Origin of the sequence: Streptomyces sp. NPDC005722, assembly GCF_040630935.1 — a bacterium.
In the GTDB taxonomy this organism is placed as follows: Bacteria; Actinomycetota; Actinomycetes; order Streptomycetales; family Streptomycetaceae; genus Actinacidiphila.
Map to the genome: position 1 here is coordinate 1 of NZ_JBEXYN010000004.1, position 57,671 is coordinate 57,671.

Here is a 57,671-nt window from a genome sequence, read left to right on the forward strand (position 1 = left end):
AACACCGGCACCTCGGCCGCCAAGGAGGCCGGGAACATGGTGGACCTGGACTCCGACCCCACCAAGCTGATCGAGATCGTGGAGATCGGCAAGCAGCTGCTCATCACCCGCGGCGCGCTGACCACCTTCTCCATCGCCAACGACGTCGCGAAGTACTTCGCGATCATCCCCGCGATGTTCGCGGTCGTGTACCCGGGCCTGGACAGGCTCAACATCATGCAGCTGTCCTCGCCGCAGTCGGCGATCCTGTCCGCGGTCGTCTTCAACGCGCTGATCATCGTCGCCCTGGTGCCGCTCGCGCTGCGCGGCGTGCGCTACCGGCCGACCGGCGCGGGCCGGATGCTCCGCCGCAACCTCGGGATCTACGGACTCGGCGGTCTGGTCGCCCCGTTCCTCGGCATCAAGCTGATCGACATGCTCATCTCCCTGATCCCCGGCATCCACTGACGCGAGGCGTGCACAACCATGAACACTCCCGTACGCAACTCGGCCCGGCTGCTCTGGAGCGCCCTGCGCGCGCTGCTGGTGCTGACCGTCGTCCTCGGCGTCGCCTACCCGCTCGCGGTGTGGGGGGTGGCCCAGACGGCCTTCCACGACCAGGCCAACGGGTCGGAGGTGAAGGCCGGCGGCAAGGTCGTCGGCTCCGCGCTGATCGGCCAGAACTTCACCACCGGCAGGGACTTCGCACCCGACCCCAAGTGGTTCCAGCCGCGTCCCTCGGCCGCGGACGCGGGCGCGGGCGCGGGGCCGTACGACCCGACGTACACCGGGGCCTCCAACCTCGCGGTCACCGGCAAGCCCCTCACCGACCTGGTGAAGGAGCGCAAGAAGGAGGTCGCCGCCTTCAACGGCGTCCCGCAGTCGGCGGTCCCCGCGGACGCGGTCACGGCCTCCGGCTCCGGCCTGGACCCGGACATCTCCCCGGCGTACGCGGACATCCAGACCGCACGTGTCGCCAAGGCCAACGGGCTGAGCACCGCCCGCGTCGCCCGGCTGGTGGCGGAGCACACGGACGGACGGCAGTTCGGCATCCTCGGCGAGCCGACCGTCAACGTCCTGGAACTCAACATCGCCCTGAAGCAGTTGGCCGGCTGACCCGCCGCCGCCCCGCCCCCATCCGGCACCACGCTTGCCGGACGGGGGTTCAGCGCGCCCGGGGGTCAGCGCCGTGGTGGCGGCCAGTGACCGAGCGGCAGGGCGCCGCGGGACAGGACGGTCCTGATCGCGAACGTGCTGCGCGCGTCGGTCACCCGGGGGATCGCCAGGATCTGGTCGAGCAGCACCTGCTCGTACGCGCCGAGGTCGGGGACGACGGCCTCGACCATGAAGTCGGCCTCGCCGGAGGTGACATGGCAGGCCACCACGGCGGGGATGGCGATCAGGGCCTCCTCGACCTCGCGTGAGGTCCGCCGGGAGTGCTGCTCCGCCTTCAGCGCGACGAACACGGTCAGGCCGAGGCCCAGCCGCTGCTGGTCCAGCTCCGCGCGGTAGCCGGCGATGAGGCCGGCCTCCTCCAGCGCCTTCGTGCGCCGGAGAGAGGCGGAGGGGGACAGGCTCACCGCCTCGGCGAGGTCCACATTGGGGGTGCGGCCGGACCGCTGGAGATGCTCCAGGATGGCCCGGTCGACGCGGTCGTACATGGGTGACGGCATGGAATGCAGCCTAGGACGCCATCGGCGGCACAGCGTTGCGTGGAGCGGCCTTCCGGCGACGTACTTCGGCAGCGCGTGCGGCGCCGGTCGGGCGATTCTGCCGTCATGGATACGCATGTCCCCCCGGTGCGGCCCGAGCGGGTCGCACCGCCCGCCGCCGGGCCGTCGCAGGCCCTTGCGCCGGCACCGTCACTGTCGCCGTCACTGTCGCCGTCGCGGGCGACGGCGCACTACATCGGCGCCCTGTTCGGCCCGAGCCTTCTCCTGCTGCCCGGGCTGGCCGTCCGTGACGGGGGGCCGGCCTCGGTGCTGGCCTGGGGCGCGCTGCTGGTGCTCTCCGCGCTCATCGCCGTGGTCTTCAGCGGGCTGGGAACGCGGTTCGGGTCCAGCGCGGGCGTGACCGGTTACGCGGCCGCCGGTCTGGGCCGCAGGGCGGGGCGGGCCACCGGCTGGTGCTTCTTCGCCGGAGTGGTCGCCGGCGTCCCGGTGGTGTGCCTGATCGGCGGACAGTACCTGGCGGCCGTAGCGGGCGTGCCGCGGCACGGCACGGCTGCCGCCGCCGGTCTCCTCGTCCTGGTCCTCGTCATGCGCCTGGCCGGAGCGCGTACCGGGTCGCGGCTGCAGTCGATGCTGGTGGCCCTGCTGCTCGTGCTGCTGGCGGTCGCCGTACTGGGCACGCTGGGCTCTGCCCGGGCCGCCGCATGGCATCCGTTCGCGCCGAACGGGGTCCACGGGGTGTTCACCGCCGCCGGACACCTGATGCTGGCGTTCGTGGGGTGGGAGGCGGCGGCCCCGCTGACCGCCCGGCTGCCCGACGCCCGGCGGCAGCTCCCGCGGGTGATCACGGCGGCGTTCCTGGTCACCGCGGTCGGCTACCTGGCGCTGGCCGTCACCACCATCGCCGTCCTCGGCCCCGCCGCCGGAAGCACCACGCCGCTGGCGGACCTGCTGCGCGTGGCCGTCGGGCCCTGGGGCGCGTACCTGGCCGCGGCGACCGCCGTCCTGCTCACCCTCGGCGTCACCAACGCCTATCTCCAGGGCGCCGCCGCCACCGCCGACCACCTGCTCCGCGTCCCCGGCGCGCCCGCCCGCGGGGACCGGCAGCTGCCGCTGACGGTGGGGGTCGCGGCCTTCGGCGCCCTGCTGCTCGGGCTGTCCGCGCTGAGCGTCGTGGACCTGTCCGCCCTGGTGGCCCTGCCCACCGCGTTGTTCCTGCTGGTGTACCTCGCCTGCACCGTCGCCGCGACCCGGGCCCTGCGCGGCCTGCCGCGCGCGGCCGCGGCCGTGGCCTCCGCCGTCGTGGTGGCCCTTCTCGTCGCCGCCGGGCCCGTCACGGTCGTGGCCCTGGCGGTCGCGGTCGCGGCGGTCGCCTGCCCGGCACCGGGACGGCGACCGCTCGCGGATTCCGGCCGCGGGTGATTTCGGGGCCCGTCCCGGTCCGCCCGCGGCCCGGTGCGGCGTCAGGAACGCGTCAAGTACGGGGCGTCGGCCGTCAGGAGGCCGCCAACGCGGGCGGGACCCCGCCCCCGCCGGGGAGAGGGTGAGAACACGGAGGGAGGCCGGCGGAGGCCGCTCGACGGTGCGGAGGGGCCTGTGGAATGGCACACGCCGTCACCGCTCAGGAGCGGCGGCAGGTGCCACCCGGTCCGGAACCCGACGGCGGTGGGGATTCCGGGTCGGGGAGACGGCACCGTGTTCCGCGTCGGCCTCCCGTCCGTGGGGGGAGCGCCGGGCCGGCCGCGTCGCACGTTGACGGCGTCGCTGCGCGGCCGCCCCGGCAGCGTGCCCGCCCGGCTGCGCTGCGTGCGACGGCGCTCACCGCGTGCGCGGCCCTGGCGGGGCTCTCCTCGCGGGCGGCGTGTGGGCGGAGACCTCCTGGTCGGCGATCCGCACCCACTCCACGCCACAGGTCACCGGTGCCACGGGCCTGTACTTCGCGCTCAACGACATGGACGCCCACGACCCCGCCCTCGCCCGTGCCGTGGACGTCTACCGCGCCGGTCCCGCGGACCTGCGCTTCACCGGCTTCCTCGGCGACGGGTTCCGCAACATCACCTTCCCGGGGAGCGCACCGCCGCCGAGCGCGCACTCGCCCGCTACCAGGTGTACGAACGGGACGACCGCAAGATCCGGGCCCTCGCCGAGGCCGGCCGGCTCCCCGCAGCCGTCGCCTACTGCACCGGCTACGCCCCGGGGGAGTCGAACCACGACTTCGCGGCGTTCGACGGGGCGCTCGGCAAGGTCATCGCCATCGACCTCGCCGCGTACGAGAAGGCCGCTTCCGACGGCGCGGACCGGGCGCTGCTGCTTCCCCTGGGCCTCGCCGGGGCCCTGGCAGCGGCGACGCCGGGCTGGTCGTCCTCGGCCTGCGGCCGCGGTTCGCGGAGTTCCGATGACGCACCGCGGCGGCACCGTCCGGAGACGTCAAGGACGCGTCAACGTGCACCGCACAGGGGTATCGCGCCCTATTTGTCCCCTGCTGGGACCATAGGATTCTTAGTGTCGGACGCGCCCGGAAGGGGCACGCCACGAGGCGGAACGTGGAGCCATGGCACGCGGGACTTTGCGGATATACCTGGGGGCGGCCCCGGGAGTGGGCAAGACCTACGCGATGCTCTCCGAGGCCCACCGGCGCATGGAGCGGGGCACCGACGTCGTCGTCGCCTTCGTCGAGCACCACGACCGCGCCCGGACCGAGGTCATGCTGCACGGCCTGGAGGTCGTGCGGCGCAAGGAGATCGGGTACCGGGACACCGTCTTCACCGAGATGGACGTGGACGAGGTGCTCGCGCGCCGCCCCGAGGTCGCCCTCGTCGACGAGATGGCGCACACCAACATCCCGGGCAGCCGCAACGAGAAGCGCTGGCAGGACATCGAGGAACTGCTCCAGGCCGGCATCAACGTCATATCGACGGTGAACATCCAGCACCTGGAGTCGCTCGGCGACGTCGTCGAGTCGATCACCGGTGTGCGCCAGCGCGAGACCGTGCCCGACGAGGTCGTCCGGCGGGCCGACCAGATCGAGCTGGTCGACATGTCGCCGCAGGCGCTGCGGCGGCGCATGGCGCACGGCAACATCTACGCCTCGGACAAGGTCGACGCGGCCCTGTCCAACTACTTCCGGCCCGGCAACCTCACCGCGCTGCGCGAGCTGGCCCTGCTGTGGGTGGCCGACCGGGCCGACGAGTACCTGCGGCAGTACCGCACCGACCACCGGATCTCCGCCACCTGGCAGGCCCGCGAGCGCATCGTGGTCGGCCTTACCGGCGGCCCCGAGGGGCGGACGCTGATCCGGCGTGCCGCGCGGATGGCCGCCAAGGGCGCGGGCGGGGAGATCCTCGCCGTCCACATCGCGCGCAGCGACGGCCTGACGGCCGGCTCGCCCAAGGAGCTCGCCGTCCAGCGCACCCTCGTCGAGGACCTCGGGGGCTCCTTCCACCACGTCGTCGGCGACGACGTCCCCGGCGCACTGCTGGACTTCGCCCGCGGCGTCAACGCCACCCAGGTCGTGCTCGGCACCAGCCGCCGTCCCGCGTGGCAGTACGTCTTCGGACCCGGCGTCGGCGCGACCGTGGCCCGCGAGTCCGGCCCCGACCTCGACGTGCACATCGTCACCCACGAGCACGCCGCCAAGGGACGCGGGCTGCCCGTGGCGCGCGGCGCGCAGCTCGGCCGCTCCCGGGTGATCGCCGGCTGGCTGACCGGGGTGCTCGGCCCCGTGCTGCTCTGCCTGGCCCTGACCCAGCTGCACCCCGCCCTGGGCATCGCCACCGACATGCTGCTGTTCATGACCCTGACGGTCGCGGCGGCCCTCATCGGCGGCCTCTACCCGGCACTGGTCTCCGCGGTCGGCGGCTCGCTGCTGCTCAACTACTTCTTCGCCCCGCCCCTGCACACCTTCACCATCGCCAAGCCCGAGAACCTGATCGCCATCGTGATCTTCGTGGTGGTCGGGGTGGCGGTGGCCTCCGTGGTGGACCTGGCCGCACGCCGCACCCACCAGGCCGCCAGACTCCAGTCCGAGGCCGAGATCCTGTCGTACCTGGCCGGCAGCGTGCTGCGCGGCGAGCACTCCCTCGACGCCCTGCTGGAGCGGGTCCGGGAGACCTTCGGCATGGAGGCCGTGTCCCTGCTGGAACGGGTGAGCGAGCACGACGCGTGGACCTGCGCCGCCGGCGTCGGCAACCGGCAGTGCCTGCGCCCCGAGGACGCGGACGTGGAGGTGCCGGTCAGCGACAACCTCTCCCTCGCCCTCGTCGGCCGGGTGCTGCCCGCCTCCGACCGCCGGGTGCTGTCCGCCTTCGCCGCGCAGGCCGCCGGCGTCCTGGACCGGCAGCGGCTGGAGGACGAGGCCGCCAGGGCCCACAAACTCGCCGAGGGCAACCGCATCCGCACCGCGCTGCTCGCCGCCGTCTCCCACGACCTGCGCACCCCCCTCGCCGCCATCAAGGCGGCCGTCAGCTCCCTGCGCTCCGACGACGTCGCCTGGTCCGAGGAGGACGAGGCCGAGCTGCTGGAGGCCATCGAGGAGGGCGCGGACCGGCTCGACAACCTGGTCGGCAACCTCCTCGACATGTCGCGCCTGCAGACCGGCACCGTCACCCCGCTGATCCGCGAGGTGGACCTCGACGAGGTCGTCCCCAAGGCCCTGCGCGGCGTCCCGGACGGCAGCGTCGCCCTGGACGTCCCGGAGACCCTCCCGATGGTCTCCGTCGACCCCGGGCTCCTGGAGCGCAGCGTCGCCAACATCGTCGAGAACGCCGTCAAGTACAGCCCGCCCGGCACCCAGGTGCTGGTCGCCGCGAGCGCGCTGGGCGCCCATGTCGACCTGCGCGTCGTCGACCGCGGCCCCGGTGTCCCCGACGCCGCCAAGGAACGGATCTTCGAGCCGTTCCAGCGGTACGGCGACGCCCCCCGCGGCAACGGGGTGGGCCTCGGCCTCGCGGTGGCCCGCGGCTTCGCCGACGCCATGGGCGCCACCCTGCAGCCCGAGGACACCCCGGGAGGCGGTCTGACGATGGTGCTCACCCTCCCGGCCGCGCCCGGCAGCGCTCCCGCCGCCCCGGACCTCCCGGCCGAGGCGACGACCTGACCGTGCCCGCACCGCACCCCCCGCTCCACCCCCCTCACCGTGAAGGAAAGGCAGGCTCCATGAACCGGGTGCTCGTGGTCGACGACGAGCCGCAGATCGTGCGCGCTCTCGTGATCAACCTGCGGGCCCGCAAGTACGAGGTCGACGCCGCCCACGACGGCGCGACCGCGCTGCAGCTCGCCGCCGCCCGTCACCCCGACGTCATCGTGCTCGACCTGGGCCTGCCCGACATGGACGGCGTCGAGGTGATCCGCGGGCTGCGCGGCTGGACCCGGGTGCCGATCATCGTGCTCTCCGCCCGCCAGGCCTCCGACGAGAAGGTCGAGGCCCTCGACGCGGGCGCCGACGACTACGTCACCAAGCCCTTCGGCATGGACGAGCTGCTGGCCCGGCTGCGCGCCGCCGTCCGCCGCGCCACGCCCGGCGGCCCCGAGGACGGCGCGGCGACGGTGGAGACCGAGTCCTTCACCGTCGACCTCGCCGCCAAGAAGGTCAACCGCGACGGCGCCGACGTCCGGCTCACCCCCACCGAGTGGCACCTGCTGGAGGTCCTGGTCCGCAACACCGGCCGCCTGGTCAGCCAGAAGCAGCTGCTCCAGGAGGTCTGGGGCCCGTCCTACGGCACCGAGAGCAACTACCTGCGGGTCTACATGGCCCAGTTGCGGCGCAAGCTCGAGGCCGACCCCGCGCACCCGCGGCACTTCATCACCGAGCCGGGTATGGGGTACCGCTTCGAGAAGTGATCGGTGATCCGTTCACCCGGGCCCGGTACCCTTCCAGGTATGAGTGGTACCACCCGTTCGGACCGGCCGGCCGGCCGCTTCCGCAGGATGCTCGACCGACTGTCCAGTTCCCAGGAGGAGCTGCACTCCGACGAGCTGCGGCAGGACACCGCGGACGTCGGGTGCACCCGGATCTGCGACTGCTCCGACCGCGACATAGTGACCGTCACCGGTACACTACGCGCTGTCACCCTGCGGCCGCGGGCCGGAGTGCCCGCCCTGGAGGCCGAGTTGTTCGACGGTTCCGCACCGCTGGACGTGGTGTGGCTCGGCCGGCGCAGCATCGTCGGCATCGAGCCGGGCCGCAGGATCATCGCGTCGGGGCGGATCTCCATGAACCGCGGCCGTCCGGTGCTGTTCAATCCCAAGTACGAGTTGCGTCCGGTCGGACAGGAGTAGCCGGTGGCGTCGATCGACAAGCGGACCGGGGCACAGCCCACGACCGGAGCCGGACAAGGGCCGGAGCACGACGCGGCCGCCTCCAAGGCGGCCGCCGACCACGCGCTCCTGGAGGCCTTCGGCGGCGTCTGGGGCATGATCGACACGACGGTGCCCGGCCTCGTCTTCGTCCTGATCTACACGATCAACCGGGACATCCACACCTCGGCGATCGCCGCACTCGGCCTCTCCCTGGTGCTGGCGCTGGCCCGCCTGGTGCGCCGGCAGACCCTCAAGCACGCCTTCAGCGGCGTCTTCGGCGTCGCCTTCGGCGCGGTGTTCGCGATGATGTCCGGCGACGCGAAGAACTTCTACCTGCCGGGCATGCTCTACACCCTCGGGCTCGCGGTCGCCTACGTGGTCTCCGCCCTGGCGAAGTACCCGCTGATCGGACTGCTGCTGGGCCCGATCCTCAAGGAGAACCTGTCCTGGCGGACCCGGAACCCGGGCCGGCTCGTCGCGTACACCAAGGCCACCTGGGCCTGGGGCATCATCCTGCTCGTCAAGTCGGCGATCCTCTTCCCGCTGTACTTCTGGGGGAACGCCACCCAGCTCGGCTGGGTCAAGGTCGCCCTCGGCATCCCGCCGTTCCTGCTCTGCGTCTACCTGACCTGGATCTTCCTGGCGAAGGCGCCGCCGCCGATCGACGTGATCGCGGAGATGGAGGAGGCCGAGCGGGCCGAGAAGGCCGAGCACGCCGCCAAGGAGGCCGCCGGCAACTGACGCCGGCGCCCGGCGCCGGCGGCGAAGGCACGAGGGGCGGCCGGAACCCACGGGTTCCGGCCGCCCCTCGTCGTACGTCCCGCTACGCCCCGGCCTCGCCGCTGCGCACCGAGAGCAGGTCCTCCAACTGCTCCTCGCGGTGCGGGGCCGCGACGAACAGCAGCTCGTCGCCCGCCTCCAGCGCGTCGTCCTTGGACGGGGTGAGCACACGGTGGCCACGGATGATCGTGACCAGCGAGGTGTCCTCCGGCCAGGAGACCTCCCCGACCCGGGTGCCCACCAGCGCGGCCTCCTCGGGGAGGGTCAGCTCGACCAGGTTGGCGTCGCCCTGGCTGAAGCGCATCAGCCGGACGAGGTCGCCGACGCTCACCGCCTCCTCCACCAGGGCCGACATCAGACGCGGGGTGGAGACGGCCACGTCCACGCCCCAGGCCTCGTTGAACAGCCACTCGTTCTTGGGGTTGTTCACCCGGGCGACGACGCGCGGGACGCCGTACTCCGTCTTGGCCAGCAGCGACACGACCAGGTTGACCTTGTCGTCGCCGGTCGCCGCGATCACCACGTTGCAGCGCTGCAGCGCCGCCTCGTCCAGCGAGGTGATCTCGCAGGCGTCGGCCAGCAGCCACTCCGCCTGGGGGACCCGCTCCACCGAGATGGAGGTCGGGTTCTTGTCGATCAGCAGGACCTCGTGGCCGTTCTCCAGCAGCTCGCCCGCGATCGAGCGGCCGACCGCCCCGGCCCCGGCAATGGCGACCCTCACAGCGCTACCTCGTTCTTCCCCGGGGCTGCCGCCCGGGAGGGGCCCCCATCTCCGCCCGCGCGGCGAAGTCGCGCGTCGTCCGTCGTGTGCGGCCCGTCGGCCGTGCGTGCGCCGCTCACCGGTGGGCCTCCTCGGGCCCCTTGGCGAACGCGGCCTCGACCTGCTCGACCTCGCCCGTGCGCATCATCACGTGCACCAGGTCGCCTTCCTGCAGGACGGTCTCCGAGGTGGGGAGCATCGCCTCGCCCAGCCGGGTGAGGAACGCCACGCGCACGCCGGTCTCCTCCTGGAGCCTGCTGATCTTGTGCCCCACCCACGCGGTGTCCGTGTGCACCTCGGCGAGCTGCACACCGCCGCTCGGGTCGCGCCACAGCGGCTCCGCGCCGGACGGCAGCAGACGGCGCAGCATCTGGTCGGCCGTCCACCGGACGGTGGCGACGGTGGGGATGCCCAGACGCTGGTAGACCTCGGCACGCCGGGGGTCGTAGATGCGGGCGGCGACGTTCTCGATCCCGAACATCTCCCGGGCCACCCGGGCCGCGATGATGTTGGAATTGTCACCACTGCTGACGGCCGCGAACGCGCCCGCCTCCTCGATGCCGGCCTCGCGCAGCGTGTCCTGGTCGAACCCGACCCCGGTCACGCGGCGTCCGCTGAACCCGGAGCCCAGGCGCCGGAACGCCGTCGGGTCCTGGTCGATCACGGCCACTGTATGACCTTGCTGCTCAAGGGAGTGCGCGAGAGTGGAACCCACTCGCCCACACCCCATAATCACGACGTGCACGACCGTCCTTCCGGCTGCCAACAATTCCGGGCCGATCCCTCTCAGGGTCTCAGACCGCGCCCAAAGCTACACACGCACGTAACCCCTCGATAGGTGGGCGGGGGATCGGAAATCTTGACGATCCTCTAACATCGCGGGGTGTCCAAACTGACCGACCTTCCGAAACGGATCCTGATCGGGCGGGCGCTCCGCAGCGACAGGCTCGGAGAGACGCTCCTCCCCAAGAGGCTGGCGCTCCCCGTCTTCGCCTCCGACCCGCTGTCCTCCGTGGCGTACGCGCCCGGAGAGGTGCTCCTGGTCCTGTCGATCGCGGGAGTGTCGGCCTACCACTTCAGCCCCTGGATCGCGGTCGCGGTCGTCGTGCTGATGTTCACCGTCGTCGCCTCGTACCGGCAGAACGTGCACGCCTACCCCTCCGGCGGCGGCGACTACGAGGTCGCGACGACCAACCTCGGGCCGCGCGCCGGGCTCACCGTCGCCAGCGCCCTGCTGGTCGACTACGTCCTCACCGTGGCCGTGTCGGTCGCCTCCGGCGTGGAGAACCTGGGCTCGGCCGTGCCGTTCTTCGTCGAGCACAAGGTGCTGGGCGCCATCGGCATGATCGTCCTGCTGATGCTGATGAACCTGCGCGGCGTGCGCGAGTCGGGCACGATCTTCGCCATCCCCACCTACGCCTTCGTCTTCGGCGTCTTCTGCATGCTGGTCTGGGGCATCATCCGGATCGCGCTGGGCGACGAGATGCACGCGCCGACCGCCGGGTACACCATCAAGGCCGAGCACACCGGACTGGCGAGCTTCGCGCTCGTCTTCCTCCTCCTGCGGGCCTTCTCCTCCGGCTGCGCCGCGCTCACCGGAGTCGAGGCGATCAGCAACGGCGTGCCCGCCTTCCGCAAGCCGAAGTCGAAGAACGCCGCGACGACCCTCGCGTTGATGGGCGTCCTCGCCGTCACCATGTTCTGCGGCATCATCGCGCTCGCCCTCAACACCAACGTGCGCATGGCCGAGAACCCGGCCGCCGACCTGCTGGTGAACGGAAAGCCGGTGGGCCCCGGCTACACCCAGGACCCGGTGATCGCGCAGGTCGCCTCCGCGGTCTTCGGCGACGGGTCGATCCCCTTCATCTTCCTCGCCGGCGCCACCGCGCTCGTCCTGTTCCTCGCGGCCAACACCGCGTACAACGGCTTCCCCGTGCTCGGCTCGATCCTCGCCCAGGACCGCTACCTGCCGCGCCAGCTGCACACCCGCGGCGACCGGCTCGCCTTCAGCAACGGCATCGTGCTGCTCGCCGCCTTCGCCTGCGTGCTGGTCTACATCTACGGCGCCGACTCGACCCGGCTGATCCAGCTCTACATCGTCGGCGTCTTCGTCTCCTTCACGCTCAGCCAGATCGGCATGGTCCGGCACTGGAACCGGCACCTGGCCACCGAGACCGACCCGGCCGTGCGCCGCCACATGGTCCGCTCCCGCGCCATCAACACCTTCGGCGCCTTCTTCACCGGGCTCGTCCTCGTCGTCGTGCTGCTGACCAAGTTCACGCACGGCGCCTGGGTCGCGGTCCTCGGCATGGTCCTCTTCTACGGCATGATGACGGCCATCCGCCGCCACTACGACCGGGTCTCCAGCGAGCTCGCGGCCGCCGAGGAGCGCAGCGAGGAGGAGGTCAAGCCCTCCCGCGTGCACTCCATCGTCCTGGTCTCCAAGGTGCACAAGCCCACGCTGCGGGCCCTGTCGTACGCCAGGCTCTTCCGGTCGGACACGCTGGAGGCGCTCAGCATCAACGTGGACCCGGCCGACACCAAGGCCCTGCAGGCCGAGTGGCACCGGCGCGGCATCGACGTACCGCTGAAGGTGCTGGACTCCCCGTACCGCGAGATCACCCGGCCGATCATCGACTACGTCAAGGGCCTGCGCCGCAGCAGCCCGCGCGACGTCGTCTCGATCTTCATCCCGGAGTACGTGGTCGGTCACTGGTACGAGCACCTGCTGCACAACCAGAGCGCACTGCGGCTCAAGGGCCGGCTGCTGTTCACCCCCGGCGTGATGGTCACCTCCGTGCCCTGGCAGCTGGAGTCCTCCGAGCGCGCCAAGCAGCGGGCCCGCAAGGGCGCCGAGTGGAACGCGCCGGGCTCCGTGCGGCGCGGCGAGGTGGGCCCGGCCAAGCGGCCCCGGGAGGCCGGCAGCCGGCGGTGAACCGGGGGCGGCGGCGGGCCGTAGACTGGTCAGCTGCTCGTTCTTCGCCGTCCCTTCGCCGTCCCCGTGCCCCCTCGTGATCCAGGAGCCCTCCCCGCCATGCAGCACCGTACGAAGGCCCCTGAGGCCGACGCCCTTGTCGGCGAGCGCTACGAGGTCGAGGTCGGCCCGGTCGCGCACGGCGGCCACTGCATCGCGCGGGCGGTCCTGCCGGGCCACGACCGCCCGCAGGTGATCTTCGTCCGGCACGCGCTGCCCGGTGAGAAGGTCGTCGCCGAGATCACCGAGGGCGGCCCGGACTCGCGCTTCCTGCGCGCCGACGCAGTGGAGGTCCTCGAGGCCTCCCCGGACCGCGTCGAGGCGCCCTGCCCGTTCTCCGGCCCCGGCAAGTGCGGCGGCTGCGACTGGCAGCACGCCTCCCCAGGTGCGCAGCGTCGGCTCAAGGTGCAGGTGATCACCGAGCAGTTGCAGCGGCTCGCCCACCTCACCCCCGAGGAGGCCGGCTGGGACGGCACCGTCGAGCCCGCCCCCGGCGACAAGGTCGCCAAGGGCGAGGTCCCGGCCTGGCGCACCCGCGTCCAGTACGCCGTCGACGCCGAGGGCCACGCGGGACTGCGCCGCCACCGCTCGCACGAGGTGGAGCGCGTGGACCGCTGCCTGATCGCCGCCCCCGGCGTCTCCGAGCTGGGTGTCGAGTCCCGCGACTGGTCCGGCATCGCCACGGTCGAGGCCATCGCCGCCACCGGCTCCTCCGACCGCCAGGTGATCCTCACCCCCCGTCCCGGTGCCCGGCTGCCCATCGTCGAGCTGGACCGCCCGGTCTCCGTGCTGCGCGTCGACGAGCAGGGCGGCGTCCACCGGGTGCACGGCCGCGGATTCGTGCGCGAGCGTGCGATCGACCGCACCTGGCGGGTCGGCTCCGGCGGCTTCTGGCAGGTCCACCCCATGGCCGCCGGACTCCTGGTCGAGGCCGTGATGCAGGGCCTCATGCCGCGCAAGGGCGAGACCGCGCTGGACCTCTACTGCGGCGTGGGCCTGTTCGCGGGCGCGCTGGCCGAGCGGGTCGGCGAGACCGGCGCCGTCCTCGGCATCGAGTCCGGCAAGCGCGCCGTGGAGGACGCCCGGCACAACCTCGGCGACTTCGACCGCGTCCGCATCGAGCAGGGCAAGGTCGAGTCCGTGCTGCCCCGCACCGGGATCACCGAGGCGGACCTCGTCGTCCTGGACCCGCCCCGCACCGGCGCCGGACGCGCCACCGTGGAGCATGTCGCCTCCCTCGGCCCCCGCCGCATCGCCTACGTCGCCTGCGACCCCGCCGCCCTCGCCCGCGACCTCGACTACTTCGCCACGGCCGGGTACGTGCCGCGGCGGATGCGCGCGTTCGACCTCTTCCCGATGACGCACCACGTGGAGTGCGTGGCGATCCTGGAGCCGGCGAAGCAGGGCGACTGACCCGCGCCCGCCGGGGGACCGACCGGCGCGGACGCCAGGGCTGCCCTAGAGGTACGCCGTGATCACCGTCACCGAGACGAGCGCACCGGCGGCGTCGCGGCCGAGCCACACCGGCCACGTCCCGTCGCCGCCCGTGCAGAACGCCACCAGGTCGCTTCCGGTCGTCTCGTCGACGGCACGCAGGTGGCCCTCGTCGATGGACTCGCAGGAGACGTCGTCCTGCTCCTCGTAGTGGCGACGGACCTTCCCGGACAGCGTCTCCCAGGCGCCGGCGTCCGCGAAGCCGCCGGTCGCCGTGTCGGTGCCGAAGCCGTATGCGTGGCCGTCGAGGAGCAGCCGGGGGTCCTCGCCCTCGCCCAGCGCCAACTCCCAGCTGACGGCGGGCTCCTCGCGTATGACGAGGCGCACGGCGGGCTCCTCGGTGACCGGGAACCGTTCCCCGCCGTACTCGCCCTCGCCGACGACCACGGCGGTCTCCAGCGCGTACGCACCGGGGGGTATGCGCTCGACGAGTTCCCTGGGCTCCCTCGCGAGCGGATCGCAGACGGCCAGGCGCCCGGTCGGGACCCGCAGCATGGCGATGTGCCGCGGTTCGGCCGTCACCATCTCCTCCCAGGGCTCCACGGGGAAGGGAGTGCCGGGCCGGAACAGGTCGTCGAACGGCACGTCCCTGCGCAGGGGCTTCGGAGGGCGCCACAACGACGCGGGCTCTTCGTCGCCGGCGCCGCCGGCCGCGGCGTCGGCTGTGGCGTCCCCCGGTCCGGGCTCCTCCGGCGGCCGGGGCGTACCGGAGGCCCGAACGCCGAACCCGGCCCGGTCGAACCACCGTTGCTCCTCCGGCACATCGGCCGAGGTGTGGGACGAACCGCCGTTTCGGCCGCGTTCCTCCACCACCTGCCTGCCGCTGCGACCGGGGACGAGCTCCAGCGTGAGCCGCCATGCGTCGGGCGCCAGATCCGGCTGCTCCGGTGCGGCGTACCGCCGCTCCACGTACCGCCGCAGGAACAGCCGGTCGTCCTCCAGCAGCCGGAGGTCGACCTCGTGGGTGCGCCGGCCCGAATCGTCGTGGACCCACTGCCCGACGAAGAGGTCACGCCACGCGACGAGGTGCACCTCCGCGGGGACCGCGCGCCCCGGGACCCGGTGCAGCACCACGTACGGGTCACCGGCGGCGTCCCGTTCCTCCGCCTCCGCCCGCGTCAGCGGTCGGAAGGCCCGGCGGGCGTCGGTGTCCCAGCCCTCGGCGTAGGAAACCGTCACCAAGTCCTCGTCCACGGCCCGCCCCTTCCGACCGGTCCCCGTCACCCGCGGGCGAACCGCACAGGTGTCGATCACATTTCGGACAGCGTAATCCCCGCCTGTGACAACGGCCTTGCCGCGTACGTCGTGGGCACCGCCGGCGCGGTACGATCGCGCATGGCGTGATGGAAGTCAGCGCCTGTGCAGCACCGTGCGGATCGGGTCCGCGTGCCCCCGCCGGTCCGGCCGCGCGTGCGAGCACTGCCCCGCCGGGTGCGCCCGCTCTCGGGACCTCCAGAGTGCGTCCTTCCGACAGTGCGTCACCGGCCGGCGTCGACCCGCACTGCCCGCACGAGCCCCGCCGGTCCGTCGTTGACCGGTGCGCAGGCTTCTCTCCTGGAGACGACGTGAAGATCCTTCCCGAGATTTCCCGCACCCTCAGCGAGTACCTCCTCATCCCCGGCCTGACCACGGAAGACTGCACGCCGGACACGGTGGATCTCGGGGCGCCGCTGGTGCGTCACCGGGTCGGTGAGGAGCCGCGGATCAAGGTCGCCACCCCCATGGTGAGCGCCATCATGCAGGCGGTGTCGTCCCCGGGGCTGGCGGTGGCGCTCGCACAGGTCGGCGGGTTGTCGTTCATCCACCAGAACCAGCAGATCGAGGACCAGGCCGCGGACGTGCTGGCGGTGAAGCGCCACAAGGCCGGCTTCCGGACCGGCGACGTCACCGTCGCGCCGAACACGCCGCTCGGGGAGGTCGCCCGGCTGCTCGCCGACACGGAGCAGGGCGTCGCCGTGGTGACGGAGGACGGGGAGGCGGACGGCGGGTTCCTTGGCATCATCAGCCTCGACGACTTCCACCTGGAGCGGCACGGGGCCGACGAGCCCGCCGCCCACCGGATGCGTGGCCGGGACGTACTGGTCACCGCGCCGGCCTCGGTCTCGCTCTCCGAGGCGAACGAGCTGATCTGGCAGCACCACTTGGACGTCCTGCCGGTGGTCGAGGGCGACCGGCTCGTCTCCCTGGTCCTCAAGCGGGACTACCAGGCCCACAAGACGTACCACCGCGCGAGCGTGGACGGCGAGAAGCGCCTGCGGGTGGGCGCCGGCATCAACTCCCGTGACTTCAAGGACCGCATCCCCGCCCTGGTGGAGGCCGGTGCGGACGTGCTGTGCCTGGACTCCTCCGACGGCTACTCCGTCTACCAGGCGAGGACCCTCGAATTCGCCCGGGAGACGTACGGAGGGGACGTCTTCGTCGGCGCGGGCAACGTCGTCGACGGCCGTGCCTTCCGCTACCTCGCCGACGCGGGCGCGGCGTTCGTGAAGGTCGGGATCGGCGGCGGGGCCATCTGCACCACCCGGGAGCAGAAGGGGATCGGCCGCGGGCAGGCCTCCGCACTGCTGGACGTGGTCCAGGAGCGCGACGCCTACGCCGCGGAGACCGGCGTGCACGTCCCGCTGTGCTGCGACGGGGGCCTGCTCAACGACTCGCACATGGCGATGGCGCTGGCGATGGGGGCGGACTTCATCATGCTCGGCCGCTACTTCGCCCGGCTCGACGAGAGCCCGTCGCGGAAGCTGCAGATCGGCGGCCAGTGGTACAAGGAGTACTGGGGTGAGGGCTCGCGGCGGGCGCAGAACGCGGCCCGCTACGGGCAGCGCGGGCAGATGGCCTTCGAGGAGGGCGTCGACGGCTACGTGCCCTACGCCGGCAGCCTGTACGACAACGTGGAGCGGACCCGGGCCAAGATCACGTCGACGATGATCAGTTGCGGGTCGGTCAACCTCCGTGACTTCCACCGCGACGCGGTGCTCGTCCCGGTGTCCGCGGAGTCCTTCAAGCAGACCGGGGCCGAGGTGCAGTTGCGCCGGCCCACCGTCGCCTCGGGAGAGTGATGCGGCGGGGCCGGGCGGGGTTCCGGTGCCGTCCGGCACCCCGCCCGGCCTCCGAAGAGGGGGGCGGGCGAGGGCTGGCCTGAAGCTCTGAACGGTGCTTCACTTGTTGGCATGGCCTACCGGAAGACGCCCGCGGTGCAGGACCGCCTGGCCGCCGCCAGGGAGCACCTGGTGGCGCGGGCCACGGCCGTCGTCGCCGAGGTGGGCTGGGCGAACGCGTCCGTCACGGCGGTGGCGGCCGCGGCCGGCATGTCGGTGGGCACCGTGTACCAGCACTTCCCCTCCAAGGGCGCGCTCGCGGTCGAGGTGTTCCGCCGGGCCTCGGGCCGTGAGGTCGAGGTGCTCGGGGAGGTGCTGCGCGACGGCGGCGGCGACCCGGTGCGGCGGCTGACCCTGGGCGTCACCGTCTTCGCCCGTCGTGCGATGGAGAACCGGGGGCTGGCCCACGCCCTGCTCGCGGCCCCCGCGGAACCCGCGGTCGGCGCGGAGCGGCTGGACTTCCGGCGCCGCTACCGTGCCGTGTTCGCCGAGGTGGTCCGCGAGGGGATCGCCGCCGGTCTGCTGCCCGACCAGGACCCCGAGGTCACCGCGGCCGCGCTGACCGGGGCCATCGGCGAGGTCCTGGTGGACCCGCTGTCCGTCCCCGCCGACGCCGTCGCCGCCGACCACCTCGTCACCGAGCTGGTGGCGGTGTCCCTGCGCTGCGCGGGCGCCGCGCCCGCCGTCCGCATCCCCACGACCACGAAGGGCCCGACGCCATGACCGCGATCGCAGATGCCGCGCCCCGCAGCGACCCCGCCGGTCGCACGCACGAGGTGACCAACCAGGCCCCGCCGCTGGTCGGCCACGACGTCGCCGACGACGTCGTGCTGCTGGAGGGCCTGCGCCGCGAGGGCGCCGGATGGTACGCAGACGACCTGCACCGTCTGGGCCGGCTGGCCGGTTCCGAGCAGGTGCAGCGCTGGGCGGAGGAGGCCAACCGCTACGAGCCGGTGCTGCGCACCCACGACCGGTACGGCAACCGCGTCGACGAGGTGGACTTCCACCCCTCCTACCACGCGCTCATGGAGGTCGCGCTCGCCGAGGGCCTCGCCGGGGCGCCCTGGGCCGACGAGCGGCCCGGCGCGCACGTGGCCCGCGCGGCGGGCTTCATGGTGTGGAGCACCGCGGAGGCCGGCCACGGCTGCCCGGTGTCCATGACCTACGCCGTCGTCCCGGCGCTGCGCGCCGCACCCGACCTGGCGGCGGTGTACGAGCCGCTGCTCACCAGCCGCGTCTACGACCCGGGACTGCGCGCGCCCGCCGGCAAGCGCGGGCTGCTCGCCGGCATGGGGATGACCGAGAAGCAGGGCGGCACCGATGTGCGGGCCAACACCACCACCGCCACCGAGCGGCCGGACGGCACCTGGCGGCTGCGCGGGCACAAGTGGTTCACCAGCGCGCCCATGAACGACCTGTTCCTCGTGCTGGCCCAGGCCCCCGCGGGGCTGTCCTGCTTCCTGGTGCCCCGGGTCCTGCCGGACGGCAGCCGCAACACCTTCCGGATCCAGCGGCTGAAGGACAAGCTCGGCAACCGCAGCAACGCCAGCAGCGAGCCGGAGTTCGACGACACCGTGGCCTGGCTGGTCGGTGCCGAGGGCCAGGGGGTGCGGACCATCATCGAGATGGTCACCATGACCCGGCTGGACTGCATCCTCGGCTCCGCCTCCGGCACCCGTGCCGCACTCGCCCAGGCGGCCCACCACGTCCGGCACCGCTCGGTGTCCGGGGCGCGGCTGATCGACCAGCCCTTGATGCGCAACGTCATCGCCGACCTCGCCCTGGAGTCCGAGGCCGCCACCACCCTCGCGCTGCGCGTCGCCGGAGCCGTCGACCGGGCCCGGGGCGGGGACGAACGGGAGCGGGCGTTCCTGCGCCTGGCCACCGCCGTCGGCAAGTACTGGGTGTGCAAGCGGCAGCCCGCCGCCGTCGCGGAGGCCCTGGAGTGCCTGGGCGGCAACGGCTACGACGAGGCGTCCGGCATGCCCCGGCTCTACCGCGAGGCTCCCCTGAACGGCATCTGGGAGGGCTCCGGCAACGTCAACGCCCTGGACGTGCTGCGCGCCCTCGCCCGTGAGCCGGAATCGCTGGAGGCCTTCCAAACCGAGGTGGAAGCCGCCGCGGGCGGCGACGCCCGTCTGGACGACGCCTGGCGCCGGGTACGCGGCGAGCTGGTGCTCACCGAGGACGCCCCGCTGCGCGCCCGCCGCCTGGTCGAGCGCCTGGCGCTGGTCCTGCAGGGCTCGCTGCTCGTCCGCCACGCGCCGCCCGCCGTCGCGGACGCCTTCTGCGCCTCCCGCCTGGCCGGCGACCGGGGCCTGGCCTTCGGCACCCTTCCCGCGGGGACCGACCTGGCCGCGGTCATCGAACGCGTGCCCGGCGCGGCGGGCTGAAACGGGCCGGGCGTCCGCGGCCGCACCGGGCGGCCGCGGAGCCGTGCGGGTCAGGCCGTGCCGCTGAAGCTCTCGGCCTCGATCACGAACAGCACACGCACCTGGTCACGGCCGCCGTACCAGGGGTAGGGCGCGCCGGTGTACTTGTGCGCGAGCTTCTCGATGTGGTCCTCCGCGCCCTCCGTGATCACCTCGCGCACCCTCCCGCGGACCTGGAAGTAGCGGGAGGGGTCCTCCGGATCGGAGACGGCGACGGCCACCCGCGGGTCCCGCGCGATGTTCCGCGTCTTCACGTGGCCGCGCACGCTGTTGACGAGCACGTGCTCGCCGTCGGTGTCGACCCACGTCTGGGTCAGCTGCGGCGAGCCGTCCGGCATGGTGGTCGCCAGGAAGCACAGGCTCGGGCGGTGCAGGAGGTCGAGCAGGTCGGCGGGCAGTTTCATGATCGTCCCTCGGTCGGCTGGGCGCAGCCTACGCCCCCCGCCGACGGCCCGGCGACCGGTGTCCGGCGCGAGAAAACGCCGCCCCGGGGTCACGATGGGTGCGAAGGGCGCTACGCGCCGCAACCCCTCACACAGCGGACGGGCAATGGACTCCATGCGCGTGGCCCAGGTCTCCGAACCGGGCGGAGAATTCGAGATCGTCGAGCGCGAGCTGCCGGAGCCCGCGCCCGGCCACGTCCGCATCGCGGTGGAGGCCTCGGGCGTCTGCCACAGCGACGCCGGCTTCGTGCACAACGCCTTCCCCCACGTCACCTTCCCCCTGGTGGTGGGCCACGAGGTCGCCGGACGCATCGACGCCCTCGGCGAGGGCGTGCGGCACTGGACGGTGGGCGACCGCGTTGCGGTCGGCTGGTTCGGCGGTCACTGCGGGCACTGCCGGCCCTGCCGCGAGGGCGACTTCGTCGACTGCCGGAACCTCCAGGTGCCCGGCTGGGCGTACGAGGGCGGCTACGCCACCCACATGGTCGCCCCCGTCAACGCGCTGGCCCACGTCCCCGACGCGCTGACCGCGGTCGACGCCGCTCCGCTCGGCTGCGCGGGCGTCACCACGTACAACGCCCTCAGGAAGAGCTCCGCCCGGCCCGGTGACCTCGTCGCGGTGATCGGCATCGGCGGTCTCGGGCACCTGGCGGTGCAGTACGCGGCCAAGTCCGGCTACGAGACGGTCGCCGTCGCGCGCGGCGAGGACAAGCGGGAGCTGGCACGGCAACTCGGCGCCCACCACTACGTCGACAGCTCGGCGAGCGACATCGTCAAGGAGTTGCAGGCACTCGGCGGGGCCAAGGTCGTGCTCGCCACCGCCTCCAATTCGCAGGCCATGGCGGCGGGCGTCGAGGGGCTCCAGACCCGGGGCGAACTGATCGTGGTCGGCATCGCCCCCGACCCCATGCCGATCACGCCGGCGCAGCTGATCCTGACCTCCCGCACCGTCGTCGGCCACCCCTCGGGGACCTCGCGCGACGTCGAGCACACCATGGACTTCAGCGCGCTCGCCGGGATCCGCCCGATGACCGAGACGGTGCCGCTGGAGGAGGTCAACGAGGCCTTCGCCCGCATGATGTCCGGCGCCGCGCGCTTCCGCATGGTGCTCGTCCCCTGAGCCGTGCAGGCGCCGCCGGCCGGGGTGATCCGGTTGCCCCCGGCCGTCGTCTGCCCGCCCTGACCGGCGGCGAGGGTGCCGCCCGGGTACCGGCGCGGCTGAGCGGTCCGGGGCACCACGCGCGGCCTCCGCGTTGTGGTGCCCCGGGCCATGTCGCGGGCGTCGCGGCGCTCCTACCGTCCGGCGCATGACCTCACTCAGAGCCGCACTCCAACGGGGCCGCCCGCGTGCCGCCCTGCTCGCCGTCCTCGTGGCGCTCCTCGCCGCGCTCGTCCCCGTCCGACCCGCCCACGCCGCCGGGACGATCGAGGAGGTGACCGGCTTCGGCGGCAACCCGGGCGCGCTGCGGATGTACCGCTACGTCCCCGCCGGGCTGCCGCAGGGCAGGCCCGTCGTCGTCGCCCTCCACGGCTGCACCCAGAACGCCCAGGGATACGGCGCCCAGAGCGGCTGGACCGCGCTGGCGGACCGCTGGGGCTTCTCCGTGGTGCTGCCCGGGCAGACCGCGGCCAACAACCTCAGCCAGTGCTTCAACTGGTTCCAGACCGGCGACATCGCGCGCGGCCAGGGCGAGGCCGCCTCCATCCGGCAGATGACCGCCCGCCAGGTCGCCGACACCGGCGCCGATCCGTCGCGCGTGTACGTCACCGGGCTTTCCGCGGGCGGCGCCATGACCGCGGTGATGATGGCGGCCTACCCCGACGTCTACGCCGCGGGCGGCGTGGTCGCCGGCCTGCCGTACGGCTGCGCGCAGGCGGCGGGCTCGCCGTACGTGTGCATGTACGTCGGCGCGACCCAGACGCCCGGGCAGTGGGGCGACCGGGTCGCCGCCGCGTTCCCCGGGTACACGGGCCCGTGGCCGCGGCTGACCGTCTTCCAGGGCACCGCCGACTACACGGTCAAGCCCGTCAACATGGACGACCTCGTACGGCAGTGGACGGACGTGCACGGCACCGACCAGACCGCCGACGCCTCCGACACCGTCGCGGGCTTCCCGCACCGGACGTACAGGGACGCCTCCGGCGCCGCGGTCGTCGAGACGTACAGCATCACGGGCATGGGCCACGGGCAGCCCGTCGACCCGGGCAGCGGGGCGGCCCAGTGCGGCACGGCCGCCGCCTACATGCTGGACGTCAACCTGTGCGCGGCGTACCGGCTCGGGACGGGCTGGGGCCTGGGCTGAGTCCTGCGCGGCGGCGGCCGGTACCCGGGCGGCGCCGGGCAACGGTGGTGACGGGGCGCACGCCGGCCCCGCCCCGTCACTCCGCGGCGATCGCCGCCAGGCGGGTCACGGTGTTCCAGTTGCGGGCGGTGGCCGTCAGCCCCAGGTGCTTCTCCCACAGCGCGTGGGAGAGCCGGGTCTTCTGCACCCCGCCGGGGCAGTGCACGTAGATCTCGCGCTCGCCCGGGCGGAACTCGTCGGGCGCGAAGCCGGCCGGGTCCAGGCCGGCGATCCGGTCGCGCTCGACCGGCCCCGACAGGAAGGTGACCAGGAAGCGCGCGGGGTCGACGCCCGTCATGTCGAAGGGGTTGCGCTCGACGACCCCCGCGAGTGCGGCCGCCTCACGGACGAGGCACGGCACCTTCCGCCCGTCGAACGCGGCGGCGATCCCCGCCTCCAGCGCCTCCGCGAGCTTCCCGGGGTCGTCCTGCTCGTGTTCGAACAGGGCGTTGCCGCTGCGCAGATGGGTGCGCACGGACGTGCCGCCGATCTCCTCCAGCAGCCGGCGCAGGTCCTGCATCGGGAGCATGGTCGTCGGCCCGACGTTGATCCCGCGCAGGAGCGCCACGTATCCGGTCACCCCGCCACATTAACCGTCGCCTCGCCGGGCTTACCCACTTTCGGAGGACCGCCGGCCCGGCGGAACGGTTCGGCACCGGGCGCCGCCGCTACGTTCGCGTCCATGAGCACGAAGCGTGACCGGCCGGTCGTCACCGAACTGCGGCTCTCCGCCTTCAAGTCGCACCGCGGCGCGAGCTTCCCGCTCGGGCCGCTCACCCTGCTGGCGGGGGCGAGCGGCACCGGCAAGTCCAGTGTCCTGGAGGGGCTGGGGCTGCTCGGCCGGCTGGCCGCCGGCGAGGAACTGTCCATGGCGTTCGAGGGCGTACGCGGGGGAGTGGCGGCCTGCGTGCCCCACGCGGCCAAGCCCGACGCGGAGGGCCGCCGAGGCTTCCGCATCGGCTGCACGGTCGACGGCGCGGTCGGCCCCGTCGTACTCGACGTGGCCGTGCAGACCGAACCGGAACTGCGCATCGTCGGCGAGCGGTTGACCGGCGGCGGGGAGACCCTGCTCGCCACCGCGCTGCGCGACCCGGGACGGCGTACGGTCCAGGCGGCCTGGCACACGGCCGGGCTCGTCCCCGTGACCCGGGCCCCGCTGCCCGACGACCGGCTGGCCACCTCCCTGCTGCCGCTGCGCGTGGCGGGCACCACGGAAGGGCAGCGGCTGGTCCTCGCCGCCGCCGAGCAGGTGGTGCTCGCACTGCGCGGGGTGTTCCCCGTCGACCCCCGGCCGCACACGATGCGTGAGCCGGCGCGTGTGGCGGACGGCCTGCTGCGCGGCGGCTGCGACAACCTCTCGGCGGTGCTGCGGCGCACCCAGGGCGAGTGCCGTACGCGGCACGCGGCGCTGGTCGGTGCGCTGCGGGCGGTGTGCAGCCCGCCCGTCGAGGGCCTGACGGTGATCCCCGCCGGAGAGCCGGGGACGGGGGCCTACGCGGAGTCCGTGGTGGCGGCCGTCGACCGGGGGCCGCTGGGGCTGGTGCCGGTGGACCGGCTCGGCGACGGGGAGTTGCGCTTCCTCGCGCTTGCGCTGGTGCTGCTGACCGGTCCCGGGGTGCTGGAGGTGGACACCAGTGGAGAGGTGCCGGACGCCGTGCAGGTCCTCACCGTGCTCGCGGACGGCCTCGACACCGGCCTGGACCGGGCGCAGTCGCGGCAGTTGCTGGAGCTGGCCGCGCTGGTCGCCGAACGCGGCCACATCAGGCTGCTCGGCACGGTGCACGATTCCGCCGTCGCCGACGGCGCGGAGGGGCTGACCCTGCTGCGCCTGGGGAGCGCCGCGGCCGACCGGGACCGGGTGCCGGCGCAGGGCACCGGCCCGGAGGCGCCGGCCCCCGGGGCCCCGCCGGCCGGGCAGGCCCCGCCGCAGCACGCGGCGGCGATGGGGTAGACCTGCGGGTGTGACCGAGGATCTGCACGCGCTGCAGCGCAGGCTGGCCGCCTTCGCGGCCGCACGCCGCTGGGAGCCGTACCACACGCCCAAGAACCTGGCCGTGGCCCTGAGCGTCGAGGCGTCCGAGCTGCTGGAGATCTTCCAGTGGCTCACGCCCGAACAGGCGGCCGGGGTCATGGAGGACCCCGACAGCGCGCACCGGGTGCGGGACGAGGTGGCGGACGTGCTCGCCTACCTGCTGCAGTTCTGCGAAGTGCTCGGTGTGGACGTGCTCGAGGCCCTGTCCGCGAAGATCGACCGCAACGAGCTGCGCTTCCCGCTGCCGGGCGCCGGGGACTGACCCACCGCACGCCGGCGGGCCGGGGGACGCCGCGCAGGCCTCCGCACCCGGTTCACACGGACGGGTGAGCGCGTTGTCCACAGGCGGGAACCGGCCACTTCCCCATCGCATCACGATCGGTCACTCTGAGTGAGGAACGATCGACGGGGCGAAGACGGGGCGGAGGTGCGTCGTGATGGACGCGGTACGGCTGATCCGGGCCACGCGGGAGGCGCTGAGGGGCGGCGGGACCGAACGTGAGCTGATGGCGGAGGCCTGGCAGGTGCAGGCGCTGACGGAGGCCATCGGGAGCCATCTCGCGCTCCACGGGGCGCCCGAGCTGCGCACACCCGGCTTCTCCGTCTGCGAGGCGGGCGGCAGGGCGTGCGGCGCCACGGGACCTCCGGGGGTGCCGTCCGGGCCGCTGCGCGCGTCCCTGCTCACCGGAGTGCGCGAACCGGCCGGGACCTTGCGTGAGCTGCGCGAACTGCTGTCGGAGCTGGGTATGGCCCTGGTCTCGGTGGCCTGCACCGCCGAGAGCGAGACGGAGTACTGGCAGTGCATCGAGGCGGTCGACGCCGCCGACGAGTCCAAGGACCGGGTGGGTGTGCTCCTGCGCGCGGTCGAGGCACGGCTGCGGGAGGGCGCATGAGCACCAAGTCGACGCAACGGAAGCGGAGTTGGCGGATTGCCGCCGCCCCGGGTCCGCGAGGGGGCCACACAGGGCGGCTTGCCGGTCGATCCGGAGCCGGGAGGTGCAGGATGGACTCATGGATCTTCGAATCTTCACCGAGCCCCAGCAGGGGGCCTCGTACGACACTCTGCTCTCCGTCGCCAAGGCGACCGAGGAGCTCGGGTTCGACGCCTTCTTCCGCTCCGACCACTACCTCAAGATGGGCGACGTCGACGGTGTGCCGGGGCCGACCGACGCGTGGATCACCCTGGCCGGCCTCGCCCGCGAGACCAAGCGGATCCGGCTCGGCACCCTGATGACGGCGGCCACCTTCCGGCTGCCCGGTGTGCTCGCCATCCAGGTCGCGCAGGTGGACCAGATGTCGGGCGGCCGCGTCGAGCTGGGCCTGGGCGCCGGGTGGTACGCGGAGGAGCACGCCGCCTACGGCATCCCCTTCCCGAAGGAGAAGTTCGCCAGGTTCGAGGAGCAGCTCGCCATCGTCACCGGGCTGTGGGGCACCCCGGTGGGGGAGACCTTCGACTTCAAGGGCACGCACTACACGGTCGAGAACTCCCCGGCCCTGCCCAAGCCCGCCCAGGCGAAGGTCCCCGTCCTCATCGGCGGCAGCGGCGCCAGGCGTACCCCGCGGCTCGCCGCCCGCTACGCGGACGAGTTCAACCTGCCGTTCGGCTCGCTGGAGGACACCGCCACGCAGTTCGCCCGCGTCCGGGAGGCCGCCGAGGAGCACGGCCGGGGCAAGGACGAGATCGTCTACTCCAACGCCCTCGTCGCGTGCGTCGGCAAGGACGACGCCGAGGTCGCCCGCAGGGCCGCGGCCATCGGCCGTGAGGTCGACGAGCTCAAGGCCAACGGCCTCGCGGGTTCCCCCGCCGAGGTCGTCGACAAGATCGGCCGCTACGGCGAGCTCGGCGCCACCCGTTTCTACCTGCAGATCCTGGACCTGAGCGACCTCGGGCACCTGGAACTGATCGCCTCCCAGGTCCAGTCGCAGCTCGGCTGAGCCCGGCACACCACACGAGGAGCACCCGCGATGCCCGCACCCGCCCGGCCCCTGGCACAGGCCCTCGCCGAGGGCACCGTCGTCCTCGACGGCGGGCTGTCCAACCAGCTCGCCGACCAGGGCTGCGACCTGGGCGACGCACTCTGGTCCGCACGGCTGCTCGCCGACGCGCCGGAGCAGATCGAGGCGGCCCACACCGCCTACCTGCGCGCGGGCGCGCGGGTGCTCATCACCGCCAGCTACCAGGCCACCTACGAGGGCTTCGCCGCGCGCGGCATCGGACGGGAGGAGGCGACCGCCCTGCTGCGGCGCAGCGTCGCCCTCGCCCGTTCCGCCGCCCACGACCGCGACGACGTGTGGGTGGCGGCCTCCGTCGGACCGTACGGCGCGATGCTCGCGGACGGCAGCGAGTACCGGGGCCGCTACGGGCTGGGCGTCGCGGAACTGGAGCGCTTCCACCGGCCCAGGATCGAGACGCTGGCCGGGGCCGGCCCGGACGTCCTCGCGCTGGAGACCGTGCCGGACACGGACGAGGCGGAGGCGATGCTGAGGATCGTCGAGGGCCTCGGGGTGCCGGTCTGGCTGAGCTACACCGTCGCGGACGGGGGGACCCGGGCCGGGCAGCCGCTGGAGGAGGCCTTCCGGATCGCGGCGGACTCGGAGGCGGTGATCGCCGTCGGCGTGAACTGCTGCGACCCGGCGGACGCCGCCCGCGCCGTGGAGACGGCGGCGGCGACCGTGGACCTGCCCGTGGTCGTCTACCCCAACAGCGGTGAGGCCTGGGACGAACGGGCCCGCGCCTGGCGCGGCGGTCCGGCCTTCGACCCTGCCCCGGCCTCCGCGTGGCAACGGGCCGGTGCCCGGCTCATCGGGGGATGCTGCCGGGTCGGTCCCGCGCAGATATCCGCCCTCGCCCGCTCGCTCGCCGTGGGGCCGGGGAAATCCGCTGTTCGGGGCGGTGGCGGTCAGGCGATACTCAGGCGGTGTTCCTGACGATAACGACCACCGGCAGTGGCGGCGTGCCCGCCACGGACCTCGGCTTCCTGCTGCACAAGCATCCGGACAAGGCCCAGGTCTTCTCGACCTCCTACGGCGACGCCCACGTCTTCTACCCCCTGGCGTCCGAGCAACGGTGCACCGCAGCGCTGCTGCTGGAGGTGGATCCGGTGGCGCTGGTCCGGCGCGGCAAGGGCAAGGGCCGGGGCGGAGCCCCCGACTCGGCACTCGGCCAGTACGTCAACGACCGGCCGTACGCCGCCTCCTCGCTGCTGGCGGTCGCCCTCCGCACGGTGTTCGCCAGCGCCCTGAGGGGCGTGTGCGACGCGCGTCCCGAGCGTGCGGCGCAGCCCCTGCCGCTGCGGATCGAGATCCCTGCCGTGCCCGCGCGCGGTGGCGCCGCGCTCGTCCACCGGCTCTTCGAGCCGCTGGGCTGGACGGTCGAGGCCGAACCGGTCGCGCTGGACGAGCAGTTCCCCGCCTGGGGCGACTCGCGCTACGTGCGGCTGGCCCTCGAGGGCGAGCTGCGGCTGTCCGCGGCCCTGCGGCACCTGTACGTGCTGCTCCCGGTCCTGGACGACGCCAAGCACTACTGGGTCTCGCCCGACGAGGTCGACAAGCTGCTGCGCATGGGCGACGGATGGCTCGCCGGCCACCCGGAGCAGCGGCTGATCACCAGCCGTTACCTGGCCCGCCGCTGGTCGCTGACCCGGCAGGCCATGGAGCGGCTGGAGCTGGCCCGGCTCGCCGAGGCCGACGACAGCGAGGCCGAGGAACTGGACAACGCCGTCGACGAGGAGGTGGACACCGAGGAGAAGCCGCTGCCGCTGGCGGTGCAGCGCCGCGAGGCGATCCTGGCGGAGCTGCGCGGCGCCGGCGCCAACCGGGTCCTCGACCTCGGCTGCGGACAGGGCCAGCTGGTCGGCGCCCTGCTCAAGGACGTCCGCTTCACCGAGGTCCTCGGCGTCGACGTGTCGTCCCGGGCCCTGGGCGAGGCGGCGCGGCGGCTGCGGCTGGACCGCATGGGCGAGCGGCAGTCCTCCCGCGTCCGGCTGGTGCAGGGCTCCCTGACGTACACCGACGCCCGGCTCAAGGGCTGGGACGCCGCGGTGCTCAGCGAGGTCGTCGAGCACCTCGACCTGCCCCGGCTGCCCGCCCTGGAGTACGCCGTCTTCGGCTCGGCACGCCCCGCGACGGTGGTCGTGACCACGCCGAACGTCGAGTACAACGTGCGCTGGGAGACGCTGCCCGCCGGGCACGTGCGGCACGCGGACCACCGCTTCGAGTGGACCCGCGAGGAGTTCCGCTCGTGGGCCGGGCAGGTCGCCGGACGGCACGGCTACGACGTCCGCTTCGTCCCCGTCGGCCCCGACGACCCCGAGGTCGGCCCACCCACCCAGATGGCCGTCTTCACCCTGATCGCCACGGCCATGACATCCACCACGATCACCACGACCACCACGTCCACCACGACCACCACCACGACCGCGAAGGAGGTCACGTCCGCATGACCGGCAAGCGCACCCTCCCGGTGACCGACCTGTCCCTCGTCGTCCTGGTCGGCACCACCGGCTCCGGCAAGTCGACGTTCGCCCGGCGCCACTTCAAGCCCACCGAGGTGATCTCCTCGGACTTCTGCCGCGGCCTCGTCAGCGACGACGAGAACGACCAGGCCGCCACCGGCGACGCCTTCGACGTGCTGCACTACATCGCGGGCAAGCGGCTCGCCGCCGGCCGGCTCACCGTCGTCGACGCCACCAGCGTGCAGCAGGAGAGCCGCCGCCAGTTGCTGCGGCTCGCCCGCGAGCACGACGTGCTGCCCATCGCGATCGTCCTCGACGTCCCCGAGCAGGTCTGCATCGAGCGGAACGCCTCCCGTCCCGACCGGGCGCACCTGCCCCGGCACGTCGTGCAGCGCCAGCAGCGCGAGCTGCGCCGCTCGCTGCGGCAGCTGGAGCGCGAGGGCTTCCGCAAGGTGCACATCCTGCGCGGCGCCGAGGAGGTCGACGCGGCCGAGGTCGTGCTGGAACGCCGCTACAACGACAAGCGCGAGCTCACCGGCCCGTTCGACATCATCGGCGACATCCACGGCTGCAGCTCCGAGCTGGAGACCCTGCTCGGCAAGCTGGGCTACGTCGACGGCGCACACCCCGAGGGCCGCACCGCCGTCTTCGTCGGCGACCTCGTCGACCGCGGCCCCGACAGCCCCGGCGTGCTGCGCCGCGTCATGGCCATGGTCGCCTCCGGCGACGCCCTGTGCGTGCCCGGCAACCACGAGAACAAGCTGGGCCGCTGGCTCAGGGGCAAGCAGGTCCAGCACACCCACGGCCTCGCCGAGACCATCGAGCAGCTGGAGCAGGAGGACGAGAAGGACCCAGCCTTCCGCGAGCAGGTGCGCGAGTTCATCGGCGGACTCGTCAGCCACTACGTGCTCGACGGCGGCAAGCTGGTCGTCTGCCACGCCGGCCTGCCCGAGAAGTACCACGGCCGCACCTCCGGCCGGGTCCGCTCGCACGCCCTGTACGGCGACACCACCGGCGAGACCGACGAGTTCGGCCTGCCCGTGCGCTACCCGTGGGCCGAGGACTACCGCGGCCGCGCCGCCGTCGTCTACGGCCACACGCCGGTGCCGAGCACCTCGTGGATCAACAACACGATCTGCCTGGACACCGGCGCCGTCTTCGGCGGCCGGCTGACGGCACTGCGCTGGCCCGAGCGCGAGATCGTCGACGTACCCGCCGAGCGGGTCTGGTACGAGCCGGCCAAGCCGCTGGCGAGCGAGGCCCCCGGCGGCCACGACGGGCGGCCGCTCGACCTCGCCGACGTCAGCGGCCGCCGTGTCGTGGAGACCGTGCACCACGGCCGGGTCGCCGTCCGCGAGGAGAACGCGGCCGCCGCGCTGGAGGTGATGAGCCGCTTCGCGGTCGACCCGAGGCTGCTGATGTACCTGCCGCCGACGATGTCGCCGTGCGCGACCTCGCAGCTGGAGGGCTACCTGGAGCACCCGCACGAGGCGTTCGCCGCCTACCGGGCGGACGGCGTCGGCCAGGTGCTCTGCGAGGAGAAGCACATGGGCTCCCGGGCCGTGGCGCTGGTGTGCCGCGACGCGGAGGCCGCCGGCGAGCGCTTCGGGGTGACCGGCGGCGTGACGGGCGCCCTGCACACCCGCACGGGCCGTCCGTTCTTCGACGACCCGGCCGTCACCGAGCAGGTCCTGGAGCGGCTGCGGGCCTCCGTCACCGCCGCCGGGCTGTGGGACGAGCTCGGCACGGACTGGCTGCTGCTCGACGCCGAGCTGATGCCCTGGTCGCTGAAGGCCTCCGGCCTGCTGCGCAAGCAGTACGCCGCGGTGGGCGCCGCCTCCGGCGCGGTCTTCCCCGGCGCGCTCGCCGCCCTGGAGTCCGCCGTCGCGCGGGGCACCGACGTGGCGGCCCTGCTGGAACGGCAGCGTGGGCGGTCCGCGGACGCGGCCGCCTTCACCGAGGCCTACCGGCGCTACTGCTGGACGACGGAGGGCCTGGACGGGGTCCGTCTGGCGCCCTTCCAGATCCTGGCCGCCCAGGGCCGCAGTCTCGCCGCGCTCCCGCACGACGAGCAGCTGGCGCTGATCGACCGCCTGGTGGCGAACGACCCGACGGGGCTGCTCCAGGAGACCCGCAGGCTGGTGGTCGACACCGGCGACGAGGAGTCGGTGGCGGCCGGCACGCGGTGGTGGCTGGAGATGACGGAGGCCGGCGGCGAGGGCATGGTCGTCAAGCCGCTCGGGGCGCTGGTGCGCACCGAGGACGGCAACCGGCTGGTCCAGCCCGGCGTGAAGTGCCGGGGCCGGGAGTACCTGCGGATCATCTACGGTCCCGAGTACACCCGGCCGGACCAGCTGGTCAGGCTCCGTTCCCGGGCCCTGGGCCACAAGCGCTCCCTCGCGCTGCGCGAGTACGCGCTGGGCCTGGAGGCGCTGGACCGGCTCGCCGGCGGCGAGCCCCTGTGGCGCGTCCACGAGGCGGTCTTCGCCGTCCTGGCCCTGGAGTCCGAGCCGGTGGACCCCCGCCTGTGACGGACGAGGGGCGGGCACCCGCGTGCCCGCCCCTCCCTGGCGGTAAACCCCTGCCAAGTGGGAATGTCTAGCTCCATGGCATTCCATGTGGACTCCGAGGCCGGGCGGCTGCACCGCGTCATCCTCCACCGCCCCGACCTGGAGCTGAAAAGGCTCACGCCGTCGAACAAGGACGCCCTGCTCTTCGACGACGTCCTGTGGGTGCGCCGGGCGCGCGCCGAGCACGACGGCTTCGCCGACGTGCTGCGCGACCGGGGCGTGGCCGTGCACCTCTTCGGTGACCTGCTGCGGGAGACGCTGGACCTGCCCGAGGCGCGGCGCATGGTGCTGGACCGGGTGTTCGACGAGAAGGAGTACGGCCCGGTGGTCACCGACCACCTGCGTGCCGCCTTCGACGAGCTGTCCGCGGCCGAGCTGACCGAGGCGCTGGTGGGCGGCATGACCAAGCGGGAGTTCCTGGGCCGGTTCGCCGAGCCCACCTCGGTCCGCTTCCACGTGATGGACCTGGACGACTTCCTGGTCGACCCGCTGCCCAACCACATCTTCACCCGGGACACCTCGGCCTGGGTCTACGACGGGGTCAGCATCAACGCGATGCGCTGGCCGGCCCGCTGGCACGAGACGATCCACTACGAGGCGATCTACCGCCACCACCCGCTCTTCGCGGGCGGCTCCTTCCACGTGTGGTCCGAGGGGCAGGCGGCCTACCCGTCCACCATCGAGGGCGGCGACGTCCTGGTGATCGGCAACGGCGCCGTCCTCATCGGCATGAGCGAGCGCACCACCCCGCAGGCCGTGGAGATGCTGGCCCAGCGGCTGTTCAACGCGGGCTCGGCGACCACGATCGTGGCCCTGGACATGCCCAAGCGCCGTGCCTTCATGCACCTGGACACCGTGATGACCATGGTCGACGGCGACACCTTCACCAAGTACGCGGGCCTGGGGATGCTGCGCTCGTACACCATCGAGCCCGGCGCGGGGGAGCGTGACCTCAAGGTCACCGACCACCCGCCGGAGCACATGCACCGGGCGATCGCCGCGGCCCTCGGCCTGGACGACATCCGCGTGCTCACCGCGACGCAGGACGTCCACTCCGCCGAGCGCGAGCAGTGGGACGACGGGTGCAACGTCCTCGCCCTGGAGCCGGGCGTCGTGCTGGCCTACGAGCGCAACGTCACCACCAACACCTTCCTGCGCAAGCGCGGCATCGAGGTCATAGAGATCCCCGGGAGCGAGCTGGGGCGGGGCCGCGGCGGCCCGCGCTGCATGAGCTGCCCCATCGAGCGGGACCCGGTCTGACGGACGGACGGGGGGCCGGCGGACGGAGGGGGGCCGGGACGGGGACGGACAGCCGGGGCCGGGGGTCGCTGGGGCTGTATAAGGATGCGGTAATTCGTATAGACTTCCACGGTCCCGGCGCACTCATGTTCGGCACCCGGCCGACCCCGACCTAGGAGCCCCCATGGCCATCGACCTCACGGGCCGCCACTTCCTCAAGGAGCTGGACTTCGCCCCCGAGGAGTTCCGCGGGCTGGTGGAGCTGGCCGCCGAACTGAAGGCGGCCAAGAAGGCGGGCGCCGAGGTCCGGCGGCTCACGGGCCGGAACATCGCCCTGATCTTCGCCAAGACCTCCACCCGCACCCGGTGCGCCTTCGAGGTCGCGGCGGCCGACCAGGGCGCCTCCACCACCTACCTGGACCCGGCCGGCTCCCAGCTCGGCCACAAGGAGTCGGTGAAGGACACCGCCCGGGTGCTCGGCCGGATGTTCGACGGCATCGAGTACCGCGGAACGGGCCAGGAGGTCGTCGAGGAACTGGCCGCCCACGCCGGGGTGCCGGTGTGGAACGGCCTCACCGACCAGTGGCACCCGACCCAGATGCTCGCCGACGTGCTCACCATGGCCGAGCACTCCCCTGCCCCGCTGGAGGAGACCGCCTACGCCTACCTCGGCGACGCCCGCTCCAACATGGGCAACTCGCTGCTGGTCACCGGCGCCCTCCTCGGCATGGACGTACGCATCGTCGCCCCCGAGCGGCTGTGGCCGGACGACTCCGTCGTCGCCGAGGCCCGGCGCCTGGCCGAGGCGAGCGGCGCCCGCGTCACCCTCACCGAGGACGTCACCGAGGGCGTCGCCGGCGCCCGGTTCGTCCACACCGACGTCTGGGTGTCGATGGGCGAGCCCGCCGAGGTCTGGGACGAGCGCATCGCGCTGCTGAAGCCGTACGCCGTGACCGCGGACGTGCTGCGGGCCACCGGCCGCGCCGACGCGAAGTTCATGCACTGCCTGCCCGCCTTCCACGACCTCGGCACGACCCTGGCCCGGGAGATCCACGAACGGCACGGGCTGACCTCGCTGGAGGTCACCGACGAGGTCTTCGAATCGGCGCGGTCCATCGTCTTCGACCAGGCCGAGAACCGGATGCACACCATCAAGGCCGTGCTCGTCGCCACGCTGGGAGGTGCGTGAGGCGCCGCGCGTATCGCGTACTCGTGACGGCGGTCACGAAGGAGTGATAACTTCGCGGTGTTGGCAAGCCTGCCTCCCCCGTGAAGGAGGACGTGCCCCATGAGCCCCTACCGAGGCTCCGCAGGCCGTACCGAGGAATGGCGGCACCTGCGGGTCGAGCGCGCGGACGGCGTCGTCACCGTCACCCTCGACCGCCCCGACAAGCTCAACGCGCTCACCTTCGGCGCCTACGCCGACCTGCGCGACCTGCTCACCGAACTGCCGCACCACGGCGACACCCGCGTGCTGGTGCTCGCCGGTGCGGGCCGCGGCTTCTGCTCCGGCGGGGACGTCGACGAGATCATCGGCGCCACCCTCGCCATGGGCGCCGGTCAGCTCCTGGACTTCACGCGCATGACCGGACAGGTCGTCCGTGCCATCCGCGAGGCCCCCTTCCCCGTCGTCGCCGCCGTCCACGGCGTCGCGGCGGGCGCCGGCTCCGTCATCGCCCTCGCCTCCGACTTCCGGATCGTCGAGCGCTCGGCCCGCTTCGCCTTCCTCTTCACCAAGGTCGGCCTCGCCGGCGCCGACATGGGCGCCGCCTACCTGCTGCCGCGCATCGTCGGGCTCGGCCACGCCACCCGGCTGCTGATGCTCGGCGACATCCTGGGCGCCGAGGAGGCCGACCGCATCGGCCTCGTCAGCGAACTCGTCGACGACGGCACGGCGGACGCGAGCGCCGCCGCCCTCGCCAAACGCCTGGCCACCGGCCCCGCGCTGGCGTACGCGCAGACCAAGGCGCTGCTCACCGCGGAGCTCGACATGCCGCTCGCCGCCGCCGTGGAGATGGACGCCGCGACCCAGGCGCTCCTGATGACCAGCGAGGACTACGCCGAGTTCCACGCGGCGTTCACCGGGAAGCGCAGTCCCAACTGGAAGGGCCGGTAGCCGTGCGGGTGGCCATCATCGGCGGCGGCCCCGGCGGGCTCTACGCGGCGGCGCTGCTCAAGCGACTCGGCCCGGAGCGCGAGGTCACCGTCTGGGAGCGCGGCGCGCCCGAGGACACCTTCGGCTTCGGCGTCGTGCTCTCCGACGAGACGCTCGGCGGCATCGAGCACGCCGACCCGGTCGTCTTCCGCGCCCTGCAACGGGAGTTCACCCGCTGGGACGACATCGACGTGCACCACCGCGGGCGCGCCGTCACCTCCGGCGGCCACGGCTTCGCGGCGGTGGACCGGCGTACGCTCCTGGCGATCCTCCACGACCGCTGCCGCGACCTCGGCGTGCGCGTCCGCACCCGCGAACTCGCCCCGGCCGCAGAACGGCTGGCCCGCGACCACGACCTCGTCGTCGCCGCCGACGGCGCGGGCAGCGCCACCCGCGGCGCCCACGCCGCCGTCTTCCGGCCCACCCTCACCGGGCACCGCTGCCGCTACATCTGGCTCGCCACCGACCTCGCCCTGGACGCCTTCCGCTTCGAGATCGCCGAGACCGAACACGGCGTGATGCAGGCCCACGGCTACCCGTTCCGGCCGGACGGGAGCACCTTCATCGTCGAGATGCACGAGGACGTCTGGCGGCGGGCCGGCCTGGACCGGCTGGACGAGGCCGAGTCGATCGCCCGCTGCGAGAAGATCTTCGCCGACGCCCTGCACGGCCACGATCTGCGCGGCAACCGCTCCCGGTGGATCGCCTTCACCACCGTCGTCAACGAGCGCTGGCGGCACGGGAACATCGTGCTGCTCGGCGACGCCGCGCACACCGCGCACTTCTCCATCGGCTCCGGCACCAAGCTCGCCATGGAGGACGCCCTCGCCCTCGCCGCCTGCCTGCACGAACAGCCCGGCGTGCCCGAGGCGCTCGCCGCCTACGAGGCCGAGCGCAAGCCCGTGGTCGCCAGCACGCAGCGTGCCGCGCGGGCCAGCCTGGAGTGGTTCGAGCACCTGGAGCAGTACGCCGCCCAGCCGCCCCGGCAGTTCGCCTTCAACCTGCTCACCCGCAGCCGCCGGGTCACCCACGACAACCTGCGGCTGCGCGACGCGGACTTCACCGCCTCGGTGGAGCGGGAGTTCGGCACCGGTCCCGGCACCCCGCCCATGTTCACCCCCTTCACCCTGCGCGGCCTGACGCTGCGCAACCGGGTCGTCGTCTCGCCGATGGACATGTACTCCGCCACCGACGGCACCCCCGGCGACTTCCACCTCGTCCACCTCGGCGCCCGCGCCCTCGGCGGCGCGGGCCTGGTCATGACCGAGATGGTCTGCGTCAGCCCGGAGGGCCGGATCACCCCCGGCTGCGCGGGACTGTGGAACGACGGGCACGAGGCCGCCTGGCGCCGCGTCACCGACTTCGTGCACGCCCGGCCCGGCTCCGCGATCGGCCTCCAGCTCGGCCACAGCGGCCGCAAGGGCTCCACCCGGCTGATCTGGGAGGGCATCGACCAGCCGCTCCCCGAGGGCAACTGGCCGCTCGCCGCCCCCTCCCCGCTGCCGTACCACCCCCACGTCAGCCAGGTCCCGCACACCCTGGACACCGCCGGGCTCGCCGCGATCCGCGAGCAGTTCGCCGCCTCCGCCGCGCGCGGTGCCCGCGCCGGGTTCGACCTGCTGGAACTGCACTGCGCCCACGGCTACCTGCTGTCGTCCTTCCTCTCGCCGCTCACCAACCGGCGCACCGACGCCTACGGCCGCGACCTGGCCGGACGGCTCCGCTTCCCGCTGGAGGTCTTCGACGCCGTCCGCGAGGTCTGGCCCGACGACCGCCCGATGACCGTCCGCATCTCCGCCACCGACTGGGCCGAGGGCGGCACGACCGCCGACGACGCGGTGGAGATCGCCAGGGCCTTCGCCGCCCACGGCGCCGACGCCATCGACGTCTCCACCGGCCAGGTGGTCCCCGACGAGGCCCCCGACTTCGGCCGCTCCTACCAGACCCCCTACGCCGACCGGATCCGCAACGAACTCGGCGTGCCCGTCATCGCGGTCGGGGCCATCTCCTCCTGGGACGACGTCAACTCCCTGATCCTCGCCGGCCGCGCCGACCTGTGCGCGCTGGCCCGGCCCCACCTCTACGACCCCAACTGGACGCTCCACGCCGCGGCGGAACAGGGCTACTCCGGCCCCGGCGCCCCCTGGCCCCTCCCGTACCGGGCCGGCAGCCGCCGCCCGCCCACGGGCCGCACCGACGCACCCCGGCCCCGGCTCACGCTGGACGTGTGAGGGGCGGCCGGCCGCGGGTCAGGCGAAGAGGGAGGTGTCGAGGGCGAACGCGAACGGCTCGGGGAGGTCGAGTTCCTTGCCGAACAGCACCCGCACGTCCTGCCGGTAGTCCTCGGCGTCCGGCTCGCTGTACAGAGTGACGGTGCCCTCGGTGCGGTCCACCAGCAGGTAGAAGGGGATGCCGGCAGCCGCGTAGCCGCGCCGTTTCGGGCCGCGGTCCTTGTCCGGGCGGGAGGACGTCACCTCGACGGTCATGACGACGCCATCCGCGTCTGCCCACGAGTCGAGACCACGGAAGAAACCCCGGGGAGCCACCGAGGCGTCGGGGACGAATCGGCCGAGCGGGGTGATGAGCCCCTTGGTGCCCACGCCGTACAGCTCTGCGGCGGACTTCCTGGCGATCTGCCAGAGCAGTTCGCCGACGGCGTCCTCGTGGTCTCCGTCGGGCGGCGGGGTCACGACGATCTCCCCCTCGATCAGCTCGGCGCGGTACCCCTCGGGCACCGGGAGGTCGAGGAAGGCGGCGAGCACGGCGTCGCCGCCGGAGCCCGAGCGTTCGGTCGCGGGCAGTGCCATCTCGCGTACCTCCTCGATCGTCATGGTTCCGCTCCGACGTGGTCAGGTTATGCCCCGCCGGGTGGCATGGGCGTACATCCTTCCAACGATCATCCGAGGAGGCCGGTCACGCCGTGGGGTCGGTGGACCGCGCGAACTCCGCGCCCGAGGCGCGCAGCCGGGCGTGCAGGCCCTCGAAGACCGCCGCCGCGCGACCCCCGGGCCAGCCGGAGGGGAGGAGGGCGGGCGGCAGGCCCGGGTCGGCGTAGGGGAGCCGGCGCCAGGAGTCGAGGGCGCGCAGGTAGTCCGCGAAGGCCTCCTGCGGCGGGGTCGTACGGCGGGCCGCCCAGGCGCGCAGCACGGGCTCGTGGACGTCGAGGAAGGCGAGGTGGCGCTTGGCGACGGCGTCCAGGTCCCACCAGCGGCGCACGGCCGCGGCGGTCGGCTCGAAGCCGTCGTGGGTGCCGGTGAAGAGGTCGACGTAGCCCTCCAGGCCGAGCCGGCGCAGGGTGTGCCCGGCCTCCGCGTGGAGGCGGGCGGGCGCGATCCACACGCCCGGCGCGGCCGTTCCGAAGCCCAGGCGGGCCAGGCGGGAGCGGAGCAGGTGCCGCTTGTTGCGCTCGCTCTCCGGTACGGAGAAGACGGCGAGCACCCACTGCCGGTCCTCCGTTGCGCCGGCCGGGTGACCGTAGATGCGCCGGTCGCCGTCGGCGAGCAGTTGCCGGGCGTCCTCGGACAGCGCGTAGCCGGCGGCGCCGCCGACCCGGTCGGGCTCCAGCAGGCCGCGGCGCTTGAGCCGGGAGACCGCCGAGCGCACCGACTGCGGGTCCACGTCGACGGCGCCCATCAGCCGGATCAGCCCGGCGACGGGTATCCGCCCGTCCCAGCCGTCGGCCCGGCCGTAGGCGCCGAAGAAGGTCAGGATCAGTGAACTGGGGGTGTGCTCGGTCACGCGATCACTGTAGGTCGCGCAGCCGGAAGCGCTGCAGCTTCCCCGTGGGCGTGCGGGGCAGGGCGTCGAGGAAGACGACCTCGCGCGGGCACTTGTAGCTCGCGATCTCCTCCCGGGTGAAGGAACGCAGCGCCTCGACCGTGTGCTCGTCGCGCGGCGGCCCGTCCCGCAGCACGACGAAGGCCCGCACGATCTGGCCGCGCTGCTCGTCCGGCACGCCGATGACCGCCGCCTCCCGCACGTCGGGGTGGCGCAGCAGCGCCTCCTCGACCTCGGGGCCCGCGATGTTGTACCCCGACGAGATGATCATGTCGTCGGCGCGGGCCACGTAGCGGAAGTAGCCGTCGGCCTCGCGCACATAGGTGTCGCCGGTGATGTTCCAGCCGTCCCGCACGTACTCCCGCTGCCGCTCGTCGGCCAGGTAGCGGCAGCCCGTGGGGCCGCGCACCGCCAGCAGCCCCGGTTCGCCGTCCGGTACGGGGGAGAGCGTCAGGGGGTCGACGACCCGGGCCTGGTAGCCCGGCACCGGCAGGCCCGTGGTGCCCGGGCGGATCACGTCGTCGGCGGCGGAGATGAAGATGTGCAGCAGCTCCGTCGCCCCTATGCCGTTGATGATCCGCAGCCCCGTCGACTCGTACCAGGCGTGCCAGGTCGACTCGGGCAGGTTCTCGCCCGCCGACACGCAGCGGCGCAGCGAGGACAGGTCCCTGGAGCCGTGCGAGGCGAGTATGGCCCGGTACGCGGTGGGCGCGGTGAACAGCACCGTCACCCCGTGCTCCGCGACGGCCCGGGCGAGCTGCTCGGGCCCGGCCTGCTCCAGGAGCAGTGCCGACGCCCCCACGCGCAGCGGGAAGACGACCAGGCCGCCCAGCCCGAAGGTGAAGCCCAGCGGCGGGCTGCCGGCGAACACGTCCGCCGGGGTGGGGCGCAGTATGTGCGCCGAGAAGGTGTCGGCGATCGCCAGCACGTCCCGGTGGAAGTGCATGCAGCCCTTGGGCCGTCCGGTCGTGCCGGAGGTGAAGGCGATCAGCGCGACGTCGTCCGACGAGGTCTCCACCGCGGCGAAGGAGTCCGGCCGGCCGGCCGCGAGCCGCAGCAGGTCGTCCGGCGCCTCGCCGCCGTAGGTGGCGACGCGCAGCCCGGGCGCCTCGCACTTGGCGAGGTCGTCGAGCGCGCGGATGTCGCACAGCGCGTGCCGCACGGAGGCGATCTCGCAGATCGTCGCGAGTTCGTGCGGGCGGTGCGCCGCGAGCACCGTCACCGCGACCGCGCCCGCCTTCATGACGGCGAACCAGCAGGCCACCAGCCACGGTGTGGTGGGCCCGCGCAGCAGCACGCGGTTGCCGGGCACCACCCCGAGGTCGTCGGTCAGCACGTGCGCGATGCGGTCGGAGGCGGCGCGCAGGTCGGCGTACGACCAGACCTCACCGTCCGGCGTCCGCAGGCAGGGCGCCTCGGGCCGTCCGGCGGCGAGGAGTTCGGTACCGCAGTTGAGCCGGCCCGGATAGGCCAGCTCGGGGAGGTCTTGGGTCAGGACGGGCCACTGGTCACGCGGCGGGAGGTGATCCCGCGGGAAAGTGTCCACGTGTGCTGACGGCAGCAGGTCCATGGCGGGTTCGCCCCTCGTTGGGCCCTGGTTGCGGACGGATTCAGCGTAACGTGTTTGTGACGGCAGTCAACGGTACGCGATACGGGAGGTGCCGCGTGGCATCGTTCGCGCTCGACCCGGAACAACTCAAGTGGTGTGCGCAGGTGCGCGATTGGGCCGCCGAACGGCTCCGGCCGCTGGCGGCGGCCGGTGAACCCGGGCGGGTCAACCGCCCGCTGCTCGCCGCCCTCGGCGAACTCGGCCTGCTGGCCCGCCTCTTCCCCGGCACCGCCCTCGAGCTGTGCCTGCTGAGGGAGTCCCTGGCCCGCGAGTGCACCGAGGCCGAGACCGCGCTCGCCCTGCAGGGGCTGGGCGCCCACCCCCTGCTGGCGTCCCCGGAACTGGCCGCCCGCTGGATCCCGCGGGTCGTCTCCGGAGAGGCCGTCGCGGCCTTCGCGCTCACCGAACCGGGCGCCGGCTCCGACGCCGCCGCCCTCGAACTGGCGGCGGAGCCCGCGCCCGGTGGCGGCTGGCGGCTCACCGGCGAGAAGTGCTGGATCTCCAACGCCCCCGAGGCCGACCTCTACACGGTCTTCGCCCGGACCACCCCCGGCGCCGGTGCCCGCGGCGTCACCGCCTTCGCGGTCCCCGCCGACCGCCCGGGCCTGGCCGGCGAACCCCTCGACATGCTTTCCCCGCACCCCATCGGGCGGCTGCGCCTCGACGCCGTACCGGTCGGCGAGCAGGACGTGATCGGCGAGGTCGACCGGGGCTTCCGGGTCGCCATGACCACCCTCAACCGCTTCCGGCCGAGCGTCGGCGCCTTCGCGGTCGGCATGGCGCAGGCCGCCCTCGACGCGGCCACCGCCCACGCCGCCTCCCGTACCGCCTTCGGCGCGCCCCTGAAGGAGCTCCAGGCCGTCTCGCACACCCTCGCCGAGATGGCCACCCGCACCGAGGCCGCCCGTCTGCTGGTCTACGCCGCCGCCGAGGCCTACGACTCCGGCGCCGCGGGGACCGCCCGCAGCTCCGCCATGGCCAAGCTCTTCGCCACCGAGACCGCCCAGTACGCGGTCGACGCCGCGGTCCAGATCCACGGGGCCCGCGCCCTGGAGCGCGGCCACCTCCTCGAGCACCTCTACCGCGAGGTCCGCGCACCGCGTATCTACGAAGGCGCCACCGAAGTCCAGCGGTCGATCATCGCCAAGGAGCTCTTCGCATGACCCTCAACCGGATCAACCCGCCCGAACTCTCCCCGCCCACCGGTTTCAGCCACGCCGTCACCGCCACCGGCCGCACCCTCGTCCTCCTCGCGGGCCAGACCGCGCTGGACTCCGAGGGCAAGGTCGTCGGGGACACGCTCCCCGCCCAGTTCGAGCACGCGTTGATCAACCTGCTGACCGCCCTCCAGGCCGCCGGCGGCACCCCCGCCGACCTCGCCCGGCTCACCGTCCACACCACGGACGTCGCCGCCTACCGCGACCACGCCCCCGAACTCGGCCGCATCTGGCGCGCCCTGGCCGGCCGTGAATACCCGGCGATGGCGGTCATCGGCATCACCCGCCTGTGGGACGAGGAGGCCATGGTCGAACTCGACGGGCTCGCCATGCTGACCTGATGCGCAGTCAGGAAGGATCCGGACTGCGGGGACCCGGACCCTGAGCGCGGCCGTGTGTGGCGGCGCCAGCCGGGCCTTGTGCCGGGCTCGCGCCCTAGCGGACGAGGCGGACGTCCGCTCGGCCCCCGATGGCCCCCGCGGGGCCGTCACTTCGGGGTGCCGAGCGCCGCACGTCTGCGCCGCAGGAAGTCGCGTTCGGCCTGGTTCTCGGTGCGGGCGGCCGCGGCGTCGTAGGCCTGCGCGGCCTCGGCCGTGCGCCCCAGGCGGCGCAGCAGGTCGGCGCGGACGGCGTGGAACGCGGGGTAGCCCGCCAGGGGGAGGCCGTCGACGGAGGCGAGCGCGGTGGCGGGGCCCTCGACCTCGGCGAGGGCGACGGCGCGGTTGAGGGTGACCACGGGGCCCGGTGCCAGGGCCGTCAACCGGTCGTAGAGGGCGAGGACCTGCCGCCAGTCCGTCGCGGCGGCGGACGGGGCGTCGCTGTGCACGGCGCTGATCGCCGCCTGGACCTGGTACGGCCCGGGCCGGCCCCGGCGCAGGCAGCGGCGGACCAGCGCCTGCCCCTCCGCGACCAGGTCCCGGTCCCACAGGGCGCGGTCCTGCTCGGCCAGCGGCACCGCGGCGCCGTCCGGGCCGGTACGGGCCGGGCGGCGCGACTGGGCCAGCAGCATCAGGGCGAGCAGACCCAGCGCCTCGGGCTCGTCGGGCATGAGCCCGGCCAGCAGCCGGCCCAGGCGGATCGCCTCGGCGCACAGCTCCTCGCGGACCAGCCGGTCCCCGGAACCGGGCAGGTAGCCCTCGTTGAAGACCAGGTACACCACCGCCAGCACCGCGCCGAGCCGATCCGGCAGGTCGGCCTCGTCCGGGACGCGGTAGGGGATCCGGGCGTCGCGGATCTTGCCCTTCGCCCTGACCAGCCGCTGCGCCATGGTGCTTTCCGGGACGAGGAAGGCCCGGGCGATCTCGGCGGTGGTCAGGCCGCCCAGCAGCCGGAGCGTCAGCGCCACGCGCGCGGCCGGGGCGAGCGCGGGATGGCAGCAGGTGAAGAGCAGACGGAGCCGTTCGTCCCGCACGGGGCCCTCCTCGCCGCTTCCGTGGACGTCGTGGACGTCGCCGGCGTCCTGCGGCAGGGCCGCCCGGGCCTGCCGGTCCGCGCGGGACGCCTCGCGGCGCAGCCGGTCGATCGCGCGGTTGCGGGCGGTGGTGACGATCCAGCCGGCCGGGCTCGGCGGCGGGCCCGTCCGCGGCCACCGCTCCACGGCCGTGGTGAAGGCCTCCTGGACCGCCTCCTCCGCGAGGTCGATGTCGCCGAAGCGGCGGACCAGGACGGCGACCGCGCGCCCGTACTCCTCGCGGAAGATCCGCTCGACCTCGGGCGCGCCCGGCTCCGGCACGCCGGCCGTCAGTCCTCGACCTCGTGCGCGAAGGGCCGGACCTCGATGGGCAGCGTGGTCACCCGGGCCAGCCTGCGGCCCCACTCCAGCGCGGCGTCGAGATCGGCCGCCTTCACGATCGTGAAGCCGCCGAGGTACTCCTTGCTCTCCAGGAACGGCCCGTCGGTGACGAGCACCTCCCCGTCCCGCGGCCGCAGCACCGTGGCGGTGTCGGGGGAGTTCAGCCCCGCCCCGAAGACCCAGGCCCCGGCCTCCTTCATCTCCCGGTTGAGGACGTCGAGTTCGGCCATGATCCGGGCCAGGGCCTCGGGCGGCGGCGGGGTCCCCTCGGGCTGGTACACGCTGAGCAGGTAGTGCTTCATGTCGGCCGTCCTCGCTCTCCGGGCCGGCCCTGCGCCGGCGTTCCACCCTCTACACGAACGGCGACCGCCCGGATCGACACCGCGCGCGCCCCGGTTCCGGGGGAGGGGGCGCCGAGGGCGGTCGCCACGTTCGTACCACGGGTGTCAGCCCTGGCGGTGTGAGGACACCTCCTCGCCGACCCGGGAGAGGACCGCGGCCGCCTGGTCCAGGCCCGCCTCGCGGCAGCGGGCGATCGCGGCGCGCAGCCGCGCGAGGGCCGCGTCCGGCCGCTGCAGTCCGTTCGCCTCGACCAGGGCGGCGACCCGGACGGCCTCGGCGCGCGGCGCCTCGCCCCGCGGCCCGCCCTCGTCGTGGGCGGCGATCGCCCGCTCCAGTTCGGCGAGCGCCTCGGCGAAGCGCCCGGCGCCGGCGTAGGCCCGGCCGCGCTGGTGGTGCGTGGCGCCGGTCTCGTACCAGAGGGCGATGTCCTCGTCCTCGCCGGGCACGGCCGCCAGCAGTTCGTCGGCCTCGCGCAGGTGGCCCAGTGCCTCCTCCAGGCCCTCGGCGCCCTCGGCCGACACCGCGTGCGCCGCGAAGTCCCGCATCATCTCCGCCACGGCGTGCGGGTTCGGGCCCTTCCCGTGCGAGGCGACCGCGCGGTCGTAGGCGGAGCGCGCCGCGTCGTCACGGCCGGCCGCCAGCAGGGCGGTGGCGGCCTCGGCGGCGGCGAGCGTGTGCGTGACCTGCTCCTCCCACGGCTCGACGGCGTCGGCCAGCAGCAGGAACTGCTCGGCGCTCGCGCGGTGCTCCGCCAGCTCCCGCAGGCCCCGCGCCAGCAGCAACCGGGCCTGCGCCAGGGCGCGTTCGTCCATGCCGGCCGCGGCCTCGTCCGTGACCAGCGACTCCAGCACGGCGACGGCGTCCGCCGGGCGGTCGGCGCGCACGAGGACGTCCGCCAGCTCCACCCGCATCTCGGCGGCGCCGGCGGCCTCGCCCTCGCGGTCCAGCCGCGCCGCGCCGTCGGACAGGTGACGTACGGCGGCGCCCAGGTTGCCCGCGTGGTCGGCGGCGTGGCCGAGCAGCGCGTAGGTGCGCGCCACCGGGAACGCGGTGTCGCCGTGGGCGCGGGCCGAGGCCAGCGCGCCGTGGAACTGCTCCATCGCGTCCTCGGGGCGGTGCTGCTGCAGCAGCACCTGGCCGAGCAGCCCCCGCGGACGCGTCGCACGCCAGGGGGTCCCGGCCGCCTCCACGACCCGCAGCACGCTCCGCAGCTCCTGCTCGGCACGGTCCAGGTCACCGGTGCGGGCCGCGAGGTCGGCCGCGTACACGCGGGTGTTGACCGTGCGCTCCGGCGCGCCGAGCCGCTCCGACTCGGCCACGGCCTCGGCGACGGCGGTCTCGAAGCGCTCGCGCAGCTCCGCCGGGACGTCCGGCAGCGCGGCCATCGCCTCGGTGTGCGCGAGGTAGGCACGGCACTGCAGCACGACGAACCAGGCGCGCAGGATCCCGGGGGTGGCGGGGCTCGCGTCCACCAGCGCACGGGCCTCGGCGAGCACCATGTCCAGCTCCGCCCGGCCCTCGTCGGCCTCCGGGCCGGGCTCCACGCCGACCGATGCCAGCCGTGCCCGGGCGGTCAGCACGCGCTCGGGCATGCCGGCCACGGCGAACAGTTCCCGTGCCTCGGTGAGCGCGGCCCTGACCGCCGCCTTGTCCTCGTCCTCCATGGCCGCGAAGGCGCGGTGCTCGGCCAGTTCGCCCCGCAGCCGCTCCTCCGGGCCCAGCCGCGGGTCGTGGACGTGGTCCCCGGCCCCGGCGCGCTCGGCGACCAGGTGCCACAGCTCCTCGTCACCGGGACGGCCCGCGTCGGCCAGCTCGCGTGCCCTCTCCACCAGTTCGACGAAGTCCTCGGGCACCTCCCGGGCGGGCACGGCCTGGGCAGGTGCCGTCACCGCGGGCGTGCCCTCCGGGGACGGCACGGTCGCGGTACGCAGACCGAGCGGCAGCGGCTCGGCGAGCGGCGGGCGCCGGTCCAGCCGGGCCCGGCGTCGCTCGCCCACGGTGCCGGTGCCGTTGCGCCGGTCGAAGGCCGCGGCCAGGGCGTCGCCCTGCTCGTGGACGTGGTCCAGCAGTTCCCGCGCCGTCCAGGTGCGCCCCAGCGGTCCGGCGACGGGGGTCGTGCCGTACCCCTGGTCGACCAGGCGCCGGGCGAGGACCTCGACGCCGGTCAGGAAACCGAGCAGGGACAGCGGGGCCCCGGCGGTGTCGAAGAGGGCGCGGTTCTCGGCGAGGATCTCCAGCGCCCGGCCCTCGTTGCCGGACAGCGCGCAGAACTCGACGTGCAGGCCTGCCTCCTCGGCCATCCCGACGCGGCCCCGGACGTGCCGGTAGCCGGTCAGGTGGTGGGAACGGGCCTCGTCGGTGCGGCCCAGGCGCAGCAGCGGCAGCAGGGCGTGGGCCTGGGTGACCCAGGGCTCCTCCTCGCAGCTCTGGACGCCGCCGAGGACCGGTTCCCAGGCGCGCAGCGCCCCTTCCTCGTCGCCCGCGACCAGGTGGTGCAGGCCCTGGTGCCTCGTCTCGCAGGCCAGGCAGTCGCTGAGCGGCTCCCGCCGTCTGGTCACCCACAGGTCCCAGGCCGTCTCGACGTCCGCGCCGGTGTGCGCGGCGATGCGGTGCCGCATCGCCGCCACCGGCTGCCGGCCCTCACCGGCGGCGCGGTAGCGCTCGCCCATCTGGGAGACCCACCCGTCGACCGCCGCCAGCGGGACGTCCGGCACCTGGAGCAGCGAGGTCGTCACCCACTTGTGGCGCCACAGCACCTGGCGGGCCTCCCACTCGCTGAAGGAGCCGGGCACCTCCTCCCACAGCTTCAGGATCCGGGCGAAGACCACCGGGGACTTGCGGTGCTCGGCGGCGTACTCGTACGCCGACATGAGTTCGAGCAGCGCCGTGACGAGGACGTCCTTCTCCTCGAACTGCTCGGCCGCCTCGACCAGTTCCTCGGCGGTCACGGTGCGGGGCGTTCCGTAGGGGCGCTCGTTGTTCTCGCGGAGCGCCTCGAACACGGCCTCGGGGGTGTCCAGCATCAGTGCTCCTTGGCGTCCGGCCCGGACGCGGGGGTGTCCTGGTCGTGCATGGCGTGGGTGAGCAGGCCGATGAAGGCCCGGTTGAGCAGCGCGCTCTCCGAGGACTTCAGCGGCCTCCGGGTGAGCAGCAGCGCCTGCCCGTACAGGGCCTCGGCCGTGGTGAGCGCGAGCCCCCGCTCGGTGATGCCGGCGGCCCGGCGCACCAGCGGGTTGAGGTGGTTGAGGACGAGCTGGGCCCGCGGGGCCTCCGTGCGCAGCGAGCCCAGGATGTCCGCCCACAGCCCGTCGCTGCCCTCCGCCAGGCCGGCCCGGGTGCGCTCGTGGCGTGCCTCGCGGCTGTCCAGGAGCAGCGCGGGCGCCGTCACCGGCTGGAAGGCCCGCAGCACGACGTCGCAGTCGTACTGGCCGACGACCTCACGGGCGACCGCGAGGAACGCGGCGCCGGCGAGTTCGGCGGCCGAGTCGACGGGGTCGAGGTGGGCCGTCACGGTGGCCGGGTCCAGGTCGGTGACCGTGGTCCCGGGACGGATCTCCGGCAGCCGGTGCACCAGGTCCCGGTCGTAGGTGTAGCCGCCGTTGACGATGCCGAGACCCGCCGCCGCGGCGATCGGGGCGACCTGCCGGAACTCGTCGACGTTGCGGGTCACCAGCACCGTGGGGTGGGCGCGGGCGAACTCCTCCAGCGTGACGTTGCCGTCGGTGGTCTCGAAGGGCAGCCACGGCAGCAGCATCCGCAGCAGCGCGTCGTCGTAGCGGGCCAGCGCCTTGACGGCCAGGTGGTGGCTGTCGATGAAGCGCTGCAGCAGCACCGGGTCGCTGGCGGCGAGCCCGGTCAGCCAGTCGCGGATGCGGGCGCCGAGGGCGTCGCGGACGGCGGCCAGCGTCTCGTCCTCGTACAGCGCCTCGCGTGAGGCCGTCGGGCGCAGGCTGGTGACGTCCACGACGCAGCGGACGAAGAAGGCCCACTCCGGGAGGAGTTCGGCGGCCCGGTCCGAGAGCAGCATGCCCTTGAGGTGCACCCGGTGCCCGGCGCGCTCCGACGGGTTGACGGCGGTCGGCAGCACGTAGGCCACACCGCGCAGCCCGGCGACGGGCAGGTCGAGGTCGATGGTGTCGAGCGGGGTGAAGCCGAACGTCGCGCGGCAGTGCTCGGCGAGCGCCTCGGCGCGGGCCAGCGGGGAACCGTGGCGGCGCTCCCACGGCGGGGTCTCGTTGACGGCGGTGCTCTCACCGCGCGGATCGACGACGGTGACCTCGTGCCGCAGCAGGCTGCCGTAGTGCCGGGCCAGCTGGGTCACCCGCTCGGGCTCCGTCCACTCGCGGGCGTCCGCCCGCGGGGTCAGCGTCACCCGGGTGCCCGGCTCGGGCAGCGCGTCGGCGGGGAGGGCGCGGATGGTGTAGCTGCCGTCCGAGCGGCCGCGCCACTCGACGGCCGGGGCGCCGGCCACGACCGCCGGGCGGCTGACGACCGTGATCTCGTCGGCCACCACGAAGCAGGCCAGCAGCCCGATGCCGAACTGGCCGATGAAGTCGCCGCGGGCGGCCTCGATCTCGCCGTCGGCGGCGCGCTTGGAGCTGCGCCCGATGGTGGCGAGGAAGGTGTGCACGTCGGCCTCGCTCAAGCCGACACCGGTGTCGGTGATGCTGAGCGTGTCACCGGTGCGCACGGTGATCCGGGCCGGTGCGCCCGGCTGGACCGCCTGCCGGGCGGTGATCGCGTCGACGGCGTTCTGCAGCAGCTCGCGCAGGTAGACGCGGGGGCTGGAGTAGAGGTGGTGGGAGAGCAGGTCGACCAGGCCGCGCAGGTCGACCTGGAACGTGTGCGCTGACGGGGACTGGGACACCGAAGGGGCCTTCCGGGCGGTGCGCGGACGGGGAACGGGGCACGGGACGGCTTGGGTCCGGCCTGGGACGGTCAGGGACGCCCCGAGCGGGACCGCAGCGTGCGGTAGGCCGCGACGGGGTCGCCGCCGTTGAGGTACTGCCACGGGAACTCGGTGACGAGCCCGCCGGTGGCGGCGAAGGCCTCGGCGGCCGCCTTCTTCTCGCCGGCCAGTGCGAAGGCCATGGCGAACACGTTGAGCGTCGCGACCGGGTCGAGGGCGCCCTGGTAGGCCGCGTTGCGGTAGGAGCGGTCCGCGGCCTCGTACAGCTCCTTCTCGACCTGGAGGCGGAGCATGTACGCGGTGTCGGCGCCGTGGTCCAGGTCGCCCCAGTGCTCCAGGTGCGCGATCGCGACCAGCACCCCCAGCTCGCTGCCCTCGGGGGCGGCGAGCATGGACTCCCGCGCGAAGGCGTGCATCTCCTCGTGCGAACCGCCCCACTTGCGGCACACCTGCTGCAGCCGCTGCTGGTGCGCCCCCAGGTGCAGCGGGGAGCGGCGTACGGTGGCCTCGAAACGCAGCCGCGCGAGGTCCGGGCCGACCTGCAGCCCCCGTCCGCTCATCTGCAGGAAGTACCAGGGGGACGCCCACCCGGGTTCGAGCTCCGCGGCCCGGTACAGCAGGTCCTCGGCCACCGCGAGGCGTTCGTGGAACACCTGGAACTGCTCGCGCGAGACGTGCTGGGCGCGCAGCCCGGTCCGGGCCTCCCAGGCCCAGGTCACCTGGCGGGCGCCCGCCACCAACTGCGCGAGCCCGGAGTCCGGCTCGGCCTCGACGACGGCGGGCATCCAGCCCTCCCAGCCGTCGACGTCCACCGTGTTCGCCACGAGCCAGCTGCGCTCGCGGTCGTCGTCCACCGCCGAGAGCCGCTCGCGGATCGCGGGCCAGTCCGCGGCGGCGGCGGCCGCGCGCAGGGCCGCTAGCCCCGGGTTCCCCCGTGCCGGGTCGAGCTTGGGCGACGGGCGTGGCGCCCACCGCCTCAGTGAGAACGCGGAACTGCTCCGCGCCCTTGCGTCCACCGTCCCGTCTGCGGGACCACGTCGGACCGCCACCATGAAGACCCCCTCCTGGCCTGGCCGTTCCTCCCCCGAGGGCCATGATCCGCGGCCCGGAGCATGACTATCACGGCCACCTTGCGGGGGAGTAGCCGGTTTCCCTGCCAGGAGGGGCGGGAGGGGTCAGATGTCGCGGAACGTCTCGATCTGCGCCCCGATGGAGTTGAGCCGCTCGGCCAGCTCCTCGTAACCGCGGTTGATCACGTACACGTTCCGCAGCACCGAGGTGCCCTCGGCGGCGAGCATCGCCAGCAGCGTCACCACGGCGGGCCGCAGCGCCGGCGGGCACATCATCTCGGCGGTGCGCCAGCGGGTCGGGCCCTCGACCAGCACCCGGTGCGGGTCCAGCAGCTTGACGTTGGCGCCGAGCCGGGTCAGTTCGGTGAGGTAGATGGCGCGGTTGTCGTAGACCCAGTCGTGGATCAGCGTGGAGCCCTGGGCCGTGGCGGCGATGGCCGCGAAGAAGGGCACGTTGTCGATGTTGAGGCCCGGGAAGGGCATCGGGTGGATCTTGTCGATGGGGGAGCGCAGCTTGGAGGGGCGCACGGTGAGGTCGATCAGCCGGGTGCGGCCGTTGTCGGCGGGGTACTCGGCCGTGCGCTCGTGGTCCAGTCCCATCTCCTCCAGGACCGCGAGCTCGATCTCCAGGAACTCCACCGGCACCCGGCGGATGGTCAGCTCGGACTCGGTGACCACGGCCGCGGCCAGCAGGCTCATGGCCTCCACCGGGTCCTCGGAGGGCGCGTAGTCCACGTCCCGGTCGATCTCCTTGACGCCGTGCACGGTCAGCGTGGTGGTGCCGATGCCGTCCACCCGTACCCCCAGCTCCTCCAGGAAGAAGCACAGGTCCTGGACCATGTAGTTCGAGCTGGCGTTGCGGATGACGGTCACGCCTTCGTGCCGGGCGGCCGCCAGGAGCGCGTTCTCGGTCACGGTGTCGCCGCGCTCGGTCAGCACGATCGGCCGCCGCGGGGCCACCGAGGGGGCGACCCGGGCGTGGTACATCCCGCTGGTCGCGGTCACGTCCAGCCCGAAGTGCCGCAGGGCGGTCATGTGCGGCTGGACGGTACGGGTGCCGAGGTCGCAGCCGCCCGCGTACGGGATGCGGAAGCGGTCGGTGCGGTGCATCAGCGGGCCGAGGAACATGATCACGCTGCGGGTGCGGCGGGCGGCGTCGGTGTCCATGGAGTCCAGCTCCAGGCGCGCGGGCGGGACGACCTCCAGGTCGTTGCCGTCGTTGATCCAGCGGGTGCGCACGCCGATGCTGTTCAGCACCTCCAGGATGCGGTAGACCTCCTCGATCCGCGCGACGCGGCGCAGGGTGGTCCGCCCGGAGTTCAGCAGCGTGGCGCACAGCAGCGCCACGCACGCGTTCTTGCTGGTCTTGACGTCGATGGAGCCGGAGAGCCGGCGGCCGCCGACCACCCGCAGGTGCATGGGGCCCGCGTAGCCGAGGGAGACGATCTCGCTGTCGAGCGCTTCACCGATTCGGGCGATCATCTCAAGGCTGATGTTCTGGTTCCCGCGTTCAATACGGTTCACCGCGCTCTGACTGGTCCCCAGTGCCTCCGCCAGTTGCGCCTGGGTCCAGCCCCGGTGCTGGCGGGCGTCACGGATGAGCTTGCCGATGCGTGCGAGGTAGTCGTCTCCCATGGGGAGAGACTATCTCACATATGAGATGTCAACCCGAGCTCCAGGTCCAGGAGGTACCGCTTGCGCTCCAGCCCGCCCCCGTACCCGGTGAGGCTGCCGGACGCCCCGACCACCCGGTGGCAGGGCACGATGATGCCGACCGGGTTCCTCCCGTTGGCGAGCCCGACGGCGCGCGAGGCGCCGGGGCTGCCGAGCTCCTCCGCCAGCTGACCGTACGTCACGACCGTGCCGAACGGGATGGCCCGCAGGCCCGCCCAGACGCGCCGCTGGAAGGGGGTGCCGTGCAGGTCCAGCGGGAGGTCGAAGGCGGTCAACCCGCCCGTGAAGTAGGCGTGCAGCTGTTCGGCGGCACGCGCGAACGGGGACCCGGCCCGGTCGCGGCGCTCGCCGAAGGACTCCTCGGCCGGCCGGTGCCGCTGCGCGGTCATGTAGAGACCCGACAGGACGCCGTCCGTCGCGACCAGGGTGAGCGGCCCGACCGGGCTGTCGATCACAGCATGTGTGCGAAGGGACATGAGTGCTCCTCAGGCCGGGTCGGCGGGCAGGACGTTCACGGGGTGGTCGCCGGTGGCCCACAGGTGCTGGACGGCGTACGCGCGCCACGGCCGCCAGGCGGCCGCGCGCCGCACGAGGGCCGCGGGGGTGGCCGGGAGGCCCAGTTTTCCCGCGGCCAGCCGTACACCCAAATCGGTGGCGGGGAAGGCGTCCGGGTCGCCGAGCGCCCTCATCGCGAGCACCTCGACCGACCACGGCCCGAGGCCCGGGAGCGCCGCGAGCTGCCGCCGCGCCTTCTCCCAGTCGCTGCCGACGTCCAGGTCGAGGCCGCCTTCGGTGAGCGCGGCGACCAGGGCGGTCAGCGTGGCCCGACGGGTGCGCGGCATCGCCAGGGACTCCGGGTCCAGGCCGGTGAGCGACCACGGGGAGGGGAAGAGGTGGGTCAGCCCGCCCGCGGGGTCGGCGACGGGCTCACCGTGCGCCGCCACCAGCCGGCCCGCCAGCGTACGGGCCGCGGCGGTCGACACCTGCTGCCCGAGCACCACCCGCACCGCGAACTCGGGGCCGTCCACCGTGCGCGGCACCCGGCGCCCGGGGGCCTTGTCCACGTACGGGGCGAGCAGCGGGTCCTCCCGGAGCAGCGCGTCGACGGCGACCGGGTCGGCGTCCAGGTCGAGCAGCCACCGGCAGCGGCTGATCGCGTGCGACAGGTCCCGCCAGTCGGTGAGGGAGAGCCGGCAGGCGACGTGGTCGGGCTCCGGCCGCAGGGCCACGACGCCGTGGCCGTGCGGGAGCCGCAGCGTGCGCCGGTAGGCGCCCTGCCGCCACTCCTCCACACCCGGTACGGCGGTCGCGGCCAGGTGCCCGAAGAGGTTGCCGGGGCACAGCGGCGCCCGGAAGGGCAGCCGCAGCGTCAGCGAGCCCGAGACGCCGTCGGCGGGGACGGGGTGCCGTCCCCGTGCCGCCCGGGTCCGCAGCTCGCTCGGGGTGAGGGCGAAGACCTCGCGCACGGTCTCGTTGAAGGCGCGGATGCTGCTGAACCCGGCGGCGAAGGCGACGTCGCCCATGGGCAGCGCCGAGGTCTCGATCAGCAGCCGGGCCGTCTGCGCCCGCTGCGCCCGGGCGAGGGCGAGCGGTCCCGCCCCGAGCTCGGCCCGCAGCTGGCGCTCGACCTGCCGGGTGCTGTAGCCGAGGCGCGCCGCCAGACCCGGCACGCCGTCCCGGTCGACGACCCCGTCGGCGATCAGGCGCATGGCGCGTGCCACCAGGTCCGCCCGCTCGTTCCAGCGCGGGGAACCGGGGGTGGCGTCGGGCCGGCAGCGCTTGCAGGCGCGGAAGCCGGCCTGCTGGGCGGCGGCCGCACTCGGGTAGAAGCTCATGTTCTGCGGCTTGGGCGGCACCGCGGGGCAGCCGGGCCGGCAGTAGATGCGCGTGGTCAGCACCGCGGTGAAGAACCACCCGTCGAAACGGGAGTCCTTCGACTGCACGGCGCGCACACAGCGCTCGAAGTCCTCATGCACATCCCCCAGCATCCGCGGCCCGCGCGGGCCGCGGCTAGCGAGAATCCGACATGGACGTACGGGGCGGCGGCCCGGGGACGTACGTGTCGGAAATCCGCCGGACCCCGCACCCCGGTGGTGCTGGACTTCTCTGCGTGACCAGCGAACACAAGGCCAAGGCCGAACTCCTCCACTCCCTCCACGTCCCCGGGCGCCCGCTGCTGCTGGCCAACGCCTGGGACGCCGCGAGCGCCCGCGTCGCCGAGCGCGCCGGGGCAGCCGCCGTCGCCACCACCAGTTCCGGCGTCTCCTGGACCCTGGGCACCGCGGACGGCGACCACGTCGACCCCCGCCTCGCGCTGGAGCTGACCGCGCGGGTCGCGGCGGCCGTCTCCGTCCCGGTCAGCGCCGACGTCGAGGGCGGCTACGCGGCCGACCCCGAGGGCGTCGCGGAGACGGTGCGGGCGGTTCTGGCGGCGGGCGCGGTCGGCATCAACATCGAGGACTCCCACGACGGCGGCCCGGCCCCGCTGCGCGCCGTGGACGAGCAGGCCGCCCGCATCGCCGCCGCCCGCCGCGCGGCCGACGAGGCGGGGGTTCCGCTGTTCGTCCACGCCCGCACCGACACCTTCCTGCGGGGCGCCGGCGACCTGGGGGAGACCCTGGAGCGCGCCGCCGGCTACGTCGCGGCGGGCGCGGACGGAGTCTTCGTGCCCGGCGTCACCGACCCGGCCGTCGTCGCCGCCCTGGCCGAGGGCATCGACGCCCCCCTCGGCATCCTCGCCGGCCCCGGAGCGCCGCCGGTGTCCGTACTGGCCGCGGCCGGCGCCGCGCGCGTCAGCCTCGGCAGCGCCGTCGCCGAGGCCGCCTACGCCCTCGTCGACCGCGCGGCCCGCGAGCTGCTCGCCACCGGCACGTACGCCGCCGTCGCGGGCGGCATCCCCTGGGGCGAGCTCAACGCCCTGATGCTCGCGGAGGGCTGACGGCGGGGCCCGCCACGGAACGGCTCCGCCCGGCCGTCCGGCCGCCGGCCCGTGCTCTCCACCACCCCCGGCGGAATGCCCGGGGGCGAAGAGCACGGGCCTCGCGCGTTCCTCATGGGGTGGACACCGCTCCGCCCCCGGCCCGTCCTCGCCCCGGTGCGGGCTTCAGCCGCGCTCACGGCCCGGCGCCGGCCCAGGGCCCTGCGGCCGGCGGCGTGGCACGCCCGTCCCGGCGGGGAGCGCGTGATGCCGCACACAGGCGGCCCAGCGCATGACCCGGCAGCGGTGATGTATTAGAGTTATCTCGACATCGAGATATCTGCCAAGGCGCACCGCTGCCGCCAGTGGTAAGGCTCGCCTTACTTAGCCTTACCTTAGCGGATCGGCCAGGGGTCGAAGCGGCAGCATTGCGGTGGTACGCGCAAAGTTACGAAGGAGACTGTCGTGTCGGCGAACAGCTTCGACGCCCGCAGCACCCTGCAGGTGGGCGACGAGTCGTACGAGATCTTCCGGCTGGACAAGGTCGAAGGCGCCGCGCGCCTCCCTTACAGCCTGAAGGTGCTGCTGGAGAACCTGCTCCGCACCGAGGACGGCGCGAACATCACCGCCGACCACATCCGCGCGCTCGGCGGCTGGGACTCCCAGGCGCAGCCGAGCCAGGAGATCCAGTTCACGCCGGCCCGTGTGATCATGCAGGACTTCACCGGTGTGCCGTGCGTGGTCGACCTCGCCACCATGCGCGAGGCCGTCAAGGAACTGGGCGGCGACCCGTCCCGCATCAACCCGCTGGCCCCGGCCGAGCTGGTCATCGACCACTCCGTGATCGCCGACAAGTTCGGCACCCCGGACTCCTTCGCGCAGAACGTGGAGCTGGAGTACGGCCGCAACAAGGAGCGCTACCAGTTCCTGCGCTGGGGCCAGACCGCGTTCGACGAGTTCAAGGTCGTCCCGCCGGGCACCGGCATCGTCCACCAGGTCAACATCGAGCACCTGGCCCGCACGGTGATGGTCCGGAACGGCCAGGCGTACCCCGACACCCTCGTCGGCACCGACTCGCACACCACCATGGTCAACGGCCTCGGCGTCCTGGGCTGGGGCGTCGGCGGCATCGAGGCCGAGGCCGCCATGCTCGGCCAGCCGGTCTCCATGCTGATCCCGCGTGTCGTGGGCTTCAAGCTGACCGGCGAGCTCCCCGCCGGCACCACCGCGACCGACCTCGTGCTGACCATCACCGAGATGCTGCGCAAGCACGGTGTCGTCGGCAAGTTCGTCGAGTTCTACGGCGAGGGCGTCGCGGCCACCTCGCTCGCCAACCGCGCCACCATCGGCAACATGTCGCCGGAGTTCGGTTCCACCGCGGCGATCTTCCCGATCGATGCGGAGACCATTAACTACCTGAAGCTGACCGGCCGTTCGGAGCAGCAGCTCGCGCTCGTCGAGGCGTACGCCAAGGAGCAGGGCCTGTGGCTGGACCCGGCCGCCGAGCCGGACTTCTCCGAGAAGCTGGAGCTCGACCTCTCCACGGTCGTCCCGTCCATCGCCGGCCCGAAGCGCCCGCAGGACCGCATCGTCCTCGCCAACGCCGCCGAGCAGTTCAAGAGCGACGTGCGCAACTACGTGGACGACGCCGACGAGGCGGGCAAGGAGTCCTTCCCGGCCTCCGACGCCCCGGCCGCCACCAACGGCGTCCCGACCCGCCCGACCGTGGTCACCGCCCCCGACGGCTCGACCTACGAGATCGACCACGGCGCCGTCACCGTCGCCGCGATCACCTCCTGCACCAACACCTCGAACCCGTACGTGATGGTCGCCGCCGCGCTGGTGGCCAAGAAGGCGGTCGAGAAGGGCCTGAGCCGCAAGCCGTGGGTGAAGACCACCCTCGCCCCGGGCTCCAAGGTCGTCATGGACTACTACGACCGCGCGGGCCTCACCCCGTACCTCGACAAGATGGGCTTCAACCTCGTCGGGTACGGCTGCACCACCTGCATCGGCAACTCCGGCCCGCTGCCGGACGAGGTCTCCAAGGCCGTCAACGACCACGACCTGGCGGTCACTTCGGTCCTGTCGGGCAACCGCAACTTCGAGGGCCGGATCAACCCGGACGTCAAGATGAACTACCTGGCGTCCCCGCCGCTGGTCGTCGCGTACGCCATCGCCGGCTCGATGAAGGTGGACATCACCCGGGACGCCATCGGCACCGACACCGAGGGCAAGCCGGTCTACCTCCAGGACATCTGGCCCTCCGAGCAGGAGGTCAACGAGGTCGTCGCCTCCGCGATCGGCCAGGACATGTTCAACACCTCCTACCAGGACGTCTTCGCCGGCGACGCCCAGTGGCAGTCGCTGCCGATCCCGACCGGCAACACCTTCGAGTGGGACCCGCAGTCCACCTACGTCCGCAAGCCCCCGTACTTCGAGGGCATGGCCATGGAGCCGGCCCCGGTCACCGACATCGCCGGTGCCCGCGTGCTGGCCAAGCTGGGCGACTCGGTCACCACCGACCACATCTCCCCGGCGGGCGCGATCAAGGCCGACACCCCGGCCGGCACGTACCTCACCGAGCACGGTGTGGAGCGCCGCGACTTCAACTCCTACGGCTCCCGCCGCGGCAACCACGAGGTCATGATCCGCGGTACGTTCGCCAACATCCGCCTGCGCAACCAGATCGCGCCGGGCACCGAGGGCGGCTTCACCCGCGACTTCACGCAGGAGGGCGGCCCGGTCTCCTTCATCTACGACGCGTCGCAGAACTACCAGGCCGCCGGCACCCCGCTGGTCGTCCTGGCGGGCAAGGAGTACGGCTCCGGCTCGTCCCGCGACTGGGCCGCGAAGGGCACCGCGCTGCTGGGCGTCAAGGCGGTCATCGCCGAGTCGTACGAGCGCATCCACCGCTCCAACCTGATCGGCATGGGCGTGCTGCCGCTGCAGTACCCCGAGGGCGCCTCGGCGGACTCCCTGGGCCTGACGGGTGAGGAGACCTTCTCGTTCTCCGGCGTCACCGAGCTCAACGACGGCACCACCCCGCGCACCGTCAAGGTGACGACCGACACCGGCGTCGAGTTCGACGCCGTGGTCCGCATCGACACCCCCGGTGAGGCGGACTACTACCGCAACGGCGGCATCATGCAGTACGTCCTGCGCTCCCTGATCCGCAAGTAAGGATCACGGCCGCCGGGCACGACGAACGGGCCCGCACCCCTGCCGGGGGTGCGGGCCCGTTCGCGTTACCGGCAGGTCTCAACTAGGGAAAGCTGTCCGTCAAAAGCGCGCATGACCTTGCCCACCTCGCGGGAAGTGGACTATACCTGTCGGCGTCCAGGAGGCCCGCTGAACGCGGGCTTGCGCGGGGGGAACGACGGGTGCGTGGCCCGTGCACAGATTCAACTCCGCACCGCATGGGTCCTGGAGAAGGTGAGGACTTGAGCATGAGATCCGACGTCAACCGGCGCGATCTGATCAAGCGGGCTGCAGCTGTGGGCCTGTTGGCCGCTCCCGCCGCGGGTCTGCTGAGTGCCTGTGCGTCCAGCGGCAGCGGCAACGACAAGGGCACGGCGAAGGGCGAGAAGTCCAAGGACAACCCGTTCGGTGTGGCCAACGACGCCCCTCTGGACGTCGTGATCTTCA

46 protein-coding genes and 1 pseudogene (1 of these 47 running past the window's edge) are annotated in these 57,671 nt (G+C 73.5%); 30 read left to right on the forward strand and 17 right to left on the reverse strand.

What is annotated here, in order from left to right; translation table 11 throughout:
- Window positions 1-447 (forward strand): annotated as a pseudogene (locus ABZ479_RS06045) (potassium-transporting ATPase subunit B); the annotation flags it as partial.
- Window positions 448-465: 18 nt separating this feature from the next.
- Window positions 466-1,095, forward strand: coding sequence for a potassium-transporting ATPase subunit KdpC (kdpC, locus tag ABZ479_RS06050; RefSeq protein WP_500460225.1), 630 nt, complete (start codon window positions 466-468; stop codon window positions 1,093-1,095).
- Window positions 1,096-1,160: 65 nt separating this feature from the next.
- Here the strand turns inward: kdpC and ABZ479_RS06055 are convergent, their stop codons facing one another.
- A complete protein-coding gene (locus ABZ479_RS06055; protein ID WP_500460226.1) occupies window positions 1,161-1,652 on the reverse strand; it encodes an Lrp/AsnC family transcriptional regulator in 492 nt (163 codons plus the stop codon).
- Window positions 1,653-1,757: 105 nt separating this feature from the next.
- Here ABZ479_RS06055 and ABZ479_RS06060 point away from each other — a divergent pair, with 105 nt between their 5' ends.
- The 5 genes from ABZ479_RS06060 (at window position 1,758) to ABZ479_RS06080 (ending at window position 8,687) form a co-directional block, all read left to right on the forward strand.
- Window positions 1,758-3,071, forward strand: a complete 1,314-nt coding sequence (locus ABZ479_RS06060; protein WP_500460227.1) for an APC family permease — start codon at window positions 1,758-1,760, stop codon at window positions 3,069-3,071.
- Window positions 3,072-4,200: 1,129 nt separating this feature from the next.
- Entirely contained in the window at window positions 4,201-6,744 is a 2,544-nt protein-coding gene (locus ABZ479_RS06065; protein WP_500460228.1) for a sensor histidine kinase, read from the forward strand.
- Window positions 6,745-6,803: 59 nt separating this feature from the next.
- Entirely contained in the window at window positions 6,804-7,487 is a 684-nt protein-coding gene (locus ABZ479_RS06070) for a response regulator transcription factor KdpE (protein WP_499514516.1), read from the forward strand.
- 39 nt (window positions 7,488-7,526) lie between these two features.
- Entirely contained in the window at window positions 7,527-7,925 is a 399-nt protein-coding gene (locus tag ABZ479_RS06075; protein WP_499514517.1) for an OB-fold nucleic acid binding domain-containing protein, read from the forward strand.
- 3 nt (window positions 7,926-7,928) lie between these two features.
- A complete protein-coding gene (locus ABZ479_RS06080; protein ID WP_500460229.1) occupies window positions 7,929-8,687 on the forward strand; it encodes a DUF3159 domain-containing protein in 759 nt (252 codons plus the stop codon).
- An 82-nt stretch (window positions 8,688-8,769) separates the two neighbouring features.
- Here ABZ479_RS06080 and ABZ479_RS06085 read toward each other — a convergent pair whose 3' ends face one another.
- The gene (locus ABZ479_RS06085; protein WP_499601803.1) at window positions 8,770-9,447 is read right to left on the reverse strand and encodes a potassium channel family protein; all 678 of its coding nucleotides are present in this window, start codon (window positions 9,445-9,447) and stop codon (window positions 8,770-8,772) included.
- 115 nt (window positions 9,448-9,562) lie between these two features.
- Complete coding sequence (locus ABZ479_RS06090; RefSeq protein ID WP_026251763.1) at window positions 9,563-10,231, reverse strand: potassium channel family protein; 669 nt, start codon at window positions 10,229-10,231, stop codon at window positions 9,563-9,565.
- A 138-nt stretch (window positions 10,232-10,369) separates the two neighbouring features.
- On the opposite strand from ABZ479_RS06090, the gene ABZ479_RS06095 reads away from it, so the two are divergent.
- Both ABZ479_RS06095 and ABZ479_RS06100 read left to right on the forward strand, forming a co-directional pair.
- Window positions 10,370-12,421 (forward strand): APC family permease, encoded by a 2,052-nt coding sequence (locus ABZ479_RS06095; protein ID WP_500460230.1) that lies wholly within the window; start codon window positions 10,370-10,372, stop codon window positions 12,419-12,421.
- Between the two features lie 99 nt (window positions 12,422-12,520).
- On the forward strand, window positions 12,521-13,873 hold the full coding sequence (locus ABZ479_RS06100) for a class I SAM-dependent RNA methyltransferase (RefSeq protein WP_500460231.1): 1,353 nt from the start codon (window positions 12,521-12,523) through the stop codon (window positions 13,871-13,873).
- A gap of 45 nt (window positions 13,874-13,918) precedes the next feature.
- Here ABZ479_RS06100 and ABZ479_RS06105 read toward each other — a convergent pair whose 3' ends face one another.
- Complete coding sequence (locus ABZ479_RS06105) at window positions 13,919-15,148, reverse strand: DUF4241 domain-containing protein (RefSeq protein WP_500460232.1); 1,230 nt, start codon at window positions 15,146-15,148, stop codon at window positions 13,919-13,921.
- A 371-nt stretch (window positions 15,149-15,519) separates the two neighbouring features.
- On the opposite strand from ABZ479_RS06105, the gene ABZ479_RS06110 reads away from it, so the two are divergent.
- From ABZ479_RS06110 to ABZ479_RS06120, 3 genes are all read left to right on the forward strand, one after another.
- Entirely contained in the window at window positions 15,520-17,013 is a 1,494-nt protein-coding gene (locus ABZ479_RS06110) for an IMP dehydrogenase (RefSeq protein WP_499601799.1), read from the forward strand.
- Between the two features lie 111 nt (window positions 17,014-17,124).
- A complete protein-coding gene (locus ABZ479_RS06115; protein ID WP_500460233.1) occupies window positions 17,125-17,775 on the forward strand; it encodes a TetR/AcrR family transcriptional regulator in 651 nt (216 codons plus the stop codon).
- Window positions 17,772-19,445: an acyl-CoA dehydrogenase family protein gene (locus tag ABZ479_RS06120; protein WP_500460234.1), complete on the forward strand. Its 1,674-nt coding sequence runs from the start codon at window positions 17,772-17,774 to the stop codon at window positions 19,443-19,445. Before ABZ479_RS06115 ends, ABZ479_RS06120 begins: the two co-directional genes overlap by 4 nt.
- Window positions 19,446-19,495: 50 nt before the next feature.
- On the opposite strand, the gene ABZ479_RS06125 is transcribed toward ABZ479_RS06120, so the two are convergent.
- Window positions 19,496-19,888 carry a PPOX class F420-dependent oxidoreductase gene (locus tag ABZ479_RS06125; RefSeq protein ID WP_500460235.1) on the reverse strand — a complete coding sequence of 131 codons (393 nt, stop codon included), beginning with the start codon at window positions 19,886-19,888 and terminating at the stop codon, window positions 19,496-19,498.
- Window positions 19,889-20,033: 145 nt separating this feature from the next.
- On the opposite strand from ABZ479_RS06125, the gene ABZ479_RS06130 reads away from it, so the two are divergent.
- Both ABZ479_RS06130 and ABZ479_RS06135 read left to right on the forward strand, forming a co-directional pair.
- The gene (locus ABZ479_RS06130; RefSeq protein ID WP_500460237.1) at window positions 20,034-21,047 is read left to right on the forward strand and encodes an alcohol dehydrogenase; all 1,014 of its coding nucleotides are present in this window, start codon (window positions 20,034-20,036) and stop codon (window positions 21,045-21,047) included.
- Between the two features lie 187 nt (window positions 21,048-21,234).
- Window positions 21,235-22,230: an extracellular catalytic domain type 1 short-chain-length polyhydroxyalkanoate depolymerase gene (locus ABZ479_RS06135; RefSeq protein ID WP_500460239.1), complete on the forward strand. Its 996-nt coding sequence runs from the start codon at window positions 21,235-21,237 to the stop codon at window positions 22,228-22,230.
- Between the two features lie 76 nt (window positions 22,231-22,306).
- Here the strand turns inward: ABZ479_RS06135 and ABZ479_RS06140 are convergent, their stop codons facing one another.
- Window positions 22,307-22,849, reverse strand: a complete 543-nt coding sequence (locus tag ABZ479_RS06140) for a DUF1697 domain-containing protein (RefSeq protein WP_500460240.1) — start codon at window positions 22,847-22,849, stop codon at window positions 22,307-22,309.
- Window positions 22,850-22,951: 102 nt separating this feature from the next.
- On the opposite strand from ABZ479_RS06140, the gene ABZ479_RS06145 reads away from it, so the two are divergent.
- The 11 genes from ABZ479_RS06145 to ABZ479_RS06195 all read left to right on the forward strand — a co-directional run bounded on the left by ABZ479_RS06145 (window position 22,952) and on the right by ABZ479_RS06195 (window position 36,950).
- A complete protein-coding gene (locus ABZ479_RS06145) occupies window positions 22,952-24,220 on the forward strand; it encodes an AAA family ATPase (protein WP_500460242.1) in 1,269 nt (422 codons plus the stop codon).
- A 10-nt stretch (window positions 24,221-24,230) separates the two neighbouring features.
- Window positions 24,231-24,563: a nucleotide pyrophosphohydrolase gene (locus tag ABZ479_RS06150; RefSeq protein WP_018563257.1), complete on the forward strand. Its 333-nt coding sequence runs from the start codon at window positions 24,231-24,233 to the stop codon at window positions 24,561-24,563.
- Between the two features lie 175 nt (window positions 24,564-24,738).
- On the forward strand, window positions 24,739-25,194 hold the full coding sequence (locus ABZ479_RS06155) for a DUF6099 family protein (RefSeq protein ID WP_500460243.1): 456 nt from the start codon (window positions 24,739-24,741) through the stop codon (window positions 25,192-25,194).
- 118 nt (window positions 25,195-25,312) lie between these two features.
- The gene (locus ABZ479_RS06160; RefSeq protein ID WP_500460244.1) at window positions 25,313-26,236 is read left to right on the forward strand and encodes an LLM class F420-dependent oxidoreductase; all 924 of its coding nucleotides are present in this window, start codon (window positions 25,313-25,315) and stop codon (window positions 26,234-26,236) included.
- Between the two features lie 30 nt (window positions 26,237-26,266).
- Window positions 26,267-27,229, forward strand: a complete 963-nt coding sequence (gene mmuM, locus ABZ479_RS06165; protein ID WP_500460245.1) for a homocysteine S-methyltransferase — start codon at window positions 26,267-26,269, stop codon at window positions 27,227-27,229.
- Window positions 27,220-28,743 (forward strand): 3' terminal RNA ribose 2'-O-methyltransferase Hen1, encoded by a 1,524-nt coding sequence (locus ABZ479_RS06170; protein WP_500460246.1) that lies wholly within the window; start codon window positions 27,220-27,222, stop codon window positions 28,741-28,743. Before mmuM ends, ABZ479_RS06170 begins: the two co-directional genes overlap by 10 nt.
- Entirely contained in the window at window positions 28,740-31,286 is a 2,547-nt protein-coding gene (locus ABZ479_RS06175) for a polynucleotide kinase-phosphatase (protein WP_500460247.1), read from the forward strand. Before ABZ479_RS06170 ends, ABZ479_RS06175 begins: the two co-directional genes overlap by 4 nt.
- A 75-nt stretch (window positions 31,287-31,361) precedes the next feature.
- Window positions 31,362-32,585, forward strand: a complete 1,224-nt coding sequence (locus tag ABZ479_RS06180) for an arginine deiminase (RefSeq protein WP_499601780.1) — start codon at window positions 31,362-31,364, stop codon at window positions 32,583-32,585.
- 163 nt (window positions 32,586-32,748) lie between these two features.
- A complete protein-coding gene (gene argF, locus ABZ479_RS06185; RefSeq protein ID WP_500460248.1) occupies window positions 32,749-33,753 on the forward strand; it encodes an ornithine carbamoyltransferase in 1,005 nt (334 codons plus the stop codon).
- A 99-nt stretch (window positions 33,754-33,852) separates the two neighbouring features.
- Window positions 33,853-34,680 carry an enoyl-CoA hydratase family protein gene (locus ABZ479_RS06190; protein ID WP_500460249.1) on the forward strand — a complete coding sequence of 276 codons (828 nt, stop codon included), beginning with the start codon at window positions 33,853-33,855 and terminating at the stop codon, window positions 34,678-34,680.
- A 2-nt stretch (window positions 34,681-34,682) separates the two neighbouring features.
- The gene (locus ABZ479_RS06195; RefSeq protein WP_500460250.1) at window positions 34,683-36,950 is read left to right on the forward strand and encodes a bifunctional salicylyl-CoA 5-hydroxylase/oxidoreductase; all 2,268 of its coding nucleotides are present in this window, start codon (window positions 34,683-34,685) and stop codon (window positions 36,948-36,950) included.
- An 18-nt stretch (window positions 36,951-36,968) separates the two neighbouring features.
- Here ABZ479_RS06195 and ABZ479_RS06200 read toward each other — a convergent pair whose 3' ends face one another.
- From ABZ479_RS06200 to ABZ479_RS06210, 3 genes are all read right to left on the reverse strand, one after another.
- A complete protein-coding gene (locus tag ABZ479_RS06200) occupies window positions 36,969-37,550 on the reverse strand; it encodes a Uma2 family endonuclease (protein ID WP_500460251.1) in 582 nt (193 codons plus the stop codon).
- A gap of 82 nt (window positions 37,551-37,632) precedes the next feature.
- Window positions 37,633-38,457 carry a PaaX family transcriptional regulator gene (locus ABZ479_RS06205; RefSeq protein ID WP_500460252.1) on the reverse strand — a complete coding sequence of 275 codons (825 nt, stop codon included), beginning with the start codon at window positions 38,455-38,457 and terminating at the stop codon, window positions 37,633-37,635.
- 4 nt (window positions 38,458-38,461) lie between these two features.
- Window positions 38,462-40,066, reverse strand: a complete 1,605-nt coding sequence (locus tag ABZ479_RS06210) for an AMP-binding protein (RefSeq protein ID WP_500460253.1) — start codon at window positions 40,064-40,066, stop codon at window positions 38,462-38,464.
- 95 nt (window positions 40,067-40,161) lie between these two features.
- Between ABZ479_RS06210 and ABZ479_RS06215 the strand changes: the two genes are divergently transcribed.
- Window positions 40,162-41,268: an acyl-CoA dehydrogenase family protein gene (locus tag ABZ479_RS06215; protein WP_500460254.1), complete on the forward strand. Its 1,107-nt coding sequence runs from the start codon at window positions 40,162-40,164 to the stop codon at window positions 41,266-41,268.
- The gene (locus tag ABZ479_RS06220; RefSeq protein WP_500460256.1) at window positions 41,265-41,663 is read left to right on the forward strand and encodes a RidA family protein; all 399 of its coding nucleotides are present in this window, start codon (window positions 41,265-41,267) and stop codon (window positions 41,661-41,663) included. The genes ABZ479_RS06215 and ABZ479_RS06220 overlap by 4 nt, the downstream gene beginning before the upstream one ends.
- A gap of 146 nt (window positions 41,664-41,809) precedes the next feature.
- Here the strand turns inward: ABZ479_RS06220 and ABZ479_RS06225 are convergent, their stop codons facing one another.
- The 8 genes from ABZ479_RS06225 to ABZ479_RS06260 form a co-directional block, all read right to left on the reverse strand.
- Window positions 41,810-43,054: an RNA polymerase sigma factor gene (locus tag ABZ479_RS06225; protein WP_500460257.1), complete on the reverse strand. Its 1,245-nt coding sequence runs from the start codon at window positions 43,052-43,054 to the stop codon at window positions 41,810-41,812.
- An 8-nt stretch (window positions 43,055-43,062) separates the two neighbouring features.
- Window positions 43,063-43,416 (reverse strand): YciI family protein, encoded by a 354-nt coding sequence (locus ABZ479_RS06230; protein ID WP_500460259.1) that lies wholly within the window; start codon window positions 43,414-43,416, stop codon window positions 43,063-43,065.
- A 144-nt stretch (window positions 43,417-43,560) separates the two neighbouring features.
- Window positions 43,561-46,479 (reverse strand): hypothetical protein, encoded by a 2,919-nt coding sequence (locus ABZ479_RS06235; protein ID WP_500460261.1) that lies wholly within the window; start codon window positions 46,477-46,479, stop codon window positions 43,561-43,563.
- Window positions 46,479-48,323: an HSP90 family protein gene (locus ABZ479_RS06240; RefSeq protein WP_500460262.1), complete on the reverse strand. Its 1,845-nt coding sequence runs from the start codon at window positions 48,321-48,323 to the stop codon at window positions 46,479-46,481. Before ABZ479_RS06240 ends, ABZ479_RS06235 begins: the two co-directional genes overlap by 1 nt.
- Window positions 48,324-48,394: 71 nt before the next feature.
- The gene (locus ABZ479_RS06245) at window positions 48,395-49,417 is read right to left on the reverse strand and encodes a hypothetical protein (RefSeq protein WP_500460263.1); all 1,023 of its coding nucleotides are present in this window, start codon (window positions 49,415-49,417) and stop codon (window positions 48,395-48,397) included.
- A 123-nt stretch (window positions 49,418-49,540) separates the two neighbouring features.
- Complete coding sequence (locus ABZ479_RS06250) at window positions 49,541-51,070, reverse strand: UDP-N-acetylglucosamine 1-carboxyvinyltransferase (RefSeq protein WP_500460264.1); 1,530 nt, start codon at window positions 51,068-51,070, stop codon at window positions 49,541-49,543.
- A gap of 14 nt (window positions 51,071-51,084) precedes the next feature.
- Window positions 51,085-51,585, reverse strand: coding sequence for a methylated-DNA--[protein]-cysteine S-methyltransferase (locus ABZ479_RS06255; protein WP_500460265.1), 501 nt, complete (start codon window positions 51,583-51,585; stop codon window positions 51,085-51,087).
- A 9-nt stretch (window positions 51,586-51,594) separates the two neighbouring features.
- Window positions 51,595-53,085 (reverse strand): AlkA N-terminal domain-containing protein, encoded by a 1,491-nt coding sequence (locus ABZ479_RS06260; protein ID WP_500460266.1) that lies wholly within the window; start codon window positions 53,083-53,085, stop codon window positions 51,595-51,597.
- 134 nt (window positions 53,086-53,219) lie between these two features.
- Between ABZ479_RS06260 and ABZ479_RS06265 the strand changes: the two genes are divergently transcribed.
- The 3 genes from ABZ479_RS06265 to ngcE form a co-directional block, all read left to right on the forward strand.
- Window positions 53,220-54,047, forward strand: a complete 828-nt coding sequence (locus ABZ479_RS06265) for an isocitrate lyase/PEP mutase family protein (RefSeq protein WP_500460267.1) — start codon at window positions 53,220-53,222, stop codon at window positions 54,045-54,047.
- Between the two features lie 444 nt (window positions 54,048-54,491).
- Complete coding sequence (acnA, locus tag ABZ479_RS06270) at window positions 54,492-57,206, forward strand: aconitate hydratase AcnA (RefSeq protein ID WP_500460268.1); 2,715 nt, start codon at window positions 54,492-54,494, stop codon at window positions 57,204-57,206.
- Between the two features lie 266 nt (window positions 57,207-57,472).
- Window positions 57,473-57,671 carry the 5' end (the start) of an N-acetylglucosamine/diacetylchitobiose ABC transporter substrate-binding protein gene (gene ngcE, locus ABZ479_RS06275; protein ID WP_500460269.1) on the forward strand. 1,196 nt of this gene lie beyond the right edge of the window, so 199 of the gene's 1,395 nt are visible here — the first part of the coding sequence; it begins with the start codon at window positions 57,473-57,475; the stop codon falls past the right edge of the window.

Coding starts and splice junctions, on each gene's coding strand:
- ABZ479_RS06235 (WP_500460261.1), bottom strand. CDS start 46,479: ATGCTGGACACCCCCGAGGCCGTGTTCGAGGCGCTCCGCGAGAACAAC.
- ABZ479_RS06190 (WP_500460249.1), top strand. CDS start 33,853: ATGAGCCCCTACCGAGGCTCCGCAGGCCGTACCGAGGAATGGCGGCAC.
- ABZ479_RS06125 (WP_500460235.1), bottom strand. CDS start 19,888: ATGAAACTGCCCGCCGACCTGCTCGACCTCCTGCACCGCCCGAGCCTG.
- ABZ479_RS06200 (WP_500460251.1), bottom strand. CDS start 37,550: ATGACGATCGAGGAGGTACGCGAGATGGCACTGCCCGCGACCGAACGC.
- ABZ479_RS06250 (WP_500460264.1), bottom strand. CDS start 51,070: ATGGGAGACGACTACCTCGCACGCATCGGCAAGCTCATCCGTGACGCC.
- ABZ479_RS06220 (WP_500460256.1), top strand. CDS start 41,265: ATGACCCTCAACCGGATCAACCCGCCCGAACTCTCCCCGCCCACCGGT.
- mmuM (WP_500460245.1), top strand. CDS start 26,267: ATGCCCGCACCCGCCCGGCCCCTGGCACAGGCCCTCGCCGAGGGCACC.
- ABZ479_RS06130 (WP_500460237.1), top strand. CDS start 20,034: ATGGACTCCATGCGCGTGGCCCAGGTCTCCGAACCGGGCGGAGAATTC.
- argF (WP_500460248.1), top strand. CDS start 32,749: ATGGCCATCGACCTCACGGGCCGCCACTTCCTCAAGGAGCTGGACTTC.
- ABZ479_RS06210 (WP_500460253.1), bottom strand. CDS start 40,066: ATGGACCTGCTGCCGTCAGCACACGTGGACACTTTCCCGCGGGATCAC.
- ABZ479_RS06120 (WP_500460234.1), top strand. CDS start 17,772: ATGACCGCGATCGCAGATGCCGCGCCCCGCAGCGACCCCGCCGGTCGC.
- ABZ479_RS06145 (WP_500460242.1), top strand. CDS start 22,952: ATGAGCACGAAGCGTGACCGGCCGGTCGTCACCGAACTGCGGCTCTCC.
- ABZ479_RS06065 (WP_500460228.1), top strand. CDS start 4,201: ATGGCACGCGGGACTTTGCGGATATACCTGGGGGCGGCCCCGGGAGTG.
- ABZ479_RS06160 (WP_500460244.1), top strand. CDS start 25,313: ATGGATCTTCGAATCTTCACCGAGCCCCAGCAGGGGGCCTCGTACGAC.
- ABZ479_RS06230 (WP_500460259.1), bottom strand. CDS start 43,416: ATGAAGCACTACCTGCTCAGCGTGTACCAGCCCGAGGGGACCCCGCCG.
- ABZ479_RS06135 (WP_500460239.1), top strand. CDS start 21,235: ATGACCTCACTCAGAGCCGCACTCCAACGGGGCCGCCCGCGTGCCGCC.
- ABZ479_RS06115 (WP_500460233.1), top strand. CDS start 17,125: ATGGCCTACCGGAAGACGCCCGCGGTGCAGGACCGCCTGGCCGCCGCC.
- ABZ479_RS06155 (WP_500460243.1), top strand. CDS start 24,739: ATGGACGCGGTACGGCTGATCCGGGCCACGCGGGAGGCGCTGAGGGGC.
- ABZ479_RS06180 (WP_499601780.1), top strand. CDS start 31,362: ATGGCATTCCATGTGGACTCCGAGGCCGGGCGGCTGCACCGCGTCATC.
- ABZ479_RS06100 (WP_500460231.1), top strand. CDS start 12,521: ATGCAGCACCGTACGAAGGCCCCTGAGGCCGACGCCCTTGTCGGCGAG.
- kdpC (WP_500460225.1), top strand. CDS start 466: ATGAACACTCCCGTACGCAACTCGGCCCGGCTGCTCTGGAGCGCCCTG.
- ABZ479_RS06075 (WP_499514517.1), top strand. CDS start 7,527: ATGAGTGGTACCACCCGTTCGGACCGGCCGGCCGGCCGCTTCCGCAGG.
- ABZ479_RS06255 (WP_500460265.1), bottom strand. CDS start 51,585: ATGTCCCTTCGCACACATGCTGTGATCGACAGCCCGGTCGGGCCGCTC.
- ABZ479_RS06175 (WP_500460247.1), top strand. CDS start 28,740: ATGACCGGCAAGCGCACCCTCCCGGTGACCGACCTGTCCCTCGTCGTC.
- ABZ479_RS06060 (WP_500460227.1), top strand. CDS start 1,758: ATGGATACGCATGTCCCCCCGGTGCGGCCCGAGCGGGTCGCACCGCCC.
- ABZ479_RS06245 (WP_500460263.1), bottom strand. CDS start 49,417: ATGGTGGCGGTCCGACGTGGTCCCGCAGACGGGACGGTGGACGCAAGG.
- ABZ479_RS06055 (WP_500460226.1), bottom strand. CDS start 1,652: ATGCCGTCACCCATGTACGACCGCGTCGACCGGGCCATCCTGGAGCAT.
- ABZ479_RS06070 (WP_499514516.1), top strand. CDS start 6,804: ATGAACCGGGTGCTCGTGGTCGACGACGAGCCGCAGATCGTGCGCGCT.